This is a genomic window from endosymbiont of Riftia pachyptila (vent Ph05) (genome assembly GCF_000224455.1).
Lineage (GTDB): Bacteria > Pseudomonadota > Gammaproteobacteria > Chromatiales > Chromatiaceae > Endoriftia > Endoriftia persephonae.
Genome location: NZ_AFOC01000013.1, coordinates 1 through 47,530 on the forward strand (window position 1 = coordinate 1; position 47,530 = coordinate 47,530).

Below are 47,530 nucleotides of genomic sequence, written 5' to 3' on the forward strand. Positions count from 1 at the left end.
GGCTGTTGAAACGCTATGGCCAGCTGCCCAGCGGCAGCAAGGGTCTGGTGCGGGTGGTGGGCGGTGCCTCGCTGGGCCCGCGGGAGCGGGTAGTGGTGGTCGAGGTGGAAGGGGTGCGATTGCTGCTTGGCGTCGCGCCGGGGCGGGTGGAGAGACTACATCTGCTTTCGAGTAGTGGGGAGAAGGGCGGGCAACCCTTCGAGAAAGAATTGAGTCAGGCGGTGGAGGAGCAGTCGTGATGAGGGCCGGAGTATTGCTGATTGGACTACTCTTGAGCCTCGGCCTGCAGGCGGCCCCCGGGGTGGAGGCGGTGACTGTGACCCAGGATGCCGGTGGAGTGCAGACCTATACCCTGAGCATCCAGGTGCTGCTCTTCATGACGGCGCTGAGCCTGATCCCCGGCGCGTTGATGATGATGACCTCGTTCGCCCGCATCATTATCGTGCTGGCGATCCTGCGTCAGGCGCTGGGCACACAGAGCACCCCCAACAACCAGATCCTGGTCGGTATTGCACTGTTTCTTACCATCTTCATCATGATGCCGGTCTTCAAAGAGGTGAATACAGTGGCGATCCAGCCCTACCTGGAGGATCGGCTGACCACGATGCCTGCGCTGCAGGCGGCGGCCCAGCCGGTGCGGGAGTTCATGCTGGCGCAGACTCGTGAGGACGATCTGGCGATGTTTGCCCGTATCGGCAACTACGGCGAGCTGCAGAGTCCGGAGGATGTGCCTTTTTCACTGCTGCTGCCGGCCTTTGCCACCAGCGAGCTGAAGACCGGCTTCCAGATCGGCTTCCTGCTCTTCATCCCGTTTTTGGTCATCGATGTGGTGGTGGCCAGCGTGCTGATGTCGATGGGCATGATGATGCTATCGCCGATGATCATCTCGCTGCCGTTCAAGATCATGCTGTTTGTACTGATCGATGGCTGGGCGCTGGTGTTTGGCACCCTGGCGAGCAGTTTTCAAGTCTAGCGGAGGCAGAGTATGGATCCGGATACCGTCATCACTATCGGCCAGCAGACGATGCAGGTGATCGGCTCGATCATCGCGGTGGTATTGCTGCCAGCGTTGGCGGTCGGGTTGATCGTCGCCACCTTCCAGGCAGCGACCCAGATCAACGAGATGACCCTTACCTTCATCCCCAAGCTGGCGGTGGTGGGTATGGTGCTGATGGTCGCCGGGCCCTGGATGTTGCGCACCATGACCGATTTTGCCCGCACCTTGATCGAGAGCATCCCGGAACTGATCTCAATGGGGGTGGGAGGCTTATGAGTGCATGTGCGGTCGCTGCGGCGTCTGCGCACCTGCCAGGGAGGGTGGGGTTTTTTCTGGCAGTGGTGGCCATGTGATGGCCGGCGATGCCTGAGGTTGGGTAGAGCGATGTCATTTAGCGAAGCGCAACTGGATGCCTGGATTGGGGCCTGGCTCTGGCCGCTGCTACGCATCGGCGCGATGTTGATGGCGGCGCCGGTGTTTAGCTCACGCCAGGTGCCGGTGCGATTTCGGCTCGCTCTGGCGGTGTTCATCACTTGGGTGGTGGCGCCGACCCTGCCGCCGATGCCGAGCATCAATGTGATCGGTTACCCTGGTTTTATCATCATGCTGCAGCAGATCCTGATCGGTGTAGTGATGGGCTTCCTGCTGCAGATGGTATTCGCCGCGCTAGTGTTTGGCGGCCAAGTGATGGCCTACAGCATGGGCCTCGGTTTCGCCTCCATGGTCGATCCGCAAAACGGCGTGCAGGTGCCGGTGCTGGCCCAGTACTACCTGATCCTGGCGAGCTTCATCTTTCTCTTTCTCGGTGGCCATCTGCTGCTGATCGAATTGCTGGTGGACAGCTTTCGGACTCTGCCGGTGGCGCTGGACGGCATTAACCGCAACGGCTTCCGTGAGATCGTCGCCTGGACCAGTCGGATGTTCGCCGGCGGCCTGCTGATCGCACTGCCGATGGTCAGCGCGATGTTGATGGTTAACATCGGCATGGGGGTGGTAATGCGCGCCGCGCCCCAACTCAACATCTTCTCCGTGGGTTTCCCGATCACCATACTGTTTGGTTTCGCACTGGTCTGGGTGACCCTGCCGAATGTACTGACTGTCTTCTCCAATATTTTGGAGGAGGGCTTCCAACTGGTAATGCGGCTGCTGGCCGTAACGAGGTGAACTATGGCCGAAAATAAGGACGGCCAGGAAAAAACAGAACAACCGACAGCGAAACGCATGAGCGACTCGCGGCGTAAGGGGCAGGTGCCGCGCTCACGGGAGCTCAACACCATGGCGGTGACCCTTGGTGGGGTGATCACTCTGGTGATGATGAGTGGTCACTTCGCACAGGAGCTGCGTGACATCATGAGCAGCGGCTTCACCATCAGTCGGCAGGAGATCTTCGATGTCAGCAGCATGCTGGTGCGCCTGACGGAGAGTCTGCAGAGCGCCTTCATGATGCTGCTTCCCTACTTCCTGGTAATGGTCGTGCTGGCAGTGGCCAGTTCGGTGGTACTGGGTGGGTTGGCGGTCAGCAGTGAAAACCTGATGCCGAAGCTGAGCAAGTTGAGTCCGCTGAAGGGCATCAAGCGGATGTTCTCCGCCAAGGCGCTGATCGAGGTGGTGAAAGCGATCGCCAAGTTTGTGCTGATCGGCGGGCTGACTGTTTTGCTGTTGTGGAACACTCTGGAGAACTACCTGCAGCTGCACGAAATGGACCTGCACCAGGGCTTCGATCTGATCAGTAGTCTGGTCGGCTGGTCGGTGATCTTGCTCGCCTCGACCCTGATCCTGATCGCCGCCATCGACGTGCCGTTTCAACTCTGGGATCACACTCGGCAGTTGAAGATGACCCGCCAGGAGGTGCGCGATGAGATGAAGGAGACCGAGGGCCGCCCCGAGGTGAAGAACCGGATCCGCAGCCTGCAGCGGGAGATGGCGCAGCGGCGCATGATGGAGGAGGTGCCGAAGGCGGATGTGGTGGTGACCAACCCGACCCACTATGCAGTGGCGCTGCGCTACGACCAGAATCGCATGCAGGCGCCAAAGCTGGTGGCCAAGGGCAGCGAACTGGTGGCGTCAAACATCCGCCAGGTGGCCGGGGAGTCGCAGGTGCCGATCATCGAGTCGCCGATGCTGGCCCGCGCTATCTACTTCAGCACCGAGCTGAACGAGTCGATCCCCGCCGGGCTCTATCTGGCGGTCGCCAAGCTGCTCGCCTACGTGTTTCAGCTGAAGGCCTATGACGAATTTGGTGGTGAGCCGCCCGAGGTGCCGGAGGATCTGCCGGTGCCGGAAGATCTTCGGCACGACTGATGCGTGGAGGACAAATAGGTTGGGCCGTGCCCGACATGCGGTGGTGGCAAGGTATGGATGTGGCGGTCATGGGCTGCCCTATTTCAGGTTGATATGATGGACGCAACAGCGATTCTCGATAATGTGAAGCAGGTGGGAGCCCACGGTCTGGGTGCCCCGCTGGTGGTGGTGATGCTGCTGGCGATGGTGGTGATCCCGCTGCCGCCGTTCCTGCTCGACCTCTTCTTCAGCTTCAATATTGCCCTCTCGCTGGTGGTGCTGCTGGTGGTAGTCTACACTCGCCGGCCGCTGGAGTTTGCGGTGTTTCCCAGCCTGCTGCTGATCGCCACCCTGCTGCGACTGGCGCTGAATGTTGCCTCGACCCGGGTGGTGTTGCTGGAAGGACATCATGGCGGTGATGCGGCCGGCAAGGTGATCGAGGCGTTCGGCGCGTTTGTCATCGGCGGCAACTATGCAGTGGGTCTGGTGGTCTTCCTGATCCTGGTGATCATCAACTTCGTGGTGGTCACCAAGGGTGCCGGTCGAGTCGCGGAAGTGAGCGCCCGCTTCACCCTGGATGCGATGCCGGGCAAGCAGATGGCGATCGATGCCGATCTCAACGCCGGGCTGATCGATCAGGATGAGGCGCGCGCACGGCGCATCGAGATCTCGTCGGAGTCGGAGTTCTACGGCTCGATGGATGGCGCCAGCAAGTTTGTGCGGGGTGACGCCATCGCCGGCATCCTGATCCTCTTCATCAATATCATCGGTGGTCTCGCCATCGGCATGGCGCAGCACGGCCTCGATTTCTCCACGGCGCTGCAAAACTATGTGTTGCTGACCATCGGTGATGGTCTGGTGGCACAGATCCCCTCACTACTGCTTTCGACCTCGGCGGCGATCATCGTCACTCGGGTCGCCAGCAGCGAGGATGTGGGTGGGCAGATCATCACTCAGCTATTCGCCTCGCCCAGGGCATTGGCGGTAGCGGCCTCGGTACTGTTGCTGATGGGGATCATCCCCGGTATGCCTAACTTCGTCTTTTTGCTGTTCGCCGCCGCAGCGGGTGGTGGTGCCTGGATGATCCACCAGCGCCAACAGCAGGCGGCGGAGGAGGTGCAGGTGCCCGCCACCTCGGAGCCGTCACCGGAGCAGCGCGAGCTGACCTGGGACGATGTGCAGCCGGTGGATGTGATCGGCCTAGAGGTGGGCTACCGGCTGATCCCGCTGGTTGATCGCAACCAAGGTGGGCAGCTGATGAATCGTATCAAGGGGGTGCGGCGCAAGCTCTCTCAGGAGATGGGTTTCCTGATCCCCTCGGTGCATATTCGTGACAACCTGGACCTTTCGCCCAACGCCTATCGCATCACCATTAACGGCGTGATCAGCGCCGAAGCGGAGATCTTTCCCGACCGTGATCTGGCGATCAATCCAGGGCGGGTGTTTGGTGAGCTGCAGGGCACCTCTACCAAAGATCCCACCTTTGGTCTGGATGCGGTCTGGATCGACCATGAGCAGCGCGACCATGCCCAGACGTTGGGCTACACGGTGGTCGATGCCAGCACAGTGGTGGCGACCCATCTGAGCGAGATCCTGCACAACCAGGCCCATGAGTTGTTGGGTCATGAAGAGGTGCAGCAGTTGCTAGATTCGCTCGGCAAGACCGCACCGAAGCTGGTGGAGGATCTGGTACCCAAGCTGCTCTCCTTGAGTGTGGTGCTGAAGATCCTGCAGAACCTGCTGGCGGAACATATTCCGATCCGCGACATCCGCACGATTGCCGAAACCTTGGCGGACCAGGCGCCAAGAAGTCAGGATCCTGTCATTTTGACGGCGGCAGTCAGGGTTGCGCTCTCTCGAGGTATCGTCCAGCAACTCATTGGTTCTAATGCGGAAATTCCCGTGGCGGTGCTTGAGCCGGGTCTGGAACAGATATTGCAGCAGACGTTGCAGACCTCGGAAGAGGGGCAAGCTGGGTTTGAACCTGGCTTGGCAGAGCGGCTACAGGCGGCGCTGGCTGAGACCAGCTCCAGCATGGAGGCAGAAGGAATGGAGAGCATTTTGTTGGTGGCAGCACCGATCCGCGCCTGGATGGCGCGCTTCGCCAAACATGCGGCCCCGGGCATGCACATCCTCTCCTACAACGAGATTCCGGACAACCACCAGGTGAAAGTGGTGTCGACTATCGGCGGAAACCATGCGGAAACCTAACAGGCAGGCTGGGACAGAAAAGGGGAGCAAGCCACACAAGGCTAGCGTTCCTTTGAATGGACGGCCTGTCCAGAAGGATTGTGGACGATGAAGATCAAGCGGTTTTTTGCTCCCGACATGCGAACTGCCCTGCGCAAGGTGCGTGAGACGCTCGGTTCAGATGCGGTGATCCTCTCCAATAAGCGGGTGGATGGCGGTGTCGAGCTGGTGGCGGCGATGGACTACGACGAGGCGGCATTCACGCCCGAGCCTGAGCCTGAGCCACCGGCGATGGCGGATGTTCGCCCCCTGAGGCCGCCACAGTCGGAAGTGCCTAAAAATGAACCCTATATCGGCGAGCGGCGTGAGCCGCCGGCACAGACACTGAAGCTCGATCAGCTGCGTCGCCAGCGTCAGCCTGCGGCCAAGCGGGTGGAGTGGAGTCAGGATCCGCTGCTGCAGGAGATGCGCCGTGAGATGTCCGAGCTGCGTCGGATGATGGAACTGGAGCTCTCCGAGCTGACCTGGCGTGACTTGGGGGAGCGATCACCGCAGAAACAGGAGCTGATGCGGCAACTGATGGAGTTGGGGCTGAGTGCCGATCTCTGCCGCAAGCTGGCCGAGCGGGTCGATGCAACGGAGAGCCCGGAGCAGGCTTGGCGGCAGGCGATGTTCCACCTCATCGGCGAACTGCCGGTGATGGATGGGGATATGTTGGAGCAGGGCGGCGTGATTGCCCTGGTGGGGCCAACCGGGGTGGGCAAGACCACCAGTATCGCCAAACTGGCGGCGCATTTCTGTCTGCGCCAGGGTTCCAGAAGTCTGGCGCTGATCACCTGTGACAGCTATCGCATTGGTGCCCAGGAGCAGCTGCATAACTACGGCCGGATCCTCAATGTGCCGGTGCGTTCAGCCGCCAGCGCGGATGAATTGAGCGATGCGCTGCATACCTTCTCAGGCAAGCGGTTGGTGCTAATCGATACAGCGGGCATGAGTCAGCGAGATCTGCAGTTCAGTGAACGACTGTCGTTGATCACCGCCGGCAACCATCCGGTGACGACCCTGCTGACCCTCTCCGCCACCACCCAACGTGCCGCGATGAACCATGCGGTGAACGCCTTCCGTGTCGCCAATCCGGTGGGGGTGGTGTTAACCAAGATGGATGAAGCGGCATCCCTGGGCGGGGTGTTCAGTACCCTGATCGAGGCCGGGTTGCCGCTTGCCTTTACCACTGATGGGCAGCGGGTGCCGGAGGATCTGCATCTGGCAAGGGCTCACACGCTTGTCAGTCAAGCCATCGAACTCGCCCAGGAGGCAGGGGAGGTGCTGGATGAGGCCTACCTGGCTCTCGCATTTGGAGGAACGGGTGAACATGCTCATGTCTGATCAGATCGAAGACCAAGCCGCCGGGTTACGCCGCATGGTGAATCCCGAGCCGGTGCGAGTGATTGCCGTGACTGGCGGCAAGGGTGGGGTTGGCAAGACTAATATCTCGGTCAATCTGGGGGTGGCGATGGCGGAGATGGGGCGGCGCGTGATGTTGCTGGATGCGGATCTCGGGCTGGCCAATATCGATGTGATGCTCGGCTTGCATCCCGAGTTCGATCTCTCCCATGTGATGCGCGGCGAGCGCCGCCTGGAGGAGATCCTGGTGACCGGCCCTCACGGCATGAAGGTGGTGCCAGGGGCCTCCGGTGTGCAAAAGATGGCCGAACTGAGTACCGCGCAGCATGTCGGTCTGATCAATGCTTTCAGTGAGCTGGCCAACGATGTCGATGTACTGCTGATCGATACCGCTGCCGGGATCTCCGACCAGGTGGTCAGTTTTAGTCGTGCGGCGCAGGAGGTGGTGGTGGTGGTCTGCGATGAGCCGGCCTCGATCACCGATGCCTACGCCATCATCAAGCTGCTCAACCGGGAACACGGTGTCAGTCGTTTTCGGGTGCTCGCCAACATGGTGAGAACGGTGCAGGAGGGGCGTGATCTCTACAATAAGATGTGTCGGGTCACCGACCGTTATCTGGATGCGATGCTTAGCTACATGGGCAGCATTCCTTATGACGAACAGCTGCGCAAAGCGGTCAAAGCACAGCGGCCGGTGGTGGATGGTTTCCCGCGTTCAAAGGCTGCACAGGCATTCAAGAATCTGGCGAAGAAGGCCGATACTTGGCCGCTCCCCACCGGGGTTAGTGGTGATCTGCAGTTTTTTGTTGAGCGTCTGATCCAGTTTTCAAGTCAATACGGGGAGAGTGCAAGGTGAACGGCTTGGCGAGTTACACGGCCATTCAGAACGATCAGGAGCACGATGATCTGGTGACCCGGCATGCGGGGCTGGTGAAGCGCATTGCCTATCATCTGATGAGCCGTCTGCCGCCGAATGTGCAGGCAGATGATCTGATCCAGGCGGGTATGCTGGGGCTGCTGGAGGCGAGTCGCAACTACGACCCCACCCAGGGTGCCAGTTTTGAGACCTATGCGGGGATTCGCATTCGTGGCTCGATGATCGATGAGATCCGTCGCAGTGACTGGACGCCCCGCTCGGTACACCGCAAGGCGCGCATGGTCTCTGATGCAATGCGCGAGATCGAAAATGCAGAGGGGCGGGATGCCCGTGATGTTGAAGTGGCTGAGGCGCTCAACCTGTCACTCAAGGAGTATCACCAGATCCTGAAGGATTCCACCGGCTCGAGGGTCTTCAGCCTGGATGAGCTGACCGCGGTCGGCGAGATCAACATCACCCCTGCCACCGGCAAGAATACCTATGAAGGGCCGTTTGAAGGGCTGCAGAAAGATGCGTTTAAGAATGCGCTGGCGGAGGCGATCGCCGGTCTGCCGGAGCGTGAACGGCTGGTGATCTCCATGTATTACGACGACGAACTCAATCTGAGAGAGATAGGTCAGGTGCTTGGTGTGAGTGAATCCCGGGTCTGCCAGATCCACAGTCAGGCTACGCTACGTTTGCGTTCGCGTCTGAGCGAGTGGCTGACTTTGGTGGAAGAGGAGTGAGTCTCAATGGTCGGAACAGAACGGTTTGGGGGGAAGTCAATGCTGCAACGCACTTCTTCCAGTCTTACAGTGGCGACACAGTGATGGGAGGTTGCCTTGGATAAAAATATGAAGATTCTCATTGTGGACGACTTCTCCACCATGAGGCGCATCATCAAGAACCTGTTACGGGATCTGGGTTTTACCAATACCCATGAGGCCGATGACGGGACCACCGCGTTACCGATGCTGCAGAACGGGAACTTCGATTTCCTGGTTAGTGACTGGAACATGCCAGGCATGACCGGCATCGATCTTCTCAAAGCGGTGCGTGCCGATGCCAAGCTTGCCGCTTTGCCGGTATTGATGGTGACTGCCGAATCGAAGCGAGAGCAGATCATCGAAGCAGCGCAGGCGGGGGTCAACGGCTATGTGGTTAAGCCATTTACCGCAGCGACTTTGGAAGAAAAGATCAACAAAATCTTCGAACGTATCGAAGGTTGATGTACTCCAGGGACAGCTAGCGTTGGCGAATGTGTCGTTTGCGTCCATTTTGTCGGTATAGCAGGCCCTAGTCGGGAGAGACCAGATGCAGGAAACACCGGATATTGGTACTGCTCGTCTGGAGACGGCACGTGCTTTGGTCGAAATGCTTGAGGCAGGGAAAAATCAGGAGGCCGAGCAGCTCATCGCAGAGCTGTCGCTGGGAAGAGAGAGCGAGCTATTTCAAGAGGTTGGCCGTCTAACGCGCGAACTTCACGAAGCGATCAACGGCTTTCTGCTGGACGCCCGTATGGCGGAGCTGACCGAGATCGACATCCCCGATGCCAAAGAGCGTCTCAGCTATGTCATTACCATGACGCAACAATCGGCGGACCGCACTTTGACGGCTGTTGAGAAGAGCCTGCCGCTGGTGGCTGAGATGGAAGGGCGGGCGAAACAGCTTGCAGGAGAGTGGGATAAATTCCGTTCTCGACAGCTGAACAAGGACGAATTTCAGGAACTCAGCTTGGCGCTTGATGGTTTTCTAAAAGAGTCAGCCTGCAGTGCCGCCGCCCTGCATGAAAACATCTCAGAGGTATTGATGGCGCAGGACTTTCAGGATCTGACCGGGCAGATCATCAAGAAGGTGATCGATCTGGTGCAGGATCTGGAGCAGCGTCTGGTGATGCTGGTGCGGATTACCGGCCAGCGGATGGAGGTAAAACGGGAACAGCAGCCAGAGAAGCTTGAAGGGCCTGTGGTGCCTGGGGTGGATCAAGGGGATGTGGTGAACGGTCAGGATGAGGTGGACGACCTGCTTTCAAGCCTCGGATTTTAGTTCTGCGTTGAGTTGCCGACACACCTGCATGTGGAACTAGGAAAGTTTTTGAAGGTGTCAGCGGGCTTCGGGAGCAAAGCATGGCGATCGATGTAAATGATGAAATACTGCAGGATTTCCTGGTAGAGGCAGGAGAGATTCTGGAGCAGCTGAGCGAGCAGCTGGTGGATCTGGAGCAGCGGCCGGAAGACTATGACCTGCTGAATGCGGTATTTCGTGGTTTTCATACCATCAAGGGAGGTGCAGGCTTCCTCGGTATCGAGGCCTTGGTCGAAGTCTGCCATCGGGCTGAGGATGTTTTCAACGTGCTGCGCCAGGGGCAACGCAGCATCGATGCCAATCTGATGGATGTGGTCTTGAACGCACTGGATGTTGTCAACGAGATGTTTGACAGCGTACGGAACGGCATCGAACCAGAGCATGCAGCCCCGGCGCTGATCCAGAGTCTGCACAGTTTTTCTGTTCCCGAAGCTGAAGCCGGGGCTCAAGCCAAGTCTTCCGGAGAGGAGAGTTCCCAGGCCCAAGCAGCTGCACCTGCAGAGAGTGTGGCGCCCGCGACAGCTAAGAAGGGTGAACTCTCCGATGCAGAATTTGAAGAGCTGCTTGAGTCGATTCAGGAGCCCGCACACGCTGCCACACCCAATGGCAACGACAAGATCACTGAGGATGAGTTCGATAATCTGCTGGATGAACTGCATGGCAAAGGTAAATTCACCGGGATGCCCACTGCCGCTGTGCCCGGTGAGGAAAAATCGGTAGCTGAGTCAGATTCGATAACCGAACAGGAGTTCGACAACCTACTCGATGAACTGCACGGCAAGGGCAAGTTCAAGCCACCCGCTTCCGCTCAGACAGTTTCTGTCGGCGCTGATGAGATCACCGAGGAGGAGTTTGAGGCCCTGCTGGACGAGCTGCACGGCAAGGGGAAGTTTGCCGGCGCTTCGGCGGCTACCGCAGCCAGCCCGGAACAGCCCGTGGTGCCGAAGACAGATGCTGCGCCTCAGCAGGTGGCAAGCCCCAAGCCGCAACAGGCTGCAGAACCTAAGAAAACAGAGCCGGAACCAAAGACAAAGCCCGGATCCGCGCCAGCAGTCCCGAAGACTAAACCCGCCAAGGCGGAGACCACGGTTCGCGTCGATACGCAACGCCTGGATGACATCATGAATATGGTGGGCGAGCTTGTATTGGTACGCAATCGACTGGCCACACTAAAGGCGACGCTGAATGATGAAGAGCTGGCGAATGCGGTGAGCAATCTTGATGTGGTGACCTCGGATTTGCAGCTGTCGGTGATGAAGACCCGCATGCAGCCGATCAAAAAGGTGTTTGGCCGTTTTCCCAGGGTGGTTAGGGATCTGGCTCGCAGCCTGAAAAAGGAGATCGATCTGGAGATGGTTGGCGAGGATACCGACCTGGATAAAAATCTGGTGGAGGCGCTCGCCGACCCGCTGGTCCATCTGGTAAGAAACTCGGTGGATCACGGTATTGAGCAGCCGGAAGAGCGGGAGCGTATGGGTAAGCCGAGACGTGGCACAGTGCAGTTGGCAGCTGCGCAGGAGGGTGACCACATCCTGCTCTCGATCAGCGATGATGGTCACGGGATGGATCCCGATGTGCTTCGCCGCAAGGTGGTGGAGAAGGGTCTGATGGACCAGGAGAGTGCCTCCCGGCTCGATGACAGGGAATGTTTCAACCTGATCTTCCAGCCTGGGTTTTCCACCAAGACCGAGATATCGGATGTCTCCGGACGTGGTGTGGGAATGGATGTGGTGAAGACGCGGATTGCGCAGATGAACGGCTCAGTGGAGATCGATTCAGAGTTGGGGCGCGGTAGCGTGATCACCATCAAGTTGCCGCTGACCCTGGCGATTCTGCCTACCTTGATGGTGATACTCAGTACCCAGCCGTTTGCTCTGCCGTTGGCTAATGTGGTGGAGATCTTCAATCTGGATCTGAAACGGACCAATGTGGTGGATGGTCAGCTCACGATCATGGTGCGTGAGCGTGCGCTGCCGTTGTTCTATCTACGGGAGTGGCTGGTGCCCACGGCCCCACCAAGAGATAAGGAGCGTGGGCTCGGTCATGTGGTGGTGGTCAATATCGGCAACATTCAGGTGGGGCTGGTAGTGGATGACCTTATCGGTCAGGAAGAGGTGGTGATCAAACCACTTGGCGCCATGCTGCAGGGTATGGAAGGCATGGCCGGTGCCACCATCACGGGTGATGGCAAGATCGCATTGATACTCGACATGCCCGGGCTGATGCGCAAGTACGCCAGAAAATTCTGAAGCTGCTGCCATGCCAGACAGGTAGACCAGGGTATCGGGACTGATGTATCTGGAGAGAGAGGCAGGTAGTGAACATGGTGTTGCGCTCCAAATATCTCACATCTTTCGAAGCCCATCGTTGTGTTGAGGTGGGCATGCTGCTTGGTATGCATGTCGTGATGGAGTGTGGGGCCGAGGAGAGGTCTAGATGAGGCCGGATATCCTCAGTTTTGTTGGCCTGATCATCGCTTTCATGGCGATTATCGGTGGTAACTGGCTCGATGGGGGGCACATCGACGCCCTGCTGAATGGGCCAGCGATGGTGATCGTGATCGGAGGCACTGTCGGTGCGATTCTGCTGCAGACACCAATGAACGTATTTTCCCATGCGATACGCCTTACCGGCCGGGTGTTTCTGACGCGTCACAACGACATGAGCGCCACCATCAGGAAAATGGTGGCGTGGAGCAATATTGCACGCAAGGAGGGGCTGCTCGGATTGGAGCGCGTTGCAGAGGAGGAGCCCGATCCTTTCATGCGCAAAGGTATGCAACTGATGGTCGATGGCGGCGAGCCTGAGGTGATTCGTTCCATCCTGGAGATGGAGGTGGATGCCACAGAACTGCACGATCTCCAGGCAGCCAAGGTGTTTGAGGGGATGGGTGGTTACTCGCCGACGATTGGCATTATTGGAGCGGTGATGGGCCTGATCCATGTGATGCAGAATCTGGCCGACCCGAGCAAGCTTGGCAGTGGTATCGCTACCGCCTTCGTGGCCACCATCTACGGTGTTGGGCTGGCCAATCTGGTGTTGCTGCCGATTGCGGCAAAACTCAAGACTCTGGCTGCCTACAACAGCAAATACAGGGAGATGGTGATCGAAGGGGTAGTGGCGATTGCTGAGGGTGAAAACCCACGCAATATTGAGATGAAACTGACAGCTTTTCTCTGATGAGATAATTCGATGGCACGCAGCAGACGCAAGAGAGTAGAGGAGCCTGTCCATCACGAGCGGTGGATCGTCTCCTATGCCGACTTCATTACCCTACTATTCGCCTTTTTTGTGGTCATGTATTCGCTCTCATCGGTAAATGAGGGCAAATATCGGGTGCTCTCCAATACTCTCTCCCAAGCCTTCAAAGAGGCGGGGCGCACGTTGGAACCGATCCAGTTGGGCGAGTTGAAGCGGGATCAGGGCACAGCCGATGCTGTGGGTCAGAAGAGCGCGCTGATCGAGACTGACGTGAAACTTGGCCCGGGCACCTATGAGGAGTCGGGCAGCGAGCCGGTCAATCCGCATCGCAGTCTGCTGGCGGAGAGCGACAAAGCGAAAGGAGGGTTGAGCGAGGCCCAGCGATTGCAATATCTCAGCGCAGCTATCGGGGATATGTTAGCCCCTTATGTGGAAGCAGAGTTGATCGATGTCGACTACAAAGATGGTCGTGTGCTGGTGGATATGAAGAACAAACTGCTGTTTCCCAGCGGTAGTGCAGAGTTGTCGCGAGTGGCGCTGAAAGTGCTCAGGGATATCAGCAAGATTATCGGCGTACTACCAAACCGGGTCTGGGTTGAAGGCTATACTGATAACCGCCCTATCCGGACCAATGAGTTCCCGTCGAACTGGGCGCTCTCCGCAGCCCGTGCAGCGAGTGTGGTGGATCTGATCAGCCGGCTGGGAGTGGAGCCGAAGCGGTTGGCGGCGATCGGCTTTGGTGAATACCATCCGATTGCGGACAACACTAGTGAAGCGGGTCGGCAGAAAAATCGGCGCGTGACCCTGGTGATCATCGGTCAGGGTATGGAGTCGGATCTAATGTTCGGCAGGCTGGGTACAGGGCGGTGAAAGTCTGGACGGTCGCCAACCAGAAGGGGGGGGTGGGTAAGACCACCACCGCCGTCAGCATCGCCGGACTGCTTGCCAACTGGGGACTGCGTACCCTGATGCTCGATATCGATCCCCATGGTTCGTTGACCAGCTACTTTCGCTACGATCCCGAGATGGTCGATGAGAGTGTCTACTCGTTGTTCAAGGCGGTGGCGGACAAGCGAGATGTGGACCCCGCCAGCCTGATCTATAACACTGGCACCGAAGGGCTAGATCTGATCCCCGCTGCGATGGTGCTTGCAACCCTGGACCGTCAGGCGGGCAGGCTGGATGGCATGGGGCTGGTGCTCAACAATGCATTGGCACGCCTGCACGACCGCTATGATTATGTGGTGATCGATTGCCCCCCCATCCTGGGAATACTGATGATCAATGCACTCGCCGCCTGTGAACATTTGATCATTCCGGTGCAGACCGAGTTTCTCGCCCTGAAAGGGCTGGAGCGTATGCTGCATACCCTGCGGATGGTACTGAAAGCACGCGCCACGCCGCTTCCCTACACTATTGTTCCCACCATGTATGACGTACGCACGCGGGCTTCTGTGGAGAGCCTGAAGGTGTTGCGTGAGACATATAAGGAGCATCTCTGGCAGAGCCTGATTCCGGTCGACACCCGTTTGCGGGAGGCGAGCCGGGCGGGTATGCCGCCATCGATGTTTGATCCTAATTGCCGCAGTGTTGCCGCCTACACGGAGTTGCTGCAGGAACTTCAGCGTGAAGGGGAGCCGCTCTCCCGGGCCGGTACCAGATGATCAGGTCGGTTGAATACGAACAGCCAGTTGTCGGTTTGGCTGAAAAAGATCTGGCCCTGACCAGCTACCTCGATATGTTGCTGGCGGAGGTGGATGAGCTGCTGCAAGCCCCATCGCCTGTTGAAGTCGAGGTGCTGGATGCTGTCCCCAGTCCATCAGAAGGGCTGCGGTTTTCGCCGAATTGGTCGAAAACACCGTTTCAGACACTCCTGTTTGAGGTGGAGGGCGTCTCACTGGCTGTACCACTGGTTTGTCTCAGTGAAGTCGCGGCCTGGGATGGCCAGTGTGCCGCTGTTCCGAAGCAACCGAAATGGATGCTCGGTGTGCTGATGAGACGAGATGAACTGGTTGGGATTATTGATACGGCACAGCTGATCATGCCGGAGCGGTCTGGAGGAGAGTGCTCAAAGGGTTATCTGCTTCTGGTGGATGAGGGGCGAATCGGCCTGGTGGTGGACAGGGTCTGTGAAACGACAACTCTGGTCAGGGGCGATGTTTGTTGGGCACGAGAGGCAAGTCGTCGTATCTGGATGGCGGGCGTGATGATTGAACAACTTGTTGTGCTGTTGGAAGTGGATGGGCTGGTGGGCATGATCAATGGTTGATCGGCTCACCGGTTTGTCATCTTGCAGATTTATAGATTCAACTCGTCGAAACGATGGGTGTGAGGTAAGGCAATGAACGAAATGGCAGCAGAAAGTGAATTCAACGATGCAGTGATTCAGTTGGTGACCTTTCGTCTGATGGATGAGAGCTACGGCATCAATGTGATGAAGGTGCAGGAGGTGCTCCGCGTTTCCGAGATAGCCCCGGTTCCTGGAGCACCATCATTTGTACTTGGCATCATTAACCTTCGTGGCAATGTGGTAACAGTGATCGATACGAGGAGTCGTTTTGGGTTGCCCCCCCATGAGGTGGATGATGCTAGCCGCATTATTATTATCGAGTCGGAAAAACAGGTGGTAGGTATCCTGGTCGATTCTGTAGCCGAAGTGGTCGAACTGCGCGAGACGGAGATTGATGCGGCACCGAATGTCGGTAGTGAGGAGAGTTCGCGCTACATTCAAGGGGTAGTAACACAGGAGAACCGCCTGCTTATCCTGGTCGATCTGAACAAACTCCTTACCGATCAGGAGTGGGCCGCGATCAAAGCCTTCTGATGCCGGCCCCTGGAGACGTCAGGCCAGCGCATTGAATCATCCTCTTGAGCCACTATAGTGTCGGGTAGTGAAAAGATAGTTCTGCGTAAGAGGGGAGGGGGACATCGTTATGCCTGAAATTGGTGAACAGAACCCGTTAAATCCGCTCTATCCTATCACTCCGGCGAAAAGACCGGAGAAGCGGGAGAAGCCCAGACCTCCCGAGGAGAGAAAAGATCGCCGACCCAAGCGCCAGTCCGATGAGCAGAATGATAATGGGAAGCCTCATATCGATGAGTATGCTTGATGGTTGACAGCAGCATTGCAATTGCTGCGGTCGTTTTGTGCCTTCTGATCATTCTGGCAGGGGGGGTGGCGTTGCTTGTGACCGGACGTCGTTTCCGCAATGAATTATCATCCCTGAGAGGTGAGGTTGAGACCCTCAAACAGTCTGTTGGCGCGCTCTGTTCCAGTGCAGTGGGTGTGGATAAGCGGGTAATCCGGCTGGAGCGCCGCGGGCGTGATCTAGAAGAGCGCCAGGAGACCATTGAACACAACAAGGCTGGCGATCATCCCCCCTATGCGGAGGCGATTCGCCTGGTGCAGCAGGGGGCTAGTGCAGAGCAACTGGTCAATGAGTTGGGGATCAGTGGCGGGGAGGCCGATCTGATCGTGATGCTGCACCGCAACAGTCAGGCTTGATTGTGACGGTGGGCGTCTCTCGCCGACCCTGCCGATTCCACCATTTCACTTCTCTAGCGGGCACGAAAAAGCCGGCGATGCTGTAAGACTTCGCCGGCTTCGTAAGCGGTCAGAGTGGATCTTATTTGATCTTTGCGACCTTGCTGTCGCTGCCGCCTTTGTTATCGCTCCAGCTTAACTCGATTTCATCGCCCTTGGCGCCACCGGTAAACTTGAAAGAGAGATAGGGGTTTTTGGATACACCGCCACTGAACAGTGCGGCTATCACGGTATTCCCCTTGTGCTTGCATGTGATTTCCTGGATAAAGTGGGCCGGGATCAGTTTGCCGGTCTTCTTGTCCTTGCGACCGCCGGTCTCCATCGGGTGGGTCATCAGGGTCTTCACAGTGGTGACGTCACCCTTGGCCTTAGCCCGGATCTTGATGCTAGATTTCGCCATTTTTCTCTATACCTCTGTATCTGTTCTTCCGATGCTGTTGTGGGGCTTAACCGCCGCAACCGCCGATGGTGACCTTCACGCCCTTGCGTGCGCTGTAGAGCTTGCCGCCAGCTTTGACAACACCGATCACATCGCCGGTCTTGCCCATCTTGATACGGGTGGAGACGAAACCGCTTGCGCCCTGTCCAAGGTTGAAGGAGGCAACCAGAGGTACCGGGTTGTTGGAGGCGATGATGGCGATAGATTCCACGCCGCCGATGCTAGTCTCAACGGTGACAGGTACTACGGCACCGTTCTCTGCGATGTCCGGGGCCTTGACCCGGATATCGGTGGAAGGCTCGCTGGTGTCTGATCCCATCAGAGCGCTGAGTGCTGCCGGAACTTCCTTTGCTTCAAAAGCGGCTGAGGGCCAGGCGGCCAGCACTTGCTGCGGCATCAGCAGGCCCGCGCCTGCAGCCATGCCTACTGCGCCGGCAGCCAGTGATCCTTTGAGGAAGATCCTGCGTTTCATGTCGGTACTCATCAATAATTCTCCTGACTGAGAAGATTAGGGGGCGATAAATATCCACTCTCCGACAAGCGCGTATGCCCTCGAGAGGCGCATAAGCATATCGGTACTGCTGTATTTGGAGCCTGATTGGCGTCTAAAGTTTCACTTGTTGGGAAAGCGGTTTTTTTCTCACACAGGTGGGGTCTGTTATCGCTTCTGTTTTTCGCGACCGCTGCCTGTATCACCTTGTCAAGGTAGGCGGTAAGAATACCCTAACTTCAGGTGATGGCAAGTAAAAATTGCCTATATATTAGTGGTTTATAATGTTTGCGGCAGTACTTCCGCAGGCCTCGGATGGGTTTGCTGTGGACCGCCTAATGGTTAACCGTAATGCTTGTTTGTGTTTTATCCTGCAACGGAGATCATTGAGATTTGGCCTGTGCTTCCGAGTGTCGTTGCTGCAGTTCCTGCAGGCGGGCCTCAAGCTGTGACTGAAGATAAAAATCCCCCTTGTCGGGTTGCTTCAGGGCAATCTCGAGCTGGTTGATGGCGGCAGCCAGATCCCCTTCGAAGACATAGCCTCGGCAAGCTGCCGGTGAGATTCAGTCTGTTTGCCCCGGGCCTGTGCGGCGCGGGCGGCAAGTCGCAACAGGCGCGGTTCCCGGGGACGAAGCGCGCGCAGTTGATCGATAACCTTATCGACCTCGCTCTGTTTTCCCGCCTTGAGCAGAGTCTCCGCATAGTGAATTGCCAGCGGGTAGTCGTTCGGTAGCAGCAGGTAGGCTGTCTGCAAAGTCTGTAGAGCCTGCTCCATCTCCCTCCGGGCGAGGGCGATGCGGGCCTGCACCTGGATATAGCTGGTTTCAGTGGGACGCTGTTTCAGCAGTGGCTGTAGCATCTTCTCCGCTTGGTCGGGATTGCCGGCTTGCAGCAGTGCCAGCACATAACCAAAACGGTGCGCCTCCTGGTTGAGATAACGCTCTTGCTTCAGGCCTTCCGCATAGTATTTGACGGCGTCGGCCGGCTTATCATAGTGGCTGACCCGCAGCATTTCCCGCACCAGATAGTAGCGATGGCTGCTGGTGTACTGGCGATAGGGGTAGGTATCTGCCCGGTTCAGTGCATCGGCGATACGGTTGGTGGTGACCGGGTGGGTGCGCAGGATCTCTGGGATGCCGTTTTCGTAGAGGCGGCTGGCATCGGTCAGGCGCTCGAAAAAGATTGGCATCGAACGCGGATCGAAGCTGGCGTCGGCCAACAGGCCTATGCCCACATGGTCCGCCTCCTGCTCGTTGCTGCGAGTGAAGTTGATTTGCTGCTGCAGGGCGTTCGCCTGTGCTCCGGCGGCGATAGCCATACCCGCCTCGCCCGATGCACTGGCTCCGATCAGCACCGCGGCGAGCAGCAGTGCGGCGGTCTTACCGCTCATCCGGTTGGCTGCATCGAAAGCGCGTAGCAGATGTTTCTGGGTGACGTGGGCGATCTCATGGGCGACCACCGAGGCGAGCTCGCTCTCGCTCTGGCTGGCCAGGATCAGCCCGCTGTAGATGCCGATGTAGCCTCCCGGACCGGCAAAGGCGTTGATGACCGGTGAGCGGATAACAAAGAAGTGGAACTGGCCGCCCGCTGCATCACTCTGTTCGACCAGCTGTCGCCCCATCGACTGGATATATTCGTCGATCAGCGGCTCATCCACTACGTCCTGGGTTTCCCGAACGTTTTTTATGAACTCCCGGCCCAGACGCGTCTCATCGGCCGGAGTCAGATATTGATCCGAGGGTGAGCCCAGTTCCGGCAGCAGGATCCCCCCCGGCGCTGGCGCGAGATCGCCATCGGCGGCGAAGCTGAGCGAGACGACGGCAGCGAACAGGGCCGTGATGAGCGCCAGCAGCAGCGGAATGGATGGGCTGGTGAATCGTTTCATGAACCTTATGGAGTCTATCCGGCGGCGGGAGTTCCGTCTGATCTTGAAATCTGGCCTGGCAAAACCCCTGACGGCTNGCAGGGGTGCCAGCTTAAGGGCTGTTAGTTGATCGATACCAGTTCGATGGCGAAGGTGAGAGCCTGGCCCGCCAGCGGGTGGTTGGCATCAACACGGATCGAGCTATCATCCATCTCCACCACCGTCATCTGCACCACCTGGCCATCCGGGCTCTGCGCCTGCAGTGGCATGCCGACCTCTACCTCCATATCATCGGGCAGGGCGTCGCGTGGTACATTGTGAACCAGCTCATCGTCACGCTCACCGTAGGCCTCCTCAGCCGGGATCCGCACGCTCTTTTTTTCGCCGATGCTCATGCCGCTGACGGCGCTATCGAAGCCGGGGATCACCATGCCGCTGCCGATCTGAAACTCGAGTGGCTCCTGGCCTTCGGAACTGTCGAACTGGGTGCCGTCATCGAGGGTGCCGGTGTAGTGAATCTTTACGCTGTCGCCGTTCTGTGCCTGGCTCATGGTTGTCTCCAAATGGTGTTGTACCGCTGCATCGGCTTGAAGCTGGCAGAGTCGGGATAGCGCGGGCTGGCGAATCTGGAAGCGAAGGGGAGATGACTGGCGGAATGGTAAAACTGCCGCGCAAAAGTAACAGATGGCAGGGAGAGGGACAAATCCCGTGATGTGCCAGGACGTTAGTTGAGCTGAATGCGCTCACCCCAGGGGGGTTTAGTCTTGCCCTTGACCAGCCAGATCACCGGATAGCCCGGCTCCTGCTTGGGGAAGGCGCCCTCTGCATCGGTGAAGTAGACCAGCAGATCGGGGCGCTGGGGCTGCTCGCTGATCCACTTGAACACCGGGCGGAAATCGGTGCCGCCACCGCCCTGGATCTGTTCCGGCAGGGTGAACTCGTCCCAGCTTTCGTAGTGCCAGGGAGCACCTTCGGCGAGCTGTGAATCGCAGGCAAGCAGGGTGATGCAGGCACGCATCTGGCCTTTGAGGGCGTTGACTTCGGCGAGAAACTCGGTGATCTCGGCGTTGCTGATGGAGCCGGAGGTGTCGAGCGCCACCACCAGTTCCACCTGGTTGCTGCGTAGGCTCGGCAGAATGAACGCCCCTTCGCGGCGGGAGGGCCGCATGTAGCTGAAGTCATCCCGCGCCATGGCGGTCATATAACGCGCCAGCAGCATCCGCCAGGGCAGCTGCGGTTGCAGCAGGTGATCCACCATGCGTGCCATCTCGCCCCCCATCTTGCCCGCCTGCATCGCTTGCTGGGCGGCACCGGCGAGGCGCTGCTGCCACTGGATGTTGAGGGTCTCCGCCTCATCCGGAGTGAGTGGCTCGGGCTGTTCGGCACCGCCATCGCTAGGCTGCTGGTCTGGGGTCCGCGAGTCTGTCTGCTCCGTCTTGTCCTGCTGCAGATCTTTCTCGTTTTTGCCACTGCTGCGGTTCTTGGTGTTGTCCTGGTCGTAGACATGGTTGTCGAGCGGCTGCTCGTCATCCTTCTCGTCGAGGCAGGGGTAGATCTCCTCTGCTGTCATGCCCTTGAACTGGGTTAGATAGAGCGAACCAGGCGGTGGCTTGAGGCCGTCGTCGATCAGCAGCGGGTTGATGGCGTAGTCACAGGCCATGTCCCAGTGCAGCTTGGTGCGGTGCTGGCGACGCGCGAAGTGCGACAGCGCACAGTGCAGCGCCTCGTGGGCGAGCATGAACTGAGTCTCATCCAGGCTCAGACAGTCGATGAACTCCGGATTGTAGTAGAACTTGCGCGCGTCGGTAGCGGTGGCTGGGCACCAGTCGGGATCGGCCGCCTGTAACGGCAGGCGCATCACCAGCGCACCGAGGAACGGCTTATCGAGGATTAGCTTGGTGCGGGCCGCGGCCAGCTTGGTCTCGATCTTTTCGATATCCATATTTGCTGGTTAAAATTTATTCGTAAAGCATCACATCGGAGATCGCCTGTGCCCAGTCGCCGAACTGGGGCACGCTGAACAACGTCTCGCCGATCGCGCGGTGCATGTCGGATACCAGCATTACTCCCATCTCACGCTGTGGAAAGCGCTGCGCATAGTCGAGGATGCGCCCCATCACTTCGATCTCTGCGCCGCTCTCTTGGGCGCGGATCGCACGCCCCACCAGGGCGGCGGCGACCGCGTACTGCAGGTCGATCTCCTCCGGCACCGCCACCTCTTCGCCAGCGAGGATCGCATCCAGGTCGGGCATCTTGTCGAGGCTGTTGACGAAGGCGGTCAGCTCGATACCGGCGGCCGGCCCGACACAGGCCTGCAGGGTGCCCTGCAGCAGGTCCGGATGGCTGGAAAATTTCTGCAGACCGCGGTGGGCGAACTCCCAGGAGCGCGGAGAGGGAAAGGCGACCGGATTGTGGGTTGGGTCGAAGTCGAACAGCAGCTCCGGACGGAAGCGTAGGAAGCCGATCACCCGTTCATCGATGTTGTGGCGGTAGGCCCACAGCACCCAGTCGTCGAGGTGGGTCTCCACCTCGAAGTGGGAGAAGCGGTTGGCGAGTGGCGCCGGCATGCTGTAGGTGACGCCGCGGTCGCCCTGGCGGTTGCCGGCGGCGAAGATCGCCCAGCCCTCCGGCACCTGGTATTCGCCCAGTCGACGGTCGAGGATAAGCTGGTAGGCGGCGGCAGAGACGGTGGGTGGTGCGGAGGTGATCTCGTCGAGAAACAGGATGCCTGCGTCGCCGTGGCGCTCAGCATCGGGCAGGATCGATGGGATCGCCCAGTTGACATGACCGTCGATGCGGAACGGGATGCCGCGCAGGTCGCTGGGCTCCATCTGCGACAGACGGATGTCGATCACCGGCGCGCCGTGCTCTTGCGCCACTTGGCGCACCATATCGGATTTGCCTACCCCGGGCGGGCCCCACAACATCACAGGGGTGTGGTGGCCGTGGCGGGTGCTTTTGAACTCCTGCTTGAGGATAGTTGACAGCTGGGCTGGGCGCATAGAGGGTCCTTCAAAGGGGAAGCGTTGCGGGAGAAGTTGTGATGGCTGGGAACTCAGTCGAGTAGGTTGCGGGTCGCCCGGGAGAGCTGCTTGTAGACTTCCGGGCCATCCTTGTCCATCACCTGATCGATCACCCAGCGGTTCTTCTGCTCGTCACCCATGAGCTGCTGGATCTCGAAACCGAGGTGACGGAAGAAGGGATAGGAGGGGCCTGTATCGCTGAAACTGAACTCGGCATACTCACCGGAGCGCTGGTTGAACAGGCTGATAAAGCGGTTGGCGTGATCGCCCTCGCCGAGCAGGTCACGGGCGTTGTCCTGGTAGTGGTCGGCGAGTTTCATCACCAGTGCGGTGATCAGCTCGCGGCGTCCCTCCGCATCGAATTGTGGATGGATGATGCGATCCACGACCTGCACCTCGAAGGCCAGATATTCAGCGATCACGCCAAGGCGCTGCAGATCCGAGTCATAGATGAAGTGTTCGCCGTGCAGGGTGATCGCCTTGTCGAGGGCGATGCGCCAGGCGATGAAAGCGGTGGCGGCGCCGATCTCTCCGGGGGAGCGGGTGGCGTCTTCGTCGTGCCATTGGCTTTTGATTCTGATGGCCAAAAGGGATCTCCGGTTACTGCTTGGCAAGATGCTGTCGGCCCGCATGCGATGCGATTCCGCTGGAAATCAGCGGGAAATTCAGCTTGGCTGAGGTCGGGACAGCATGTTAGGTTGCTTCAAATACCCAAGTATTCTACTGGGATAAGGGTCGATTTCAATGGTTTGAATCCGCCTTATTTGTGCTGGATCGTGGGATCTGGCGCCAGCGTGAATAAGGTGGGTTGATCTTACCGAGGATTCTCTGGTTATGTCTCTGCAACAGCTCAGCCAGGCGGTACAGTACAACTGCCATATCTCCGACGCGCGCCACGGCGGCGACTACGGACTCTGCACCTACCTGATGAAGATGCGTGAGTATTTTCGCTGGGAGAAGGGGCTGGGTTATGCCGAGCAGTTGCCGAAGGAGGAGGTGGGGGAGTGGCTCGCCGAACGGGAGTCCCTCTGGGAGACACTGGCTGAGGCGGAGTATCGGTCGTTGCCGATTAACGGTGGTGAGTATGCCCCCTTCGAGGTGGAGTCGATCAACCAGCAGTTGCATGCCGAGGGGTTGGTCTACAGTGCCGGCTACGGCATCAAGAACAAACCGCACTTCTTTCTCGCCCAGCTGGAGCGGTACGAACAGCCGCAGGGGATGTCGTTACTAGTCTCCGGACGTGAGTTGGCGCGGGATCTGAGCGCACCGGCGGCGATGAGCCTGGGGCGGCAGATCTTTCTGCGTCGTGAGTCGTTGCGCAGGCTATTGTGGGAGAAGCTGGAGAGCTGGCGCTGGCACCGACCCGACAATGCCCTCGGCCGCGCCTTCGCCTGCTACGATTTCGAGCAGGAACTGGAGTCCTCACTGGATGCAATGGTGGAATGCGAGATCGAGATGGTGCTGTTGCATGAGCAGGGGGAGTGCCGGGTCGGCGAGGCGCTGGGCGAGTCATGGGGTGAGATGCTGATGGCACTCAGTTTCACCCCGGCGGAACTGATGCTGCGTGCGGTGCGGGACCACTGGTCCGACTGCAGCAGCAGCCTGCCGGGTCTGATCGCGCAGGGGCAGGCGGCCTCGATCCACTTCTGGTTCGGCAACCTCGGCGGGATGCGTCGGGAGCTTTTTCCTGGTGCGCTCAAGGCCTATGAGGAGTGGCGCAGTGCGGGGGGCACGGAGCCGCTGGCGGTGGTCGCCCGCATGGGGCAGGCACACTGGGAGCGGATCGCGATGGAGTCACTGCAGCTTTACCAGCAACAGGGAAGCGAGGCGGCCAGTGCGATCCAACAGCTGATCGGGTCAAATCACCTCTGATAGAGCATCTCGATAGCGCCTGCGCTCATCAGCAGCCCCATCGCTAGCACCAGCAGAAAGGTCAGCCGGCGGTAGTTGTGATCGTCGAGGCGGCGATAGAGCGTGATGCCGAGCCAGGTGCCGGTGATCAGCATCGGCAGCGCCATCAGCGCCTGTTCGGCGACTTTAAGGTTGAGCAGCCCGCTGATGCCGTGGGCGCTGGCGGTGATCAGACCTGCAGCGACAAAGAAGAGACTCAGTGCGGCCTTCTGCTGGTCGGCGGACCACTGCTGGGCCGCTACATGCAAGATCACCGGTGGCCCGTTGGTGCTGAAGGCGGCCCCCAGCGCGCCGGAACCGGTGCCGATGCCGATCGGATGGTACCTGAGCCAGGCAGGTTGCAGCGTTCGTCCAGCCAACGAGAGGGCTGCATAGCCGCTGAGGAAGAGCCCCAGGGTGAGTTTCACCCAGACCTCGGGTGCGTCGATCAGAAAGTAGAGGCCGAGCGGGGTGCCGAGCAGATAGCCGCCGATCAGCGGCAGCACCGGCTTCAGGCTCAGGCTGCGGCGCAGGTGGAGCAGATTCAGGCTCGACATGCCGATGCCCAGCAGCACCATCAGTGGTACCACCTGCTCCATCGGTAGCAGCAGGCTCATCAGCGGCACCGCCACCAGCGCGGAACCAAACCCGGACAGCCCCTGCACCAAGCCGGCGAGGGCGGTGATGGCGGCAATCGCGAGGGGGAGTTCCATGGTCGATCAGCTGAAGCTGGTTTCCTGCGGTTCGCCGTTGTTGTCGATACGGATCTGGCGGATCTCCGGCATGCGGCTGGTGATGTAGCCGCCCATCAGCAGCGCCAGGTTTTCGTTATGGGTCTCGATGGCGGCCAGCAGTTTGTCGGCGGCGATCTGGCAACGCTGCTGTTGATCGGGCTGCTTTAGCCAGGTCTGTCCCAGGCGCCGGCCGTTGTCCATATCCTTGTCCATCTTGTCGAAGGCGTCTGCCATCTTCTCTTGATATCCCTCGGGGATCTCAAGGTTCATCGAATAGTCGCCAATGATCAGATTCAGTAACATGATTCGCCCTTTAACTTTGTAGACCGGGAGTTGCGCGCATACTCCGATCAGACGTGGAGAAAATCAAGCGTATGAATAAGCGGGAATTGCTGGTGTTGGTAGAACTGGGGGGATACCCCAACTTCGTGCCACTCTATCAGCGTCACGGTTATGCGGTGGAGATGGTTAACTCGGTGCGCAAGGCGCAGGCCTGGTTGAAACGGCATCGGCCGGCGGTAGTGGTGGCTGAGTTCTATTCTGATCCGCAGTTCCGCGACCGTATGAGCAACCTGGAGTCGTTGCTCGCCAGCCTGCAGCGCTATTGTGCAGATGCCAAGGTGATCGTCCTGATCGAGCCGCAGTACCGGCCGAAGCTGGAGCAGGTGATGAAACGTTATTCGATATTTGGTGTTGTCGAGTTTCCGCTCCGGGAAGAGCGACTGGAGAGTCTGCTGCTGCAGGTGGAGGGTTGAGCGTATTGTTGCAGATGCCGGGGCTGTTAAACGTAGTGTGACTGCTGAAGATCAGTGAGGTGTTTGATGGGGCTGAGTTTGTCTTAGGCACAAAAAAAGGGGCTGCGAAGCCCCTTTTTCGGCGCGGTATGCTGGAGGCTTAGTAGCCGCCCTTGCGCTTGGTCTCGGGCAGTCCTGCGACCTTGCTGGCCTGCTTAGCGGGACCTTTCGGGAAATGGATATAGAGGGCTTTGGCATCTACCTTGGGGAGGTCGGTCCAGACTCCCTTGAAGTGTTTTACCATATTGCGCTCGTTGGGCTGGTTGCCACCATTGTTGAGGTATTCGTCGCGCAGGTAGTTGATGATGTCCCAGCTTTTTTCGGAGAGGGTAACGCCTTCCGCTTCGGCGATAACCTTGGCGACATCTTCGTTCCACTCGCTCTGATCGACCAGGTAGCCGTTTTCGGTGGCCTCAATGGTTGTGCCATTCACTTCATATGACATTGGTTTCTCCTTCTCGATGGTAACTCGGGTGGGTGGGGGTGCCCGCCCGCGTAGCTAAAAGTCGTGGGGCGGTATCTTATACAGTCTTATGGGGGACGAACAAGCCGAATCCTCGGTGGCGCAGGGGGCCGACGCCGTGCTGCTGCAGGGTGACCGCATCCTCGTAGGAGAGGCCGGCGACCATCAGGCTGCGGCTTGACTGTGGGCCATCAGGGCCCTGAAATCTGGCCTCTTTGCCGGCCAGGATCTTTTTGAAGCGCAGCCTGAGACGGTGCAGATCGGCGAGCGATTGTTCCAGGAATTGATCTTCATCGTTGCTGGCATCGGTTGCGACATAGCGGCTGTAGAGAGTGGTGGTAATCCCCAGCGGGTGCGCCTTGGCGCTGCCTATGGTGAGCGGCATGCCTTGGATATGCAGAGTTTTGCCGTTGAGCGCCTGGGCGTCATCGATGCGCGCCTGCGGCAGTCGCAGCTGCAGCCGGGTGCGGCGCGACAGGTAAAGGGTGTCGTCGGATCCCTGGGGACGCTCCCAGCCGTTGCCAGAATCGGCGCCATAGATCAGGTGTAGGCCGCACAGTCTCTCCTCGGCGAACCAAGGCAGTATCCGCTGGATCTCTTTAGAGAGGGCCCAGGCGTGATCCACCGGCAGCGCCTTGCATTCGATGCGGAAGGACAGGTCGAGTACGTTATCGGGCACCACAAACTGATCGTTGTCGCTCTCTTCTTGCCAGTACATCTGCAAACCTCTCTCAGTGGGGGATCTTGGCGCGCAGTGCGTCGCGGTCGAACCACCAGTCGCTCTCGGTGACTAGATCGAGCACCTTGGCCAGGCGCGGCAGGAATTTTCCTGGATCATCCAGCTCCATGCGCTCCACCCAGAAGTCGAAGATCTCTTGTTCTTCGACCTGGCTGTGACGGCGTGCTACCTCTCCGAGCAGCTGGCTGGTAAAGAATTTCAGCTCTTTGCGCTCGGCGCCTTCGGCGCGCAGGTCGACGATGTAGGCGGCAGTGGCGGCGGCTACCGCAGCGCCGTCCGAGTTGTCTGGGGTCTCATCGATCAGGTGCTGCAGCATGGCGACGCTGAGCTCCGGGAGGATAGGGAAGGTTACCGAGAGCCAGATGCCTTGTGCCAGCGCCTTGAGTGAGTCGGCTTGCTCTGCCTGGTAGAGGATGTCGCAGGCCTCCACCGCCTGCAGCCAGAGCTCGTTGTCGATCGCCTGTGGGAGCATCTCCTGCACCGCCTTCCAGGCCGCCTCGTTCTGGTCCAGATCGAGCTGGAGATAACCGCGCTCCAGGATTAGGGTGAGGCGTGATTCCAATGATGCGTCGGCGGGCAGGGCAGCAAGTTGCTCATCCTTCTCGTCGAGGCGGATCTGCAGCAACTTGCTGGATGGAATGGCGTCCTCGGAACACTCGTTGTCGCCGAGAAAGGTCTCTGATTCAAGGTACTTCACGCGCTAACCTCTTATTTGCTGCTGCATTAGGTAAAGGCCGCCTCGAGGCGGTCTTCCCAATTGTCGGGGGTGTCGGCGAAGGGGGGTTTGACATCGATGCGGAAGAACATCTCGCGCTTTGATCGTACCTTTATTGCCTGGACCAACTCTTCGAAGGTCTCTAAGTCCGGGTTTTGCATCATCAGTTCGCTAAGGTAGAGCATTTGTGTGACCCTGTGATTCTGTCTGGCCCTTTCGTGGGGCGATTCTACCGCTCCAGAGGGACTTTAAAACCGCACAATTTTACTCGGTTATTGGCTGACTGCAATCGACAACAGCTGTTTTGTGATCCGAAGATTAATACCCATATGTTGCCGGCTTATTAAGAGGGGGGGTAGTGGTTATGCGATCTTTTTGGGAGAATCCATTATCTCATTGTTTATTAATGGGTTATCATGAAATTCATGGATTGAAAGGTGCTCGGTTGGGGAGTTTCTTATCCCAAAGGGGATAGACGTCGTCTATGCTTACCCTCCCATCGGAAGGATATTTCCGATCATAAGTAAACCCTAAACTTTGCGCCCTGTAGAGGCAGGCTTGTAGCCTGCAACGGCTTCGGATTGCAGGGTGCACGGCTGTATTCTACGCTCGGTGGACGGCCGGGCTGATAGCAACGAATACGAACTGGCCAGAGTCCCCACGTAAACGACCATTGGGAGAAAGAGTGATGGCAAAACAGATGCATGATACCCCCATGCTTGATCAGCTGGAGAGTGGCCCTTGGCCCTCGTTTGTAACCGGCCTCAAGCGTCTCGCGAAGGAAAATGACATCATGGTTGACCTGCTGGGTCAGCTGGAAGAGTCCTACGAGACCAAAAAAGGTTACTGGAAGGGCGGTACCGTTGGCGTTATCGGTTATGGCGGCGGCGTGATTCCACGTTTCACCGAGCTGAAGAATGAGGACGGCACCCCCAAGTTTCCTGCCGCCGCAGAATTCCACACCCTGCGTATCATGCCGCCTCCTGGCATGCACTACGATACCAAGACCATTCGCAAGTTCTGCGACATCTGGGAGAAGTACGGTTCTGGTCTGATTGCATTCCACGGTCAGTCTGGTGACATTATGTTCCAGGGGTGCTCCACCGATAACGTGCAGCCTGCCTTCGATGAGCTGAACGAGATGGGTTTCGACATGGGTGGAGCGGGTCCCGCTGTGCGGACCGGCATGTCCTGCGTTGGTGCAGCGCGCTGTGAGCAGTCCTGCGTGGACGAGGGTCGCACCATGCGCATGCTGGTGAACAACGCCCTCGACGATATGCATCGTCCGGCACTCCCCTACAAGATGAAATACAAGGTCTCTGGCTGCCCGAATGACTGCATGAACGCCATTCAGCGTGCAGACGTGGCCATCATCGGTACCTGGCGCGACGACATGAAGGTCGATCAGGAAGAGGTCAAGAAGTACGTCGCCGATATGGGCCGCAAGAAGATGATCGACAACGTCATCACCCGCTGCCCGACCCAGGCGCTGTCGCTGAATGACGACGATACCCTGGCCGTCGACAACAAGAGCTGTGTGCGCTGCATGCACTGCATCAACGTCATGACCAAGGCGCTGTCTCCTGGTGACGACAAAGGTATTACCGTACTCTGCGGTGGTAAGCGTACCCTGAAGATCGGCGACCTGATGGGCACCGTGATCGTGCCTTTCCACAAGCTGGATACCGACGAGGATTACGAGTGGCTGGAAGAGCTGGCTACCGAGATCCTGGACTTTTTCGCTGAGAACGCCCTGGAGCATGAGCGTACCGGTGAGATGATCGAACGTATCGGTCTGGTTAACTTCCTCGAAGGCATCGGCCTGGAAGTCGATCCCAACATGATCGAGCGTCCGCGCATGAACCCCTACATCCGTACGGATGGGTGGGACGAAGAAGCCGCCAAGTGGGCTGAGCGCCAGGCTTAACAATCTGTTGATTGCCAGATAAAGGCAGTTTCATGCGGGGCTCTGGTGTTCGCACCGGAGGCCCCGCAAAGCGAATCAAATACCCTAATTATTAGGAGGTAAGCATGTCGGAACCTCGTATGCCGATTGAGAGTGGCGTTCCCGAGATGGAGCCCTACTTGCACCCCGTCCTCAAGAAGAACTATGGCGCCTGGAGCTGGCATGATCGCCCGCGTCCCGGTGTGCTGCATCACGTTGCCAAGAGCGGTGACGAAATCTGGACCGTTCGCGCCGGTACCCAGCGTCAGATGGATCTCTTTACCATCCGTCTGCTGATGGATATCGCCGATGAATTTGCTGAAGGCTATGTGCGCTTCACCATTCGCTCCAACATCGAGTTCATGGTGAGTGAGGAGTCCAAGGTTCAGCCCCTGATTGACAAGCTGACCGAGCATGGCTTCCCGATCGGTGGTACCGGCAACTCGGTCTCCATGATCTCTCACACCCAGGGCTGGTTGCACTGTGACATCCCCGGTACTGATGCGTCCGGCGCCGTGAAGGCCCTGATGGACGAGCTGATTGAGGAATACACCAAGGAAGAGATGCCGAACCGGGTTCGCATGACCACATCCTGCTGCCAGATCAACTGCGGTGGTCAGGGTGATATCGCGATCAACATTCAGCACACCAAGCCACCGCGGATCGACCACGACCAAGTGGCCAACGTCTGCGAGCGTCCCACCGTGGTGGCCCGCTGTCCGGTGGCCGCTATCCGTCCTGCGATGGTCAACGGTAAGCCCTCCCTGGAGATCGACGAGAAGAAGTGCATCTGCTGCGGTGCCTGCTTTCCGCCTTGTCCGCCGATGCAGATCAACGATCCTGAGCACTCCAAGTTCGCGATCTGGGTGGGTGGCAAGAACTCCAACGCCCGCTCCAAGCCGACCTTCCACAAGCTGGTTGCGGCAGGCATCCCCAACAATCCGCCGCGTTGGCCCGAGGTCTCTGCGGTCGTCAAGCAGATCCTCAATGCCTATAAGGAAGATGCCAAGGATTGGGAACGCATCGGTGAGTGGGCTGAGCGTATCGGCTGGTCTCGCTTCTTTGAGAAGACCGGTCTGCCGTTCACCAAGTATCACATCGATAACTGGCGTGGCGGTCGTGCCAACCTGAACGCCTCTGCTCACATCCGTTTCTAACGGACACTGACAGAGTACTTCAACAGGAAGGTTAAACTGATGAAATTTGCGATTCAGGTAAACGAAGGTCCTTATCAGCATCAAGCGACTGATTCGGCCTATCAATTCACCAAGGCTGCGTTGGAAGCAGGACACGAAATCATGCGTGTCTTCTTCTATCACGATGGTGTGAATAACGGCACCAATCTGACCACTCCGCCCCAGGACGACCGCAACATCGTCGCCCGCTGGAGCGAGTTGGCAGAGAAACACGGTCTGGACCTGGTGGTCTGCGTGGCTGCTGCCCAACGTCGCGGTATCGTCGACGAGGGCGAGATGCAGCGTAACGGTAAGAGTGCGCAGAACATCGCTGACGGCTTCCGGATCTCCGGTCTCGGTCAGCTGGTCGAGGCGGGTGTCCAGTCCGATCGTCTTATGGTTTTCGGTGACTAAGCGCAGGGGTTGAAAGATGGCTGATATTAAAAAATTCATGTATCTCAACCGCCGGGCTCCTTACGGAACCATCTATGCTTGGGAATCGCTGGAGGTAGTACTGATCGGTGCCGCCTTCGACCAGGACGTCAGTCTGGCCTTCCTTGACGACGGTGTTTACCAGCTGGTCAAGGGGCAGGATACGAGCGAGAGTGATATGAAGAACTTCTCCCCGACCTACCAGGCCCTGGGTGACTACGACGTCACCAAGCTCTATGTCGAGAAAGAGTCTCTCGAAGCGCGTGGCCTGACCCTGGATGATCTGATGCCTCTGACTTATGAGGACGAGGACGACGACTGGGCTGAGAAGGACTCCATTCGTGTCGTGAGCCGTGCTGAGCTGGCTGACATCATGGATGAGCAGGACGTCGTTTTCAGTTTCTAAGGGGAGCAAGAGTATGAGCACTTTGCACACAGTGAATAAGTCGCCCTTCGAGAAGAGCTCCATGACGAGCTGTCTCGGCTATGCCAAAGAGGGCAGCGCCGTTCTGCTGTATGAGGATGGCGTCTATGGGGCGATGCAAGGCACCGAGTATGCGGATAAGGTCCAGGCGGCAAGTGGGATCAAGTTCTATGTACTTGGTCCTGATCTGAAGACCCGGGGTATTGCAGAAGACAAACTGATCGAAGGTGTTCAGGTTGTCGATTACGCCGGTTTTGTCGCCCTCGCTGCTGAGAGCAGCCGGGTGCAGGCCTGGGTCTGATCAACTGAATTCAATTTAAACGAGAGTTAGGAGAAATCACGATGGCTATCGAAGCTAATGGCAAGACTTTTGAGACTGATGAGGAAGGCTACCTGGTTAACCTGAGCGAGTGGGAGCCTGCGGTCGCTGAGGTTATGGCCAAGGAAGACGACCTGGAGCTGACCGACGAGCACTGGGATATCATCAACTTCCTGCGTGAGTACTACGAAGAGTACCAGATCGCTCCCGCCGTGCGCGTTCTGACCAAGGCGGTTGGTAAGAAACTGGGCAAGGAGAAGGGCAACAGCAAGTACCTGTACGCTCTGTTCCCTTACGGCCCTGGTAAGCAGGCTTGCCGTTTCGCCGGCCTGCCGAAGCCGACCGGCTGCATCTAAGTCGTGCCGAGCACCTGGAGAGGGTTCGCCCCTCTCCAGGCCTGAACAAGAACTCTGAGGAACGCAGGAACATGTCAACTGTCTACGCGTTGCTGTTTATCGTAGCGACTCTGGTGATGCTGATTGGATTGGTCCGCAAGATCGTCCAATATGCCAAGACCCCCGCACCTTTAAAGATTCCCACCACGCCGGCGCCTGTGACACAGACCGGTGTGGTACTGCGTATGTTCCGCGAAGTGGTCTTTTTCGAGAGCCTCTTCAAGAGCACCAAGTGGACCTGGATCTTCTCCTGGATGTTCCACATGGGGCTGTTCGCGGTACTCGCCCGCCACCTGCGTTATTTTATGGACCCCGTGCCGCTGCCAATCCAGCTGCTGCAGCCGATCGGAAAGTATGCGGCATTTGCGATGGTGGCCGGTTTGGTCGGCCTGCTGGTGCGTCGTATCTTCGTTGATCGGGTCCGCTACATTTCGGCTCCCTCTGACTATCTGTGGTTGCTGATGCTGATGGTGATTGGCCTGAGCGGTCTGATGATGACCTTTGTTGTGCACACCGACGTGGTGATGGTGAAGCAGTTCTTTGATGGCCTGTTCACCTTCAGCGGAGGCGCGCTGCCAATGGATTTTGCGCTGCTGGTACATCTGCTGTTGGTGGCTGTACTGATGCTGCTGCTGCCGTTCAGCAAACTGCTGCATATACCTGGCGTGTTTTTCAGTCCTTCACGCAACCAGGTCGATAATCCGCGCGAGAAACGCCACCTGGCGCCTTGGGCGAAGAAGCTCGAAGAATCCTAAGAAATTTACCTGGCCGAACGAGGGCTACACATGGCTAAGGCAAAATTTGAAACGCCGGAACTGAGTGAATACACCGAGGTTCCGAAGATCGAAGAGGGGGTGATGGCGCACCTCAGCCCCTTCGTTGCAGCGCCGGCGCACCAGGAGCCACTGGGCTTTCCCGGCGAGAAGGTGGAAAACTGGCAGGAGGTGGCCATCGAAAAGATGGGCGATCTGCTGAGTCGCTATCGCAGCTTTCAGGTCTATATGGATGCCTGTGTGAAGTGCGGATCCTGCACCGACAAGTGCCACTATTTCCTGAGCACCAGAGATCCGAAAAATATGCCGGTGGGGCGTCAGGATCTCCTGCGTCGCGTCTATCGCCGCTACTTCACCTTCGCTGGCAAATACTTTCCGAAACTGGTGGGCGCGGTCGATCTGACCGATGAGGTGTTGGACGAGTGGTACAGCTACTTCCATCAGTGCTCCCAGTGTCGTCGCTGCTCAGTGTTCTGCCCCTACGGTATCGATACCGCCGAGATCTCTATGGCGGCGCGCGAGATCATGGCGCAGATCGGTGTTGGTCAGAAATACTGCAACGAGATCATCGCCAAGGTTTTTACTGTTGGTAACAATCTGGGCCTCCCTGGCCCCGCGCTGGCTGATACTCTCGAAGGCCTCGAAGAGGATGTCTACGACGATACCGAGGTGGCGGTCAAATATCCGCTCGACAAGAAGGGCGTCGATATCCTACTGGTGACCCCCTCTGCCGACTTTTTTGCCGAGCCCCATGTGGATGGCCTGATCGGTTACGGCAAGGTCTTTCATGAGGCTGGCGTCAGCTGGACTCTCAGCACCACGGCGTCCGAGGCAGCCAACTTTGGCATGTTCATCGGCTCCTATGAAAACATGCGCCGCATCTCGCTGCGGGTTCGCGAAGCGGCTCTGGAACTAGGTGTTAAGCGCATTGTGTTTGGTGAGTGCGGCCACGCTTGGCGCGTTGCCTACAGCTTTCTCAATACCCTGGCAGGACCGTTCGATTTCTTAGATCCCGACTATCCGGTGCCGCAGCATATCTGCGAATTTACCTGGGATGAGATTCAGAAAGGAACACTCGAGCTCAACAAGTCGGAAAATGACGATATGACGCTCACCTTTCACGACTCCTGCAACGTGGCCCGCGCCTCACGCATGGGCGACAAACCTGGCGGCCAGTTTGAGATTCCGCGTAATGTCATCAAGGCGGTCTGCAACAACTACTACGACATGGAGTGGGACACCATCCATGAGCGTACCTACTGCTGCGGTGGTGGTGGTGGTCTGCTGACCGATGATCTGATGGAGATTCGCGTCAAGGGTGCGCTGCCGCGCATGAATGCACTGCGCAACGTCATGGACGAGAAGGGTGTGACCCACATGGCGGCGATCTGCGCGATCTGCAAGAGCCAGTTTACCAAGGTGCTGCCCTACTACGGTATGGACATGTACCAGATCGTCAGTGTTCACCAACTGGTGAGCAATGCGATCGTCCTCAACCGTAAGACTCCGCCGGAAGAGGCTCCCGGTTACGGCGAAGATGACGATTGAGATTTAGCGACTAGCGAATAATTCTGTCGGTCGAAGCATAAGCAAGCCGGCACTCACAAAATTATATAGGTAAAGGAGACTCAACCATGGCAACTCCTAGCGAAGAGATGAACAAAGACATCACCTGGCGCCGTTTTGAAGATGGCGATGCCGCCTACGACGATTGGACAGATAAGATCTTCATGGAGGATACCTCCTACAAGTGTCCTACCTATATTCAGCGTACCCCGCCCTGCCAGGGCAGTTGCCCCTCTGGTCACGACATTCGTAGCTGGTTGGCTATCGTGCGTGAGGAAGAGAAGCCTGAAGAGGGTATGGAGTGGAAAGAGTACGCCTTCAGACGTGCGACCTCGTCCAACCCCTTCCCGTCGATGATGGGTCGCGTTTGTCCGGCGCCTTGCCAAGATGGTTGCAACCGCAACGAAGTGGAAGATTTTGTTGGTATCAACTCGGTTGAGCAGTATATCGGTGACAGCGCTATTGAGGCGGGTTTCAAGTTTGAAGCTGGCGCCGACACCGGCAAGAAGGTCGCTGTTATCGGTGGTGGGCCCGCTGGTCTAGCCGCTGCCTTCCAGCTGCGCAGCAAGGGGCATGGCGTCACCCTGTTCGAGGAGAACGAGGGCCTGGGCGGTATGATGCGCTACGGCATCCCCGGCTATCGTATCCCGCGTGAGCGGCTCGACGCTGAGATCCAGCGTATCGTCGATATGGGTGTCGAGGTGCGCAACAAGACCCGCGTCGGTCGCGATGTGGCAGTTGCCGACCTAGAAAAAGATTACGATGCGATCCTATGGGCACTGGGCTGCCAGAGCGGTCGCGGTCTGCCGATCCCCGGTTGGGACGACACCCCTAACTGCGTCTCCGGTGTTGCTTTCCTCAAGGCCTTCAACGAAGGTCGCATGAAGGTCACTGCCGACAAGGTGGTCTGCATCGGTGGTGGTGATACTTCCATCGACGTGGTCTCCGTGGCACGTCGCCTGGGGCACATAAAGCACATCAACCCCACCGATCGTCCGGAGCTGGTGGTGCGCGATGGCTTCGTGGTACACGATGCCGCCAACGCTGCCGCTGCACAGGGCTCCGAAGTCACCCTGACCTCTCTGTTCCCCAAGGAGCAGATGATGGCCGCAGAGCACGAAGTGAGCGATGCCACTACCGAGGGTGTCACCATCCTCGACGGCATGATGCCACTGGAGGTAATTAAGGGTGAGGATGGCCGTGCCACCGCCCTGAAAATCTGTGCCTGCACCATGGATGGCATGCGTCCGATCCCGGTTGAGGGTACCGAGCGTGTCATCGAGGCCGATCTGATCGTGTCCGCCATCGGTCAGGGCGGTGACTTGGAGGGCCTGGAGGATTTCGATAACGGTCGTGGTCTGATCGACGCCGACAAGTCCTATCAGGTGCCCGGCAAGCCTGGCCACTTCGTTGCTGGTGACATCATCCGTCCGCACCTGCTGACTACCGCTATCGGTCAGGCGCGTGTTGCGGTCGAGAGTATCGACACCTACATGAAGCACGAAGAGCTTGGTAAGCGTCCCAAGGTTGATGTCAATCACTTCAGCCTGATGAGCAAGCTGAAAGAGGCACACCTGGAGCCGGAGCACTTCGACAGCACGAAAGGCGACCTGCGTGGCACCAACTCTGCGAAATACGCCGTGCACAACTTCGAGGATCGTTCCAAGCAGGAGATCATCCCTGCCGATGAGTTGTTCCTCGGTCACTTCACGCCGACTCCGCGGAATATCCGCTCCGAGGATGTGCCCAGCTCCGATGAAGTGTTGGGCCACTTCCACGAGCGCCTGATTGCGCTTAACGAAGAGCAGGTGCAGGCTGAAGCCAAGCGTTGCATGAGCTGTGGAATGTGCTTCGAGTGTGATAACTGTGTGGTCTTCTGCCCTCAGGATGCGGTGTTCCGCGTCAAGAAGAACGAGTCCACCACCGGTCGTTATGTCGACACCGACTACAGTAAGTGCATCGGCTGCCATGTCTGCAGCGATGTTTGCCCGACCGGCTACATTCAGATGGGTCTTGGTGAATAGGAGCTGAGATGTGTAGTTCAATCGACAGCATCAAGCGATTCACCGCACTGCTGGCGGGGGCCGTTTTAACGGTCTCCGCGATGCAGGCAGTCGGTGCAAGCGCTGTAACTGAGGGGTCGAAGGCGGCTTCGATGGATAGTTGTGTGGCACCGACGGAAGATATGCGTCGCAACCACATGGACTATCTCAAGCATGAACGGGTCGAGACCGTACGTGGCGGTATCCGTGGTTCGAAGTACAGCCTTGCAGGCTGTATCGATTGCCATGCTTCGAAGGATCAGAGTGGTAATCCACTGCCGGTCACCGACGAGGGTCAGTTCTGCCAGAAATGCCATAGCTATCTGGCAGTGCAGCCCGCCTGTTTTCAGTGTCATCGCACTACCCCTGCTGAGGGTGGCGCAACGCTGGGTGCAGTCGATCTGAACAGTATGACTTACGAACAGCTGGATGCTTTGAGCTTGATGCAGTGGCATCCGGCGGTATCCAAAGATGTTTCCAACGCCCGCTGAGTGGCGGAGAGACTGATCATGAGTATGAAAAGTGACCAGCCTGATATGAACCGCCGCAAGCTGCTGGGGACTACCCTGGCTGCAAGTGGCGCGGTGGTTGTCGCCCCGGGGGTTCTGCTACACGCGTCGCCGGTGCAGGAACTGCGACAGAAGGCGCCTCCTCCAAGCACCGCTGGGGGATGCTGATCGATGCAAACAAGTGTGCTGATGGCTGCAGCGCATGTGTCGATGCCTGTAACCAGGAGCATGGCCTGACCTCTCACGGCCGCCCTGAAACGGATGCGCAGTGGATTCGCACCGTCAAGTTGCGCGATCTGCATACCGGTCGTGAAAATCGCCTGGTGATGATGTGCCAGCACTGTGAAACTCCACCCTGTGTGGACGTCTGTCCAACCGGCGCTTCATTCAAACGCGCTGATGGTATTGTGCTGGTGGATCGACATCGCTGCATCGGCTGCCGCTACTGCATGATGGCTTGTCCCTACAAGGCACGCTCCTTTGTGCATGAAACGCTGGAGAATCAGTCGATCAACCAGCCTAGAGGTAAGGGTTGCGTTGAGGGTTGCACCCTCTGTGTGCATCGTATCGATCGGGGAGAACTGGTCACTGCCTGTCAGGAGGCTTGTGCCAAAGAGGGTCATAACGCGATCCTGTTTGGTGATCTGAACGATCCCGAAAGCGATCTCTCAGAGGCCCTAAGAGAACACAACAGTCAGCAGATTCGCGCCGACCTCAAGTTGAACACCGGCGTACGCTACACCAATATCTGATGGCAGGGGGCCGAACAACAATGACGAAAATGCATTATCGCGAGCTCTACTGTGGTACGCCGCTACGTTTCTGGGCGGGCTTGGCACTACTCGGCGCAATTGTCGCGATTGGTATGGGTGCCGCGTACTACATGGAGCATCATGGTCACTGGGTGACCGGCATGACCAACCAGGTGGTCTGGGGTCTGCCTCATGTGTTTGCGATCTTTCTGATCGTGGCTGCATCCGGCGCGCTCAATGTGGCATCGATCGGTTCGGTGTTTGGCGGGCCGATGTACAAGCCGCTGGGACGCTATTCCGGGCTGCTGGCGATCGGCCTTCTGGCCGGTGGACTGGCGGTGCTGATGCTTGATCTGGGGCGTCCAGACCGCCTGATCGTGGCGATGACCAGCTACAATTTTAAGTCGATCTTTGCCTGGAATGTCATCCTTTATTCAGGATTTTTCGGCATCGTCGGTGTCTACCTCTGGGTCATGATGGACCGCACGGTGAATCGCTTCTACCGCCCGGTTGCCTTTGCGGCCTTCTTCTGGCGCCTGATGCTCACCACTGGTACTGGCTCGATCTTCGGTTTCCTTGTGGCCCGTGAGGCCTATGACGCAGCGATTATGGCACCGATGTTCATCATCATGTCGTTCAGCTATGGTCTGGCATTCTTCATTATCACCCTGCAGTCGGCCTACGCCTGGGGCGATCGTCAGCTAGGGGATCTTCGCCTCGCCAAGCTGAAGAATCTGCTTGGTGTGTTTATCGGTGCGGTGCTCTATTTCACCTTGGCTTACCATCTCACTAATCTCTACATCACTCAGCATCACGGCATTGAGGCCTTTATCCTGCTCAATGGCGGTGTCTACACGGTGATGTTCTGGTTGGGACAGATTGTTATCGGCTCTCTTATTCCACTGGTTCTGATCTATTCGCCGGCCTTTGTGGCATCCCGTTGGGCAGTTGCTGCTGCCTCGGTGATGGTTCTTATCGGTGGCTTCTTCCAGGTCTATCTGATCGTCATCGGAGGCCAGGTCTTCCCGATGACCATTTTTCCGGGTAAAGAGGTAATCGAAAGTAGCTTCTATGACGGCGTGATCAACAGCTATGTGCCAACCTTTGCAGAGGGGGCCCTCGGTGTTGCAGGTATTGCCATCGCTATGGCCCTGGTTGCAGTTGGTGCCCGGATGTTCAAGGTCTTTCCCGAGACCCTGGAAGATCCACAATAACCACAAGATCCTGCGCCTTGTCTTATGGCTGGGCGCGGGTTGAAAATATCCACCACCAGCAATTTGGCTGTTGGTGGATATTTTTTTGCCAGCTAGAAAATGTCAGCTTTTTACATATCAGCCGCTCACAAATCATCCGGCAAGACAACCCTCTCTATTGGCTTGGTACGGGCTCTGCGTAATCGTGGGCTGAGTCTGCAGACCTTCAAAAAGGGGCCCGATTACATCGACCCGATATGGTTGAGCAGTGCCAGTGGCAACGCCTGTTATAACCTTGATTTTTACACCCAGCATCGCCGTGAGATCACGGAACTGTTTCAGCAGTACAGCAGTGGGCCGCAGGTCACTCTAGTAGAGGGCAACAAAGGCCTCTACGACGGCATGGACTTGCAGGGTGAGGATTGCAATGCGGCGATGGCCAAGTTGCTGGGTCTGCCGGTGATTCTGGTGATAAACGCCAAGGGGATCACCCGTGGCGTGGCGCCACTGCTGCTCGGCTATCAGGCGTTCGACCCGGATGTAAAGATCGCAGGCGTGATTCTGAATCAAGTCAGCGGCCCACGCCACGAGATAAACTGCGCAGGGTGGTTGAGCACTACACCGATATCCCCCTGCTTGGCGCGGTGGCTGCTGATCCGCAGATGGTGATCGACGAGCGACACCTCGGTCTCAAGCCGAGCAATGAGCAGTCACAGGCCGAGGCGAAGATCAACTATCTGGCGGAAGTGCTGGAACGGCAGATCGATATCGAGCAACTACTCGAGAGCACCGTGCGAGCGCAAGTGCAAGCGCTCCCATCCAACGCTGTTGAGACGGTACAGCCTTTTGCCGGTCTGCGTATCGGCTATCCGGCCGACACTGCCTTTGGCTTCTACTATCCTGATGACATGCAGGCGATGCAGCGGCTGGGTGCTGAACTCCTTCCCTTCGATTCGCTGCATGACAGCCATCTCCCAGCGGTTGATGGTCTGTTTCTTGGCGGCGGGTTTCCAGAAACCGCGATGGTTGAGCTGGAGGCCAACCAGCCGCTGCTTACCGAAATCAAGGCGTTTATCGAGGCAGGTGGACCAGTTTACGCAGAATGTGGCGGGTTGATGTTGTTATGTCGAACACTGACCTGGCAGGGCAAAACTTGTAGAATGGCCGCCGTTATTCCAGCTGATGCGGTGATGCACGAGAAGCCCCAGGGCAGGGGGTATATTCGCCTGCGTGAGACCGGTGCCATGCCTTGGCCTGGCGCGAAGACGGATGCAGCCCCGATCCATGCTCATGAGTTCCACTATTCCGCACTGCAGGGATTGGATCTGGCAGCCTGCACGTTCGCCTACCGGGTGGAGCGGGGTACCGGGATCGACGGCGAGCATGACGGCTATATCTACAAAAACCTCCTCGCCAACTACGCTCATATGCGTAGTGTCGGGGGCAACCGCTGGGTTGAGCGTTTTCTCAGCCATGTACGCAGTTGCAGTCGGGCGGAAGCACCCTAGGATTTGAAGGAAAGCAGATGTTTAAGTTGACCAAACAAGCAGCAGAACAGATCATCGAAGCAGCACGACAGGGTGGCACCGAGGGAATGGCGCTGCGCTTTGCCGCACGCCGCAAAGAGGATGGCTCTTTCGATTACCTGATGGGATTTGACGAGGCCAAAGAGGATGATATCCGCTTCACATCCGAAGGCATAAATATCGTTATCGAACCTGAATATGTCCCGCTGCTCGATGAAACCACCATGGATTATGCTGCCATGGAAGATGGTGAGAACAAGTTTATCTTCATCAACCCCAAGGATGCCAACTACACTCCACTGGCCGACTAGTCTGGTCGATGGAGTCTCCCCATCCTTTCACTCCCCCTTCAGCAAAAAACCGCTGACAGCGGTGGTCCTAAAGCTATTAGAGAGACTGAGCGATGGCGCTGTCGAGTGAAGATGCTCTGCGTCTGAACGTCCTGCTGGCAAACAAGCCGAAGGCAATTCGTATCGATGAGTCGTCAATGATCCTCTATGGCCTCAGCGAGAAAGGTGAGGCCAAGGTCAGCCTCAACCCCAATTGTCGCGATGAGCAGTATCTGCGCCAGGTACGGGAGACCCTGTCGGGTCATGTGTTGGGTTCCCCGGGCGGCTACCCGATCTACCTGCAGCGCTGGACCCGCATGGGTCAAACCCGTGACGACAACCTGGAACAGTTGCTGCTGCTGGGGGAACCTGAGGCGGTGGTAGCAGTCACCTGTGCGCGTGGACTCACTGATGAGCTTGCACGGCTCGCCTGGTGGGCGGGTCAGCAGCCGGATAATGCGCGCCGCATGCTGAGCAATCCGGCGGTGGTGGCGGGCAGCATGGGGCCTGAACTGGCCAATTTCCTGATCGAATTTCTGCCGTTCGAAAACGAACCGGAAGTGATGGTGGAGGATCTGCGTCTCGCACTGCAGCCGGGCTTGGTCAGTGACGAGATGCGTGCAAAATTGTGGAAGCGCGCTGAAAAGAAGCCGGTCTACTATCTCGGTTTTCTTGCCAGCACTCCGGATGACCTGCCGGAGAAACTCCCGCCCCGTGCCGACTATGCGGCCTGTCAAAGCGAACTGGAACCACTGGCTGAGGCGGGAAACTGCACCGCGCAACAGTTGCTGCGGTTGCTCGATGCGCCTGGTCAGGGCTTCCTGATGGGAGTGGCGCGGGTGCTGAAAAAGCCTGCTAATCAGGAGGTTATCAGCCTGCTGCTGGATGTGGTGCGTAACTACCTGAGTGCATTGCGTGCGGCTGGTGATCCCGACCTCACTCTCGAGGAGTTGCAGCTGGAGGTGGAAACGCTCAACGAAGAGGAGCGTGCCTGCCTGGCGGTGTTGCCTGAAATGGCGAATGAGCTACGCGCCATGCGGCTGCTCTCCGGACTGGGCTACGGCGTGTTGCGCCCAGTCTTCAGCAGGAGTGACGCGATCGGCTCATTGATGCGGCGCAAGCTGGAGCCGGTTTTGACCCCCTTGGGTGACTATCTGAGCTGCCTGCGCAGCGATCGCTGATTGCTTTGCAGACTAGCCGGAATGGGCTCGATTCGACCTGCAGGTGCTGTTAGCGTGTGCTGCGCAGGCTGGGCCGCCCCTTGTAAGCAGATACTTGCTGGATCAGGTTCTGAAAGGGGAGTTTGTCGATAGAGCCATAGCTGCCGATCGCCTCGCGTAAAAGTGTCTCGATATCGGCGATGGGATCTGGGATCTCCCGCTCTGGATTGAGCGAAGAAAACACCCCGCGCAGACCGCCGACCTGCAGCCGCATTGCCTTGCCATGGGGCAGCGCAGCCGCCTCATCGTTCAGTTTGAGTGCGAAGCGGGCGTGGTGGCGGAGGGTTTCAAGAAATTCGATGCAGATGGTCTGAAATTGATCCGACTCACAATGCACACCCTCCCGTTCTGCCAGGTGGATTTTGCTGGAGCGGGTACAGCGACACTTGCTGCTGAGCACGCTTTTTTCGAACGCACAGAAACGGTCATTGAGTTCCCGGTAGGTGCGGCGATAGGCGTCCTGATCCATCGGCAGGCTACTCCCCTTTGGCAGTGAATCGGTGGATCATTCGGCGGTCCCGTTTGCTGGGTTTGCCGCGCATCGGGTGGGGCTCCACGGCCCGTTGTTCGCGCAGTTCTTGGGTTAGGCGCTGGCGCCGCAGGAAGCTCTCTTCTGACTCGACGTAGAAGGTCTTTGCCTCTTCCGCCGGGCGCCGCTTGCTGGCCGCAACCTTCACCTCCAGCTCCCACTCTAGAGAACCTTTGTGGATGCGCAACTGGCTACCTGCCTTGATCTCCTTGCCTGGCTTGGTGCGCTGACCATTGAGGTGTACCTTGCCGCCGTTGATCGCCTCACAGGCGAGCTGACGCGTCTTGAAAAAACGCGCCGCCCAGAGCCATTTGTCGAGGCGTACCTTGGCGGTTTCACTCTGCATGGTGCTCAGCTTTCCGCCAGCCCCAGCAGCTGATCGAGGCGGCCCGCCATCTCCAGCGCCGCCATATCGTCATAACCGCCGACATGCAATTCGTCGATGAAGATCTGCGGCACTGTGTTGCGTTGGCTGCGCTGCAACATCTCTTGCATGGCATCTTGGTTCATGTCAATGCGGATCTCGTCGAACTCGACCCCCTTGTTGTTCAGCAGATATTTTGCGCGTACGCAGTAGGGGCAGACCGCCGTCGTGTACATAACTACCTTGGGCATTTGAAACTAATCTCCTTTGTAACCGAATGCCGGCCGGCACTTCTGATTTGAAATTATAGTGATAAGCAGATTTTAACACGCCAACAGCTGATTGCCGGTTGGGCCGAGTGGCTGGGCGGAGCTGTAGCACAGGACATCCTAGCAGTGCTGATTTGTCTGATCTAGCTGGAAATCGGCACTATTCTGCATCAATGCAGCAGAATTTCCAGGTTTGTGCTTCCGCTATTTACCAGTAACATCGGGCCTCCACAACTGGGGGAAACTGATGCGATCCGACAACCCAAACACCATCTATCTCAAAGACTACCAGCCACCGGCCTTCTTTATCGAACAGATTGATCTCAGCTTCGATCTGTTCGACAGCCACACCCTGGTGGAGAGCCGCCTGCAGCTGCGCCGTAACCCGCAGCGGGAGGCGGAGCCACTAGTACTGGACGGAGAGCAGCTCGAACTGCTCTCGCTGCAGCTGGATGACCGGCCGCTAGCAGCGGAGGAGTACCGGGTCGGTGCCACGAGCCTGACCATTGATCAGGTGCCCGATAGCTTCGAGCTGAAGTGCCGGGTGCGGATCCTGCCGCAGCAGAACACCGCGCTGGAGGGGCTCTATCAGTCGGGCAGTATGTTCTGCACCCAGTGTGAGGCGGAGGGCTTCCGCCGCATCACCTACTTCTTAGACCGGCCCGATGTAATGAGCCGCTTCACCACCAGCATTACCGCCAAGCGAAGCGCCTACCCGGTGCTGCTCTCCAACGGCAATCTGGTCGCCGAAGAGCTGCTGGAGGATGGGCGCCACCGGGTGCGCTGGGAAGACCCATTCCCCAAGCCCTGCTATCTGTTTGCCCTGGTGGCTGGTGATCTGCGCGACATCCGTGACAGCTACACCACCGCCTCCGGTCGCGAGGTGGATCTGCGCATCTACGTGGAGCCGGAGAATATCGACAAGTGCGAGCACGCCATGCGCTCGCTGAAAAACGCCATGCGCTGGGATGAGCAGCACTACGGTCGCGAGTACGACCTCGATATCTACATGATCGTGGCGGTTAACGACTTCAACATGGGGGCGATGGAGAACAAGGGTCTCAACGTCTTCAACTCCAAATATGTGTTGGCCCGTCCCGACACCGCCACCGACCAGGACTTTCAGGGTATCGAGGGAGTGATCGCCCACGAATACTTCCACAACTGGACCGGCAACCGCATCACCTGTCGTGACTGGTTTCAGCTCAGCCTCAAAGAAGGACTGACGGTGTTCCGCGATCAGGAATTCTCCGCCGACATGGGCTCCCGCGGGGTCAAACGAATCGAGGATGTGCGGCTGCTGCGTGCTCACCAGTTTGCCGAAGACGCCGGCCCGATGGCCCACCCGGTGCGCCCCGACTCCTACATCGAGATCAACAACTTCTACACCGTCACCGTCTATGAGAAGGGCGCTGAGGTGGTGCGCATGCAAGCCCATCTATTGGGGCCGGAGGGCTATCGCAAGGCCACTGATCTCTACTTCGAGCGCCACGACGGCCAGGCGGTGACCACTGACGACTTCGTCAAATGCATGGAGGATGCCAGTGGTCGCCACCTGGAGCAGTTTCGCCACTGGTACCGCTATGCCGGCACGCCGGTGCTGGAGGTGGATGAGAGCTACGATGCTGCCAGCCAGCGCTACAGCCTGACCATCAGCCAGCACTGCCCCGACACCCCGGGGCAGCGTAACAAGCCGCCGTTCCACATCCCTGTCGCGATCGGCCTGCTCGACGCCCAAGGCAATGATCTGCCGCTGCAGCTGGCAGGGGAGGTGGCGCCGGTCGGTACCCAACGGGTGCTGGAGCTACGCGATCAGATCGAGACCTTCCACTTCGTCGGCATCCCGGAACGTCCCGTGCCCTCCCTGTTGCGCGGCGGCTCAGCGCCGGTGAAGCTGGAGATGGCGCTGTCGGATCCGGTGCTGATGTTCCGCATGGCCCACGACAGCGATGGCTTCAACCGTTGGGATGCGGCGCAACTGCTGGCGCAACGGCTGATCCTGAAGATGGTGGAGCAGCGTGCGGCGGGTGCGCAGATGGAGGTGCCGGCAGGCTTCATTGACGCCTTTCGCCAGACCCTTGTCAGCGCTGATGAGGATCAGGCGCTGCTGGCCCAGGTGCTCTCCCTGCCCGCTGAGGGCTATCTGGGCGATCAGATGGAGGAGGTGGATGTGGAGGGGGTCCACGCCGCTCGTGAGCGGCTGCGCCAGCAGCTGGCCGAATCTCTGCACGATGAGCTGGTCGCACTGGTAGAGGCGAATCGGGAGCAGGGCGAATACCGCATCGAACCGGCTGATATCGGGCGGCGCAGCCTGCGTAATCTGGCGCTGCACTACCTGATGGCAGCGGGCTCAGAACAGGCGCTGCAGCTCTGTCTGGCGCAGTACCAGGCTGGCCACAACATGACCGATGTGCTGGCGGCGCTGGCGCTGCTGGCGGCCAGTGATGCCCCGCAACGCACAGAGGCGCTGGCCGATTTCGAGTCGCGCTGGCGCGATGACCCGCTGGTGATGGACAAGTGGTTTGCGGTGCAGGCGATGGCGCCGCGGGCAGATACCCTGGAGACAGTGCAGGGCCTGATGTCGCACCCGGTCTTTTCAATGCGTAACCCCAACAAGGTGCGCGGCCTGATCGGTACCTTCTGCGGCGCCAACCCGATCCAGTTTCATCGTGCCGATGGGGCGGGTTATCGTTTCCTGGCGGATCGGGTGCTAGAGCTTGACCCGCTCAATCCGCAGGTGGCAGCGCGTCTGTTGCGTCTGATGAGCCGCTGGCGGCGCTATGATGGAGCACGCCAGGCCTTGATGAAGGGGCAGTTTGAGCGGGTGTTGCAGCAACCAGGACTGTCGCGGGATCTGTTCGAGATCGCCGAGAAGAGCCTGGAGGCGGGACAGTGACACAGGCCTTGTTGATCGTTGCCCACGGCAGCCGCCGTGAGGCCTCCAATCAGGAGGTGCGCCAGCTCACAGAGCGGGTGAGGGTGCGGGCGGGGCCGCTCTATTCAGAGGTGGCCTGCGCCTTCCTGGAACTGGCAGAGCCCTCGATTCTAGAAGGGATTCACAATTGTATCGCCAACGGCGCAGATCATCTGCTGGTGTTGCCCTACTTTCTCTCCGCCGGGCGTCACGTGAGCCAGGACATCCCCAAGATCCTGGCGCGGGCGCGCGAAATCTACCCGGGTGTTGTGATTGATCTGGCTCCCTATCTGGGCGCTGCTGATGCGATTCCCGAGCTGCTGTTAACGGTTGCCGAACAGCAGGGGTGCTGAAAACACTGCGGGTTAGGCTGGTTGCACAGACAGCTGAACAGCCACGGGGCCATCTCGGACGGCCGGCTGTTTCATGTGGCGAACACCCTCAAATAACATAATTAAGTCGTGTTGCTGGGAGGGTCGAGAAATCTTACAAGTCGCGCGGGAAGTTAAGTCATTTTTATGAATTACCTTCTTAAGATACTGCTTTAAGTCATTAACCATAATAATAATTTAATTATTTTTTTATGTTCGGAACGAGTGAGGCTCTGATAAAGGGTTTAGCCAAACAGATAGATTCGATCGATGTTTTACTAATAAAACAGTGGGTTATCTGTCTGTGGTGGATCGGCCTTCGGCAGGAATCGCGCCCTTGTCTGCTGTTTTCAAAGTGAAGCTGGGAATGATGTTACATCGGTGTTGGTTTAGGCATGGGAATGCAGATCTTTAGTCGGTTGTCGGAAATCTTTACACTGATCAATCTTCGAGGATTCGTCTATTTGTTGTAACTCCTTGTTTAATAAGACAATAAAAAGTGCTGTCATAATTCTTGCTTGGGTATTCCCAAAATAATCTTGGGCACGGCTTTTTGCTGGGGGGCAAGGGGATGGGCAAAGCATGGATAAGGACTCAAGCGGCAGGCAGAGCACAAAAGCCGGCTTCATTTCACGCGACAAAACGTCAAACGCTATTTTTACGAGCTCTTTTCACTCTATGTGTGCTCGTTGTCAGTCTGCCTGCTTGGGCTGATTACAGCCTGGTCTACAGTGAGACCGCGGACCGTGCTGGCAGCATGCCGCTGGCCGAGGCG

53 protein-coding genes and 1 pseudogene are annotated in these 47,530 nt (G+C 58.1%); 38 read left to right on the forward strand and 16 right to left on the reverse strand.

Going from position 1 to position 47,530, the window contains the following annotated elements; translation table 11 throughout:
• From RIFP1SYM_RS03225 to RIFP1SYM_RS03310, 18 genes are all read left to right on the forward strand, one after another.
• Positions 1-239: flagellar biosynthetic protein FliO (locus tag RIFP1SYM_RS03225; protein ID WP_039959657.1), on the forward strand; the 239-nt coding region annotated here is incomplete at its 5' end.
• A complete protein-coding gene (gene fliP / locus RIFP1SYM_RS03230) occupies positions 239-973 on the forward strand; it encodes a flagellar type III secretion system pore protein FliP (protein ID WP_006475299.1) in 735 nt (244 codons plus the stop codon). The genes RIFP1SYM_RS03225 and fliP, both read left to right, overlap by 1 nt.
• Before the next feature lie 12 nt (positions 974-985).
• Positions 986-1,273 carry a flagellar biosynthesis protein FliQ gene (fliQ, locus tag RIFP1SYM_RS03235; RefSeq protein ID WP_005959687.1) on the forward strand — a complete coding sequence of 96 codons (288 nt, stop codon included), beginning with the start codon at positions 986-988 and terminating at the stop codon, positions 1,271-1,273.
• Positions 1,274-1,381: 108 nt separating this feature from the next.
• Positions 1,382-2,161: a flagellar biosynthetic protein FliR gene (gene fliR / locus RIFP1SYM_RS03240; RefSeq protein ID WP_039959659.1), complete on the forward strand. Its 780-nt coding sequence runs from the start codon at positions 1,382-1,384 to the stop codon at positions 2,159-2,161.
• A 3-nt stretch (positions 2,162-2,164) separates the two neighbouring features.
• Positions 2,165-3,298, forward strand: a complete 1,134-nt coding sequence (gene flhB / locus RIFP1SYM_RS03245) for a flagellar biosynthesis protein FlhB (RefSeq protein WP_005959689.1) — start codon at positions 2,165-2,167, stop codon at positions 3,296-3,298.
• 96 nt (positions 3,299-3,394) lie between these two features.
• On the forward strand, positions 3,395-5,488 hold the full coding sequence (gene flhA, locus RIFP1SYM_RS03250) for a flagellar biosynthesis protein FlhA (protein ID WP_039959675.1): 2,094 nt from the start codon (positions 3,395-3,397) through the stop codon (positions 5,486-5,488).
• An 87-nt stretch (positions 5,489-5,575) separates the two neighbouring features.
• Positions 5,576-6,853: a flagellar biosynthesis GTPase FlhF gene (gene flhF / locus RIFP1SYM_RS03255; protein WP_039959662.1), complete on the forward strand. Its 1,278-nt coding sequence runs from the start codon at positions 5,576-5,578 to the stop codon at positions 6,851-6,853.
• Positions 6,846-7,727: a MinD/ParA family protein gene (locus RIFP1SYM_RS03260; RefSeq protein ID WP_039959676.1), complete on the forward strand. Its 882-nt coding sequence runs from the start codon at positions 6,846-6,848 to the stop codon at positions 7,725-7,727. The genes flhF and RIFP1SYM_RS03260 overlap by 8 nt, the downstream gene beginning before the upstream one ends.
• Positions 7,724-8,473: an RNA polymerase sigma factor FliA gene (locus tag RIFP1SYM_RS03265; RefSeq protein WP_005959693.1), complete on the forward strand. Its 750-nt coding sequence runs from the start codon at positions 7,724-7,726 to the stop codon at positions 8,471-8,473. Before RIFP1SYM_RS03260 ends, RIFP1SYM_RS03265 begins: the two co-directional genes overlap by 4 nt.
• 96 nt (positions 8,474-8,569) lie before the next feature.
• Complete coding sequence (cheY, locus tag RIFP1SYM_RS03270; RefSeq protein WP_005959694.1) at positions 8,570-8,956, forward strand: chemotaxis response regulator CheY; 387 nt, start codon at positions 8,570-8,572, stop codon at positions 8,954-8,956.
• A gap of 85 nt (positions 8,957-9,041) precedes the next feature.
• Positions 9,042-9,773, forward strand: a complete 732-nt coding sequence (locus tag RIFP1SYM_RS03275; RefSeq protein ID WP_005959695.1) for a protein phosphatase CheZ — start codon at positions 9,042-9,044, stop codon at positions 9,771-9,773.
• Between the two features lie 80 nt (positions 9,774-9,853).
• The gene (locus RIFP1SYM_RS03280) at positions 9,854-12,061 is read left to right on the forward strand and encodes a chemotaxis protein CheA (protein ID WP_005959696.1); all 2,208 of its coding nucleotides are present in this window, start codon (positions 9,854-9,856) and stop codon (positions 12,059-12,061) included.
• A 232-nt stretch (positions 12,062-12,293) separates the two neighbouring features.
• Entirely contained in the window at positions 12,294-12,992 is a 699-nt protein-coding gene (locus RIFP1SYM_RS03285; RefSeq protein WP_420855212.1) for a flagellar motor protein, read from the forward strand.
• A 12-nt stretch (positions 12,993-13,004) separates the two neighbouring features.
• A complete protein-coding gene (gene motD, locus RIFP1SYM_RS03290) occupies positions 13,005-13,883 on the forward strand; it encodes a flagellar motor protein MotD (protein WP_005959698.1) in 879 nt (292 codons plus the stop codon).
• Positions 13,880-14,677, forward strand: a complete 798-nt coding sequence (locus tag RIFP1SYM_RS03295) for a ParA family protein (RefSeq protein WP_005959699.1) — start codon at positions 13,880-13,882, stop codon at positions 14,675-14,677. The genes motD and RIFP1SYM_RS03295 overlap by 4 nt, the downstream gene beginning before the upstream one ends.
• Complete coding sequence (locus tag RIFP1SYM_RS03300; RefSeq protein ID WP_005959700.1) at positions 14,674-15,282, forward strand: chemotaxis protein CheW; 609 nt, start codon at positions 14,674-14,676, stop codon at positions 15,280-15,282. The genes RIFP1SYM_RS03295 and RIFP1SYM_RS03300 overlap by 4 nt, the downstream gene beginning before the upstream one ends.
• A 72-nt stretch (positions 15,283-15,354) precedes the next feature.
• Positions 15,355-15,837, forward strand: a complete 483-nt coding sequence (locus tag RIFP1SYM_RS03305) for a chemotaxis protein CheW (RefSeq protein WP_005959701.1) — start codon at positions 15,355-15,357, stop codon at positions 15,835-15,837.
• Between the two features lie 285 nt (positions 15,838-16,122).
• Positions 16,123-16,518 carry a DUF2802 domain-containing protein gene (locus tag RIFP1SYM_RS03310; RefSeq protein ID WP_139042047.1) on the forward strand — a complete coding sequence of 132 codons (396 nt, stop codon included), beginning with the start codon at positions 16,123-16,125 and terminating at the stop codon, positions 16,516-16,518.
• Positions 16,519-16,639: 121 nt separating this feature from the next.
• On the opposite strand, the gene soxZ is transcribed toward RIFP1SYM_RS03310, so the two are convergent.
• From soxZ to RIFP1SYM_RS03345, 7 genes are all read right to left on the reverse strand, one after another.
• On the reverse strand, positions 16,640-16,957 hold the full coding sequence (gene soxZ / locus RIFP1SYM_RS03315) for a thiosulfate oxidation carrier complex protein SoxZ (RefSeq protein WP_005959703.1): 318 nt from the start codon (positions 16,955-16,957) through the stop codon (positions 16,640-16,642).
• 46 nt (positions 16,958-17,003) lie between these two features.
• Positions 17,004-17,480, reverse strand: a complete 477-nt coding sequence (soxY, locus tag RIFP1SYM_RS03320; RefSeq protein WP_039959664.1) for a thiosulfate oxidation carrier protein SoxY — start codon at positions 17,478-17,480, stop codon at positions 17,004-17,006.
• Positions 17,481-17,970: 490 nt separating this feature from the next.
• The gene (locus RIFP1SYM_RS03325) at positions 17,971-19,371 is read right to left on the reverse strand and encodes a M48 family metalloprotease (protein ID WP_005959705.1); all 1,401 of its coding nucleotides are present in this window, start codon (positions 19,369-19,371) and stop codon (positions 17,971-17,973) included.
• A gap of 101 nt (positions 19,372-19,472) precedes the next feature.
• Positions 19,473-19,901: an FKBP-type peptidyl-prolyl cis-trans isomerase gene (locus RIFP1SYM_RS03330; protein ID WP_006475288.1), complete on the reverse strand. Its 429-nt coding sequence runs from the start codon at positions 19,899-19,901 to the stop codon at positions 19,473-19,475.
• 173 nt (positions 19,902-20,074) lie between these two features.
• Positions 20,075-21,292, reverse strand: a complete 1,218-nt coding sequence (locus RIFP1SYM_RS03335; RefSeq protein WP_005959707.1) for a vWA domain-containing protein — start codon at positions 21,290-21,292, stop codon at positions 20,075-20,077.
• A gap of 16 nt (positions 21,293-21,308) precedes the next feature.
• The gene (locus tag RIFP1SYM_RS03340; RefSeq protein WP_005959708.1) at positions 21,309-22,352 is read right to left on the reverse strand and encodes an AAA family ATPase; all 1,044 of its coding nucleotides are present in this window, start codon (positions 22,350-22,352) and stop codon (positions 21,309-21,311) included.
• A gap of 53 nt (positions 22,353-22,405) precedes the next feature.
• A complete protein-coding gene (locus tag RIFP1SYM_RS03345; protein ID WP_006475285.1) occupies positions 22,406-22,960 on the reverse strand; it encodes a hypothetical protein in 555 nt (184 codons plus the stop codon).
• A 247-nt stretch (positions 22,961-23,207) separates the two neighbouring features.
• Here RIFP1SYM_RS03345 and RIFP1SYM_RS03350 point away from each other — a divergent pair, with 247 nt between their 5' ends.
• The gene (locus RIFP1SYM_RS03350; protein ID WP_005959710.1) at positions 23,208-24,245 is read left to right on the forward strand and encodes an Sfum_1244 family protein; all 1,038 of its coding nucleotides are present in this window, start codon (positions 23,208-23,210) and stop codon (positions 24,243-24,245) included.
• Here the strand turns inward: RIFP1SYM_RS03350 and RIFP1SYM_RS03355 are convergent.
• Positions 24,236-24,976, reverse strand: coding sequence for a sulfite exporter TauE/SafE family protein (locus tag RIFP1SYM_RS03355; RefSeq protein WP_005959711.1), 741 nt, complete (start codon positions 24,974-24,976; stop codon positions 24,236-24,238). The two genes, RIFP1SYM_RS03350 and RIFP1SYM_RS03355, sit on opposite strands and share 10 nt — an antisense overlap.
• Before the next feature lie 6 nt (positions 24,977-24,982).
• Entirely contained in the window at positions 24,983-25,300 is a 318-nt protein-coding gene (locus RIFP1SYM_RS03360) for a hypothetical protein (protein ID WP_005959712.1), read from the reverse strand.
• Between the two features lie 71 nt (positions 25,301-25,371).
• On the opposite strand from RIFP1SYM_RS03360, the gene RIFP1SYM_RS03365 reads away from it, so the two are divergent.
• On the forward strand, positions 25,372-25,752 hold the full coding sequence (locus RIFP1SYM_RS03365) for a DNA-binding transcriptional response regulator (RefSeq protein ID WP_006475284.1): 381 nt from the start codon (positions 25,372-25,374) through the stop codon (positions 25,750-25,752).
• 139 nt (positions 25,753-25,891) lie between these two features.
• Here RIFP1SYM_RS03365 and RIFP1SYM_RS03370 read toward each other — a convergent pair whose 3' ends face one another.
• From RIFP1SYM_RS03370 to RIFP1SYM_RS03385, 4 genes are all read right to left on the reverse strand, one after another.
• Positions 25,892-26,236, reverse strand: coding sequence for a TusE/DsrC/DsvC family sulfur relay protein (locus RIFP1SYM_RS03370; RefSeq protein ID WP_005959714.1), 345 nt, complete (start codon positions 26,234-26,236; stop codon positions 25,892-25,894).
• Between the two features lie 76 nt (positions 26,237-26,312).
• Positions 26,313-26,972 carry a type I-MYXAN CRISPR-associated protein Cas6/Cmx6 gene (locus RIFP1SYM_RS03375; RefSeq protein WP_006475283.1) on the reverse strand — a complete coding sequence of 220 codons (660 nt, stop codon included), beginning with the start codon at positions 26,970-26,972 and terminating at the stop codon, positions 26,313-26,315.
• A gap of 13 nt (positions 26,973-26,985) precedes the next feature.
• Positions 26,986-27,690, reverse strand: coding sequence for a hypothetical protein (locus RIFP1SYM_RS03380; protein ID WP_005959716.1), 705 nt, complete (start codon positions 27,688-27,690; stop codon positions 26,986-26,988).
• 26 nt (positions 27,691-27,716) lie between these two features.
• Positions 27,717-27,893 (reverse strand): hypothetical protein, encoded by a 177-nt coding sequence (locus tag RIFP1SYM_RS03385; protein ID WP_005959717.1) that lies wholly within the window; start codon positions 27,891-27,893, stop codon positions 27,717-27,719.
• A 503-nt stretch (positions 27,894-28,396) separates the two neighbouring features.
• Between RIFP1SYM_RS03385 and dsrA the strand changes: the two genes are divergently transcribed.
• The 16 genes and pseudogenes from dsrA to RIFP1SYM_RS03460 all read left to right on the forward strand — a co-directional run bounded on the left by dsrA (position 28,397) and on the right by RIFP1SYM_RS03460 (position 42,269).
• The gene (dsrA, locus tag RIFP1SYM_RS03390) at positions 28,397-29,635 is read left to right on the forward strand and encodes a dissimilatory-type sulfite reductase subunit alpha (RefSeq protein ID WP_039959666.1); all 1,239 of its coding nucleotides are present in this window, start codon (positions 28,397-28,399) and stop codon (positions 29,633-29,635) included.
• Between the two features lie 104 nt (positions 29,636-29,739).
• Complete coding sequence (gene dsrB, locus RIFP1SYM_RS03395) at positions 29,740-30,810, forward strand: dissimilatory-type sulfite reductase subunit beta (protein ID WP_005959719.1); 1,071 nt, start codon at positions 29,740-29,742, stop codon at positions 30,808-30,810.
• A gap of 39 nt (positions 30,811-30,849) precedes the next feature.
• Complete coding sequence (tusD, locus tag RIFP1SYM_RS03400) at positions 30,850-31,242, forward strand: sulfurtransferase complex subunit TusD (protein WP_005959720.1); 393 nt, start codon at positions 30,850-30,852, stop codon at positions 31,240-31,242.
• A 16-nt stretch (positions 31,243-31,258) separates the two neighbouring features.
• Entirely contained in the window at positions 31,259-31,666 is a 408-nt protein-coding gene (gene tusC, locus RIFP1SYM_RS03405; RefSeq protein ID WP_005959721.1) for a sulfurtransferase complex subunit TusC, read from the forward strand.
• Between the two features lie 13 nt (positions 31,667-31,679).
• Complete coding sequence (gene tusB, locus RIFP1SYM_RS03410; RefSeq protein ID WP_006475278.1) at positions 31,680-31,985, forward strand: sulfurtransferase complex subunit TusB; 306 nt, start codon at positions 31,680-31,682, stop codon at positions 31,983-31,985.
• Between the two features lie 41 nt (positions 31,986-32,026).
• Positions 32,027-32,359, forward strand: coding sequence for a TusE/DsrC/DsvC family sulfur relay protein (locus tag RIFP1SYM_RS03415; RefSeq protein WP_005959723.1), 333 nt, complete (start codon positions 32,027-32,029; stop codon positions 32,357-32,359).
• 71 nt (positions 32,360-32,430) lie between these two features.
• Positions 32,431-33,153, forward strand: a complete 723-nt coding sequence (locus RIFP1SYM_RS03420; protein ID WP_005959724.1) for a respiratory nitrate reductase subunit gamma — start codon at positions 32,431-32,433, stop codon at positions 33,151-33,153.
• 30 nt (positions 33,154-33,183) lie between these two features.
• Complete coding sequence (dsrK, locus tag RIFP1SYM_RS03425; protein WP_005959725.1) at positions 33,184-34,719, forward strand: sulfate reduction electron transfer complex DsrMKJOP subunit DsrK; 1,536 nt, start codon at positions 33,184-33,186, stop codon at positions 34,717-34,719.
• A gap of 86 nt (positions 34,720-34,805) precedes the next feature.
• A complete protein-coding gene (locus RIFP1SYM_RS03430; RefSeq protein WP_005959726.1) occupies positions 34,806-36,761 on the forward strand; it encodes an NAD(P)-binding protein in 1,956 nt (651 codons plus the stop codon).
• Between the two features lie 8 nt (positions 36,762-36,769).
• On the forward strand, positions 36,770-37,270 hold the full coding sequence (locus RIFP1SYM_RS03435; RefSeq protein ID WP_005959727.1) for a hypothetical protein: 501 nt from the start codon (positions 36,770-36,772) through the stop codon (positions 37,268-37,270).
• A gap of 18 nt (positions 37,271-37,288) precedes the next feature.
• The gene (locus RIFP1SYM_RS18955; RefSeq protein WP_420855211.1) at positions 37,289-37,456 is read left to right on the forward strand and encodes a hypothetical protein; all 168 of its coding nucleotides are present in this window, start codon (positions 37,289-37,291) and stop codon (positions 37,454-37,456) included.
• Positions 37,450-38,040: a sulfate reduction electron transfer complex DsrMKJOP subunit DsrO gene (gene dsrO, locus RIFP1SYM_RS03440; protein ID WP_005959728.1), complete on the forward strand. Its 591-nt coding sequence runs from the start codon at positions 37,450-37,452 to the stop codon at positions 38,038-38,040. The genes RIFP1SYM_RS18955 and dsrO overlap by 7 nt, the downstream gene beginning before the upstream one ends.
• Before the next feature lie 20 nt (positions 38,041-38,060).
• On the forward strand, positions 38,061-39,254 hold the full coding sequence (nrfD, locus tag RIFP1SYM_RS03445; protein WP_039959669.1) for an NrfD/PsrC family molybdoenzyme membrane anchor subunit: 1,194 nt from the start codon (positions 38,061-38,063) through the stop codon (positions 39,252-39,254).
• A gap of 99 nt (positions 39,255-39,353) precedes the next feature.
• A pseudogene (locus RIFP1SYM_RS03450) lies at positions 39,354-40,741 on the forward strand (cobyrinate a,c-diamide synthase).
• A gap of 17 nt (positions 40,742-40,758) precedes the next feature.
• On the forward strand, positions 40,759-41,070 hold the full coding sequence (locus RIFP1SYM_RS03455) for a HesB/IscA family protein (protein ID WP_039959671.1): 312 nt from the start codon (positions 40,759-40,761) through the stop codon (positions 41,068-41,070).
• 92 nt (positions 41,071-41,162) lie between these two features.
• Complete coding sequence (locus tag RIFP1SYM_RS03460; protein ID WP_005959733.1) at positions 41,163-42,269, forward strand: hypothetical protein; 1,107 nt, start codon at positions 41,163-41,165, stop codon at positions 42,267-42,269.
• 49 nt (positions 42,270-42,318) lie between these two features.
• On the opposite strand, the gene RIFP1SYM_RS03465 is transcribed toward RIFP1SYM_RS03460, so the two are convergent.
• From RIFP1SYM_RS03465 to grxC, 3 genes are read right to left on the reverse strand one after another with little or no spacing between them, the layout of a single operon-like run.
• Positions 42,319-42,777, reverse strand: a complete 459-nt coding sequence (locus RIFP1SYM_RS03465) for a hypothetical protein (RefSeq protein WP_005959734.1) — start codon at positions 42,775-42,777, stop codon at positions 42,319-42,321.
• A 7-nt stretch (positions 42,778-42,784) separates the two neighbouring features.
• Complete coding sequence (locus RIFP1SYM_RS03470) at positions 42,785-43,183, reverse strand: RNA-binding S4 domain-containing protein (RefSeq protein WP_005959735.1); 399 nt, start codon at positions 43,181-43,183, stop codon at positions 42,785-42,787.
• Positions 43,184-43,188: 5 nt separating this feature from the next.
• Complete coding sequence (gene grxC, locus RIFP1SYM_RS03475; protein WP_005959736.1) at positions 43,189-43,452, reverse strand: glutaredoxin 3; 264 nt, start codon at positions 43,450-43,452, stop codon at positions 43,189-43,191.
• 265 nt (positions 43,453-43,717) lie between these two features.
• On the opposite strand from grxC, the gene pepN reads away from it, so the two are divergent.
• Together pepN and RIFP1SYM_RS03485 are read left to right on the forward strand one after the other, a co-directional pair.
• Complete coding sequence (gene pepN / locus RIFP1SYM_RS03480; protein ID WP_240992006.1) at positions 43,718-46,366, forward strand: aminopeptidase N; 2,649 nt, start codon at positions 43,718-43,720, stop codon at positions 46,364-46,366.
• A complete protein-coding gene (locus tag RIFP1SYM_RS03485) occupies positions 46,363-46,737 on the forward strand; it encodes a sirohydrochlorin chelatase (RefSeq protein WP_005959738.1) in 375 nt (124 codons plus the stop codon). Before pepN ends, RIFP1SYM_RS03485 begins: the two co-directional genes overlap by 4 nt.
• The last annotated feature ends 793 nt before the right edge of the window (positions 46,738-47,530 follow it).

Coding starts and splice junctions, on each gene's coding strand:
- fliP (WP_006475299.1), top strand. CDS start 239: ATGAGGGCCGGAGTATTGCTGATTGGACTACTCTTGAGCCTCGGCCTG.
- fliQ (WP_005959687.1), top strand. CDS start 986: ATGGATCCGGATACCGTCATCACTATCGGCCAGCAGACGATGCAGGTG.
- fliR (WP_039959659.1), top strand. CDS start 1,382: ATGTCATTTAGCGAAGCGCAACTGGATGCCTGGATTGGGGCCTGGCTC.
- flhB (WP_005959689.1), top strand. CDS start 2,165: ATGGCCGAAAATAAGGACGGCCAGGAAAAAACAGAACAACCGACAGCG.
- flhA (WP_039959675.1), top strand. CDS start 3,395: ATGGACGCAACAGCGATTCTCGATAATGTGAAGCAGGTGGGAGCCCAC.
- flhF (WP_039959662.1), top strand. CDS start 5,576: ATGAAGATCAAGCGGTTTTTTGCTCCCGACATGCGAACTGCCCTGCGC.
- RIFP1SYM_RS03260 (WP_039959676.1), top strand. CDS start 6,846: ATGTCTGATCAGATCGAAGACCAAGCCGCCGGGTTACGCCGCATGGTG.
- RIFP1SYM_RS03275 (WP_005959695.1), top strand. CDS start 9,042: ATGCAGGAAACACCGGATATTGGTACTGCTCGTCTGGAGACGGCACGT.
- RIFP1SYM_RS03280 (WP_005959696.1), top strand. CDS start 9,854: ATGGCGATCGATGTAAATGATGAAATACTGCAGGATTTCCTGGTAGAG.
- RIFP1SYM_RS03285 (WP_420855212.1), top strand. CDS start 12,294: ATGGCGATTATCGGTGGTAACTGGCTCGATGGGGGGCACATCGACGCC.
- motD (WP_005959698.1), top strand. CDS start 13,005: ATGGCACGCAGCAGACGCAAGAGAGTAGAGGAGCCTGTCCATCACGAG.
- RIFP1SYM_RS03300 (WP_005959700.1), top strand. CDS start 14,674: ATGATCAGGTCGGTTGAATACGAACAGCCAGTTGTCGGTTTGGCTGAA.
- RIFP1SYM_RS03305 (WP_005959701.1), top strand. CDS start 15,355: ATGAACGAAATGGCAGCAGAAAGTGAATTCAACGATGCAGTGATTCAG.
- RIFP1SYM_RS03310 (WP_139042047.1), top strand. CDS start 16,123: ATGGTTGACAGCAGCATTGCAATTGCTGCGGTCGTTTTGTGCCTTCTG.
- soxZ (WP_005959703.1), bottom strand. CDS start 16,957: ATGGCGAAATCTAGCATCAAGATCCGGGCTAAGGCCAAGGGTGACGTC.
- soxY (WP_039959664.1), bottom strand. CDS start 17,480: ATGAGTACCGACATGAAACGCAGGATCTTCCTCAAAGGATCACTGGCT.
- RIFP1SYM_RS03325 (WP_005959705.1), bottom strand. CDS start 19,371: ATGAAACGATTCACCAGCCCATCCATTCCGCTGCTGCTGGCGCTCATC.
- RIFP1SYM_RS03330 (WP_006475288.1), bottom strand. CDS start 19,901: ATGAGCCAGGCACAGAACGGCGACAGCGTAAAGATTCACTACACCGGC.
- RIFP1SYM_RS03335 (WP_005959707.1), bottom strand. CDS start 21,292: ATGGATATCGAAAAGATCGAGACCAAGCTGGCCGCGGCCCGCACCAAG.
- RIFP1SYM_RS03340 (WP_005959708.1), bottom strand. CDS start 22,352: ATGCGCCCAGCCCAGCTGTCAACTATCCTCAAGCAGGAGTTCAAAAGC.
- RIFP1SYM_RS03350 (WP_005959710.1), top strand. CDS start 23,208: ATGTCTCTGCAACAGCTCAGCCAGGCGGTACAGTACAACTGCCATATC.
- RIFP1SYM_RS03355 (WP_005959711.1), bottom strand. CDS start 24,976: ATGGAACTCCCCCTCGCGATTGCCGCCATCACCGCCCTCGCCGGCTTG.
- RIFP1SYM_RS03360 (WP_005959712.1), bottom strand. CDS start 25,300: ATGTTACTGAATCTGATCATTGGCGACTATTCGATGAACCTTGAGATC.
- RIFP1SYM_RS03365 (WP_006475284.1), top strand. CDS start 25,372: ATGAATAAGCGGGAATTGCTGGTGTTGGTAGAACTGGGGGGATACCCC.
- RIFP1SYM_RS03370 (WP_005959714.1), bottom strand. CDS start 26,236: ATGTCATATGAAGTGAATGGCACAACCATTGAGGCCACCGAAAACGGC.
- RIFP1SYM_RS03375 (WP_006475283.1), bottom strand. CDS start 26,972: ATGTACTGGCAAGAAGAGAGCGACAACGATCAGTTTGTGGTGCCCGAT.
- RIFP1SYM_RS03385 (WP_005959717.1), bottom strand. CDS start 27,893: ATGCTCTACCTTAGCGAACTGATGATGCAAAACCCGGACTTAGAGACC.
- dsrA (WP_039959666.1), top strand. CDS start 28,397: ATGGCAAAACAGATGCATGATACCCCCATGCTTGATCAGCTGGAGAGT.
- dsrB (WP_005959719.1), top strand. CDS start 29,740: ATGTCGGAACCTCGTATGCCGATTGAGAGTGGCGTTCCCGAGATGGAG.
- tusD (WP_005959720.1), top strand. CDS start 30,850: ATGAAATTTGCGATTCAGGTAAACGAAGGTCCTTATCAGCATCAAGCG.
- tusC (WP_005959721.1), top strand. CDS start 31,259: ATGGCTGATATTAAAAAATTCATGTATCTCAACCGCCGGGCTCCTTAC.
- tusB (WP_006475278.1), top strand. CDS start 31,680: ATGAGCACTTTGCACACAGTGAATAAGTCGCCCTTCGAGAAGAGCTCC.
- RIFP1SYM_RS03415 (WP_005959723.1), top strand. CDS start 32,027: ATGGCTATCGAAGCTAATGGCAAGACTTTTGAGACTGATGAGGAAGGC.
- RIFP1SYM_RS03420 (WP_005959724.1), top strand. CDS start 32,431: ATGTCAACTGTCTACGCGTTGCTGTTTATCGTAGCGACTCTGGTGATG.
- dsrK (WP_005959725.1), top strand. CDS start 33,184: ATGGCTAAGGCAAAATTTGAAACGCCGGAACTGAGTGAATACACCGAG.
- RIFP1SYM_RS03430 (WP_005959726.1), top strand. CDS start 34,806: ATGGCAACTCCTAGCGAAGAGATGAACAAAGACATCACCTGGCGCCGT.
- RIFP1SYM_RS03435 (WP_005959727.1), top strand. CDS start 36,770: ATGTGTAGTTCAATCGACAGCATCAAGCGATTCACCGCACTGCTGGCG.
- RIFP1SYM_RS18955 (WP_420855211.1), top strand. CDS start 37,289: ATGAGTATGAAAAGTGACCAGCCTGATATGAACCGCCGCAAGCTGCTG.
- dsrO (WP_005959728.1), top strand. CDS start 37,450: ATGCTGATCGATGCAAACAAGTGTGCTGATGGCTGCAGCGCATGTGTC.
- nrfD (WP_039959669.1), top strand. CDS start 38,061: ATGACGAAAATGCATTATCGCGAGCTCTACTGTGGTACGCCGCTACGT.
- RIFP1SYM_RS03455 (WP_039959671.1), top strand. CDS start 40,759: ATGTTTAAGTTGACCAAACAAGCAGCAGAACAGATCATCGAAGCAGCA.
- RIFP1SYM_RS03460 (WP_005959733.1), top strand. CDS start 41,163: ATGGCGCTGTCGAGTGAAGATGCTCTGCGTCTGAACGTCCTGCTGGCA.
- RIFP1SYM_RS03465 (WP_005959734.1), bottom strand. CDS start 42,777: ATGGATCAGGACGCCTATCGCCGCACCTACCGGGAACTCAATGACCGT.
- RIFP1SYM_RS03470 (WP_005959735.1), bottom strand. CDS start 43,183: ATGCAGAGTGAAACCGCCAAGGTACGCCTCGACAAATGGCTCTGGGCG.
- grxC (WP_005959736.1), bottom strand. CDS start 43,452: ATGCCCAAGGTAGTTATGTACACGACGGCGGTCTGCCCCTACTGCGTA.
- pepN (WP_240992006.1), top strand. CDS start 43,718: ATGCGATCCGACAACCCAAACACCATCTATCTCAAAGACTACCAGCCA.